This is a genomic window from Pseudomonas sp. XK-1, assembly GCF_038069885.1.
Lineage (GTDB): Bacteria > Pseudomonadota > Gammaproteobacteria > Pseudomonadales > Pseudomonadaceae > Aquipseudomonas.
In genome coordinates this window covers 1-56166 of record NZ_JBBPES010000004.1, presented here as the reverse complement: position 1 = coordinate 56166, position 56166 = coordinate 1, and the positions used below count along the sequence as shown (strand labels likewise).

Here is a 56166-nt window from a genome sequence, read left to right as displayed (position 1 = left end):
CCTGACTCACCCATCTGGGCGATGGTTGGACCCTGCACACCTCCTTAGAGTGTTGTTACGCCGGACGCAGTTACCCGGCGTGCCCACAATAAAAACAAGGAGGCACCCATGCGTCGCGTTATTTCAACTGCTCTCGCTGCCTGCGCCCTGCTCGGCGCGGTCGAAGCCCAGGCCGGCTACACCCAGACCAAATACCCCATCGTGCTGGTGCACGGGGTGACCGGTTTCGACACCATCGGCGGCCTGATCAACTATTTCCATACCATTCCCTGGAACCTCGAGCGCGATGGGGCCAAGGTCTATGTCGCCAGCGTTTCGGCGTTGAACGACAGCGAGCAGCGCGGTGCCGCGCTGGCCCAGCAGATCGTGCCCTGGGCCGGTGCCAACGGCGGCAAGGTCAACCTGATCGGCCATAGTCAGGGCTCGCCAACCTCCCGCGTCGCCGCCTCCCTGCGGCCGGATCTGGTGGCCTCGGTGACCTCGATCAACGGCGTCAACAAGGGCTCCAAGGTAGCCGACGTATTGCGCGGCGTGATTCCGCCCAACAGCGCCATCGAAGGCGGTGCCAATGCCCTGGCCAACGCCCTGGGCGCAGTGATCAATCTGCTGTCCGGCAGCAGCAACCCGCAGAGCGGCATCGACGCCCTGAAGACCCTGACCACCGCCGGCACCGCCGCGCTCAACAGCCGCCACCCCTGGGGCGTGAACACCAGCAGCTACTGCGCCAAGTCCACCGAAGTGCATAACGTGCGCGGGCACAACATCCGCTACTTCTCCTGGACCGGTAACACCTCCTACACCAACATCTTCGATGCGGTCGATCCGTTCCTGGCCATCACCGGCCTGGCGTTCGGCAGCGAGAAGAATGACGGCCTGGTCGGCGTCTGCTCCACCTACCTGGGCCAGGTGCTGGGCGACAGTTACAACATGAACCACGTCGATGCGATCAACCACCTGTTCGGCATCCGCGGCTGGACCGAGCCCGTCTCGTTGTATCGCCAGCATGCCAACCGTTTGAAGAACAAAGGCGTCTGACCGGTTGTTGCGGGCCGCAGCATGCGGCCCGCCCTAGGAGGTGCCATGCCCTTTCCCTCGCGTCATGTTTTTCTTTTGCTGGTCGCCGCACTGTGCGTCGGCGGCCTGACCCTCTACTGGCAATGGCCAGAGCCTGCTCCCGTAGCCCGGTTTACCGCGCCCCAGCCCACCCCCGTAGCCAGTGTCGACAGCCTGCCAAGTCCCTTGCTGGCGTCTGCCGCGCCGGCTGCTGCGCTTGCGCCCGCCGCCGCGCAACTGCCCGGGTTGCAGGGCACCGAAGTGGATGGCGAGCTGGGCAGCGACAGTGCCGGCAATCTGCGCCTGAACCTCGGGGTGCGCGACTATTTCGATTACTTCCTTAGCGCCGCCGACAGCGCCGGGCTGGATGCGGCCGTCGAAGCCATGCTGGCCGATGCCAGCCAGCGTTTGGCGGAGCCGGCCCTGGGTCAGTTTATCGGCCTGCTGGGCGACTATATGGATTACAAACGCGCCAGTCTGGCGCTGCTCGAACAGCCGCTGAGCGCTGCCCAGCAGGCGCAACCGCAGTCGCAGCTGGCTGCCCTGCAGCAGGCATTCGACAAGCTGGCCGAGCTGCGCCGTGGGCATTTTTCCACGGCTGCGGTGGAGGCCCTGTTCGGGGCCGAAGAAGCCTATGCCCGCTACACCCTGGAGAACCTGGCGCTGCTCGCCCGCGAGGATCTTGGCGAGGAGGGCAAGGCCCAGGCCCAGTTGCGCCTGCGCGAGCAGCTGCCGGCGGCCATGCGCGCCAGCGAGGAGCGCCACAGCCAGGCCCAGGCCCAACAGGCACGCAGCGAGCAGCTGTGGCAAGAGGGGGCGAGCGAGGAGCAGGTGCGCCAGTTCCTCGCCTTGACCTATGATCCACCCACGGTCGAGCGCTTGCTCACCGAGCAGCGCAACGAGCGGGCCTGGCAACAACGCTATGGTCAGTACCAAGAGGAGTTGGCCAGCCTGCAGGGCAATGGCCTGAGCCCTGCGGATCGGCAGCGCGAGCAGCAGCGTTTGCGCCAGCGATTATTCAGCGCCGAAGACCAGCACCGGGTGGAAACCTATGACGCCATTGCCGTCAAACAGCAGGACAGCGAAACCTCGGGGTTGTAAGTCTGGGGCGAACCCCGGAGCCCCATGGGCATGACCCCGGAACAGGAAGAGCGCCTGCTGCTGGCACAGCAGCGCCGCGGCTACAGCCGTCTGTGCTTTGTGCCGGAGCTGGAAGAAGGCTTCGTTAGCCATAGGGTGCAGCGCATTCGCCGCCGCCTGTTGCTGATCGTCAGCACCGCGCTGATCTTCCAGCTGGTTTACTGTGTTCTCGATCTGCTTTTCATGCCCCTGGCCGTGGGCCTGATCAGCGTGCCGGTGCGGTTGCTGGCGATGCTCAGCGTGGTCTTTAGCTTCTTTTACTGTCGGCGTGCGCAGAGCGACCCGCACCTCAGCCTGCTGGCCTATGTCGCCGCCTACGGACTCAACGGGGCCAGTGTGGTGGTGGTCATCTATGTCTGCTGGGACATGGGCGTGGCCATACCTTACGACGGCCTGTTCCTGGTGCTGATGTTCGGTTATGTGCTGCTGGGGGTGTCGTTTCGGGCCGTCAGCGCCGCGGCCTGGGGCATCTGCGCGCTGTTTCTCGGTCTCGGCCTGCTGTTGACCGAGGCCGGTTCGGAGCTGGCCTACCAGGGTCTGTTCCTGATCTGCGCCAACCTGATCGGCAGTATCGGTGCCTACCTGCAGGAGCATGGTCAGCGCGGTGCCTGGCTCAATTTGCGCCTGCTCGACCTGGCCCGCCAGCGTGCCGAGGCCGACGATGCACGCAAGTTGCGCCTGCTCGCGGCCGCCAGCCACGACCTGCGCCAGCCGCTGAATGCCATGGGCTTGTATGCCCAGCACCTGATGGAGCAGAGCCAGGAGGCCGGCACGCAGCGCATCAGCAGCCGCCTGGCGACCTCGGTGGAGCAGCTCAGCCGCCTGCTGCAGTCCTTGTTCGATTACAGCCGCATGACCCTGCCCGGTGGCGTGCAGGTCAAGCTCGAGGTGGTCGCCCTGGCACCATTGCTGGCGCGCCTGAGCGAGGAGAGCCGGGCCGAGGCCGAAGCCCAGGGCGTCGCCCTGCAGCTGCAGTGCGAGGCGCTCTGGGTGCGCAGCGATCCGCTGCTGCTGGAGCGGGTGTTGCGCAACCTGCTGGCTAACGCCCTGCGTCACGCCCAGGCCGGCCAGGTCTGGCTGCGCGCACGGGCCGAACGGGACGTAGTGCTGCTCGAGGTGGGCGACGATGGCCGCGGCCTGAGCGCGGAACAGCAGGACCGGGTATTCGAGGAATTTCAGCAGCTGGATAATCCCGGGCGCAATGCCGAGCGCGGTTTGGGCCTGGGGCTGGCCATCGTCAAACAGCTGGCCGAGCTGCTCGAGCACCCGCTGCGCCTGCATTCCAGCCCCGGCCAGGGCGCGCGCTTCGTGCTGCAGCTGCCGCGCGCCGAGGCGGGCGAGCGGCAGGTCGCGCTGGCCGCGGTGGCAGCCCCGAGCGGGCGGATATTGCTGCTGGAGGACGACGGGGCTGGGCGCGAGGCGCTGGCCGGGCTATTGCGGCGCTGGGGTTGTGAGGTCTGGGCCTGCGCCGATCTCGAAGCCGCCCTGCTGTGCCTGGACGAGGCCCAGCCACAGCTATTGATCAGCGATTTCCGCCTGGCAGCTAAGGAGGATGGCCTGTCCGCCATCGAGCGCCTGCGCGAAGAGGCGGGGCTGATGTTGCCGGCGCTGCTGATTACCGCCGATATCAGCAGCCAGTTACAGGAGCGCTGCCTGCCGGCGCATATCACCCTGCTGGGTAAACCCTTGTTGCCGGCGCGCCTGCGCCAGGCCCTGGCAGTGCTGCTGCCGACGCGTCAGGCGGCTACAACCAACCACGCTGACGCGCCGCACTGACGCACGCGGTGCGGGTGTGCACGTCGAGTTCCTGGAACAGGGTCTTGAGGTGAGTCTTGACCGTGTCCTCGGCCACTCCCAGTTGCCGGCCGATCGACTTGTTCGGCAGGCCGTCGGCCAGTAATCGCAGAATTTCCATCTGCCGCGGCGTCAGCTGGGCCTTTTCGGCCCCGGCCGGAGCGGGCAGGGTTTCGCCCAGCAACACGCGGGTAACGGCCTGACGCAGCTCGTTACTGTTGGCGCTTTTCGGGATAAAACCCAGGGCTCCGGCGGCCAGTGCGGCCTGGGCATCCAGGTTGGAGTCGCTGGCGCTGAGAATCGCCACCGGGGTCATGCGGCCCTGTTGTTGCCAGCGTTGCAGCAGCTCCAGGCCGGGCATGTCAGGCAGGCGCAGGTCCAGCAGAATCAGGTCGAAGTCGGCGTGCTGCAGGCAGGTTTCGGCCGCGGCAGCGGTTTCGGCGGTATGGATCTGCAGGTCGGCGCAAAGAGGGGCGAGGGCCAGGCTGAGGCCATCGAGAAAGATCCTGTGGTCATCCACCAGCAGCAGGCAGAGCCGCTCCGGCAGGGCAGTACAGAGTGCAGTCATGGTCGTCTCACGCGGCATTTTTATAATTGTCATCGCTGCGCGAGTGTACCCCAAAGTCCGGGCCGAATTAGAAGCGATACGTCACTTGTGTGCCCAGACCATGGGCGGTGTTTTTGTAGGTTGAGCGGTAGTCGTCGCGCTCGATATCGGCATCGTCTTCCATCAGGTAGGAATAGGCCAGGTCGACGGTCATGTCCTCATTGGGGCTCCAGGCCGCGCCCAGGCTGAGGATCGTGCGGTCGCCGCTGGGGATGCGTGGCGAACGGTCGGCGTTGTTGGTCGGTGACTGGTCCACGGCCAGGCCGGCGCGCAGGGTCCATCGGCGGTTCAGTTTATAGGCCGCACCCACGGCGTGGGCCCAGGTGTCGTGCCAGTTCTGCGGCTCGCTGATGCTGGTCAGGGCACCTGCCAGCAAGCCCCCTACGCCTTTGTTGTCGGCGCGGATTTCTTCCAGGCGGCTCCAGCGGGTCCAGGTGCTGCCGGCGTACAGGGTCCAGTTGGCATTCAGGTCGTGGGTCACGGACACATCCACCGACTCCGGGGTGGTCAGCTCCAGCGAGGTGTCGTAGGTGCCGGCCGACGAACCGATGACGAAGCCAGGGCCGGACACCTTGGTGTCGCCTTTCAGGCGGTAATCCACCTTGGAGTGGTAGGTCAGGCCGAAACGGCTCTGCGGGCTGAGCTCAAACAGCACGCCGAGGTTGTATCCCAGCGCCGTGTCATCGCCCTTGATTTCGACCTTGCCGTCACCCGCGCCAGGAATCGGGTTGTTGACGGCCGAAGTCAGCTCGCCGTCGATACGGTTGATGGTCGGGCCGAAGCCGATCGACAGTTGCTCGTTGAAGCGATAGCTCAGGGTCGGCTGCAGGGTAACCACCCGCACTTCGCTGCGGTCGCCGTGGTAGCGGCCCTGGAAGTTGCGCTCGTAATCGGTCACCAGGCCAAACGGCACGTACAGGCCCAGGCCGAAGCTCCAGTTGTCGTCCAGCGGTTTGACGTAATAGCCCATGGGCGCGCCGATAAACGGCACCATGTCGCCGTCATTGCTGCCGCGGGCGGAGCCGCTGGCGTTGTCGATATCGGTTTTCGCGTGGATCAGGGCAATGCCGCCGCTGACTTGTTCGCGCTTGATGCGTGCCATCCCGGCCGGGTTGCCGAACACGGTGCTGGCGTCATCGGCCGAGGAGGAGCGGCCGGCGAAGGCGGTACCCATGCTGCTGACACTTTGTTCGTTGATGGCAAAGCCACTGGCAACGCCATGGCTGGCGGCAGAGGCAAGGGCAAGAGACAGGCAGGTCTTGACGACTTTTCTGGTCACGGAGGACTCCTAGGGTTGAGCGGGGGGCGGAAACTAGCAACCTTTCATGCCCCTTGCCAAGCCTTTGAGTTCCCGAGATAGAGCGATTATGCGTTTAAAATGCGGCTATTTTCTGCTAACTGCAGTTAAATTGTCGGACAATAACGGCCGCTGTCCAGGCGTCAGGCGACCTGGCTGATGCGACCGATATAGCGCTGCCAGGCGGCGATAAAGTCCCGCGGCCGGCCCTGGGGTCTGAATACCCGTTGCCAGATCTGGGCCATGCCGAGCAGATCGTCGGCGGCGGGCAGCTCGCAGGCGTCCGTCTCGATCAGCATCCAGGCAATGGCCGTGGCATAGCGCAGGTTGACGGTCAGTTCCAGGTGCGGGGCGGCGAGAAAGGCATGCTGGCTGGCCAGTCCCCTGATCTTGCTGGCCAGGTCCGGATCGCGGGCCAGATGCAGGTCCCAGAGCTGCTGGTGGCGCAGGGCAGCGATGCGGTAGAGGCCGTGGCCGTGCTTGTCATTGAGCCCCGCACCCAGCCCGGACTGGCTGGCGGCGGCTCCCAGGAGCAGGGCTTCGGCGGCGGCGGAATGGCGGCCCAGGTAGATCAAGGTGGGCCGAATAACGTACTGGCTGAACTCGCAGGCGGCAATTCCCATATAGCCCTCGCGACAGGTAGCCGATGGGGCCGGGGCGCTGGCAGCGTCTTAGTTGTTGTGAAAAGGCCCCACCGGAAGCGGGGTTAGCCGCTTGTGTTGAAGTCTAGTGCTACCTTTACGCTGTAAAGGGCTGTTTTTAAATTGTTTTCAGCTTTCGGTTATGACCGATATTCCAGTTGGTGCTTAGGCCCTGGCCGACCTGGTTTCAGTCGCCAATGGCCACCGGACGCGCAGGGTCGGTGATCCATTCGCTCCAGGAACCGGCATACAGCGGTGCCAGGGGATAGCCGGCCAGACACAGGGCGAACAGGTTATGGCAGGCGGTCACGCCCGAGCCGCAGTAGGCCACCAGGCCACTGGCCGGGCGCTCGCCCAGTTGCGCGGCAAAGCGCTGGCGCAGTTTCGCGCTGTCGAGGAAATAGCCATCGCTGTCCAGGTTGTCGGTAAACACTGCGCACTGGGCTCCAGGAATATGCCCGGCGACCGGATCGAGGGGTTCCACCTCGCCCTTGAACCGAGGCAGGGCGCGGGCGTCGAGCAGGGTCAGGCGCGGGTCGTGTAAGCCTTGCAGCAGCTGGTCCGCATCGATCAGTAAGTCGGCGTCGGGCTTGCCGGCAAAGTCGCCGGGCGCGGGTGTTGTCAGCGCCTGGCTCAGCTCGCCGCCGGCTTCGCGCCAGGCCTTGAGGCCACCATCGAGCAGGTAGACGCCTTCGCACTTGCCCAGCCAGGCCAGCAGCCACCAGGCGCGTGCGGCAAAGGCACCGGGGCCGTCGTCGTACAGCACCACCTCGCTGTCGTCGTTCAGGCCCCAGTCGCGCAGGCGCTGCTGCAGTTGATCGGCGTTCGGCAGCGGATGGCGGCCGGTTACGCCCTTATGGACGGGGCCGGAGAGGTCGCGTTCCAGATCGGCGAACTGCGCGCCGGGGATATGGCCTTCGGCATAGCTGCGCTGGCCGTAGGCCGGGTCGTCGAGGGCAAAGCGGCAATCGAGAATCAGCAGGTCGGGTCGATGCAAGCGTTGCTGTAACTGCGCGGCGGTGATCAGTTGGGCGAGGGGCATGGCGTGCCTCCTTGGCGGTCGATTAAAGAAAGGAAGTCGGGTTGGCAGGCTGTTGTAAGTCGTCCCGCGTGCCCTGGCCCGTCTAGGTTTGCAATGCTTAGAGCATAATCGGCATTGGCTCGAAGTGGCCATGGGTTGGCACTCGATGCCGTGATCGATCTGCATCGATGGATGCCTGCGCTTGAGTTGGCAGCGCAATGGGGGATATTGATGACCCCAGACTGGCAGACGAGGTGACCGTGGATTCTCTATGGAAGGTGGTGGCGTATACCCTGTTGGCCGGCATGGCCATGCCGCTCGGCGCGGTTGTTGCCAGCGTCGAACGTATCCGTCCGCGCTGGCTGGAGAATGAGCTGCGTCACGGGGTGATCGCCTTCGGTGGCGGTGCGCTGTTGGCGGCCGTGGCGCTGGTGCTGGTGCCGCAAGCGATCGTGCGCTTCGAGCCGACGGCGGCCGCTCTGTGGTTCTGCGCTGGCGGCGTGGCCTTTATGGGCCTGGATATCCTTCTGGCGCGGAGCAAAACCGCCGCCAGCCAGATGGCCGCGATGTTGAGCGACTTTATCCCCGAGTCCCTGGCCTTGGGCGCGGCGTTCGCCCATGGCGGCACGGGCGCGATGTTGTTGGCGATTCTGATGGCGCTGCAGAACCTGCCGGAGGGCTTCAATGCCTACCGCGAGATGAATCAAACGAGCGGCTACAGCCGCCAACGTCTGCTCTCGCTGTTTGCCGCCGCCGCGTTGCTTGGGCCGGTTGCCGGCGTATCCGGTTATTTATGGTTGGATGATTCGCCGCAAGTGGTTGCCGCGGTGATGCTGTTCGCCGCTGGCGGCATTCTCTATTCGGTGTTTCAGGATATCGCCCCGCAGGCCAAGCTGAACAAGCATTGGGCACCGTCGCTCGGCGCGTTGCTGGGTTTCATGCTCGGTATCGTCGGCCATATGCTGACTGGGGGTTGAGCGGCACCTGCTGTATCGTTCGCCTCTTTGTCGTATTTCCTTCTCACGAGACCACCATGAAGCGCTTCGTATTGCTGGACACCGCCCCGATTCCCGATGGTTCGGGAGCGCTTTGCCTGTTCGAATATGGCGAGGATTTCGTGATCAAGATCGCCGGCGGCGATGGCGGTCAGCTGATGAACACCCGCATGCACGGTTCGGAAGATGCCCTGGCGGCGATTCCCTGCAAGAAAGTCGCCGGGCGGCCGGACTCGCGGGTATTGATCGGCGGTCTGGGCATGGGTTTCACCCTGGCCGCGGCGCTGCAGAACCTGGGCAAGACCGCCGAGGTGGAGGTCGCCGAGCTGGTGCCCGGAGTGGTCGAGTGGAACCGCGGCCCGTTGGGCGCGAAGGCCGGCAACCCGATTCTCGATCCGCGCACCCGGGTGATTCAGGACGATGTCGCCAACTGCCTGAAGAACGCCGACCAGCGCTACGACGCGATCATGCTGGATGTCGACAACGGCCCCGAGGGCCTGACCCAGAAACGCAACGGCTGGCTGTATTCGGCGCAAGGTTTGCAACGTTGCCACCAGGCGTTACGGGCAAAAGGCGTGCTGGCGGTATGGTCTGCCAGCGCCGATCGGCAATTCGCCGACAAGGTGCGCAAGGCCGGCTTCAAGGTCGAGGAAGTGCAGGTCTACGCCCACGGCAACAAGGGCACCCGGCACACCATCTGGATCGCCGAGAAGCTCAAGTAATCCGCCATGAACGATCCGTGGCAGAGGTTTCTCGATTGTTGCGAAGCGGTGCTGCGCGGCGACGCGCAGACGCTCGAACAGCTGCGCGCCCAGGGTTTTGCCTGCGAAGCGGGCGGTTGGACGTTCGGCCTGCCCGAACTGCATGGTTATCTGGAGGCGGGGCAGGGCATGGCTTACCGGCGCTGGCTCAAGCAGCTGTACGCCAGCGATATCAATACGCGCCTGCGTGAGCTGGGTGCGGAGATCGCCATTGTCGACAACCACGGCAAGGTCGACGCGAGCCGTTATGGTCTGCGGCGCTTGGCCGTTGTGCCCTGAGCCTCAAGGGTGGACAAGCTGTTGGCATGTCCACCCTACAAACACTACTCAGTTCACCCGCTGTCCGCGGGTAAAGAGCCAGGCGCTGATCAGGCCGAGGGCGGCCCAGAACAATGCGTTGACCAGTAGCGAGGTGACGATAAAGTGCTGGCTCAGGGCTGTCGGAACCAGGCTTTGATGCACCTCAGGCTGCGGCGCGCCGACCAGATAGGGCAGTGGCAGCAGGAGCAGGCCGAGGAGTCGCAGCCACCACTGCCCGGCAAACGCCAGCAAGGCCAAACCTGCGGCGGTGCTGGCGGCCGTGCCGACCCACCAGTACTGACGCAGCGTCAGGTCGGCCGCGGCGGTGCCCGGCAGTTCCGGCGGCAGGCCGATGGCCGGTGCCAGGCTGAAGATGGCAAAACCGGCCAGCCCCCATAACAGCCCCTGCCAGATACGACCCGGAGTGCGCAGGCTGTACAGCCCCGCCAGCATCAGGGCGAAGCCGACTGCCACCACCAGATTGCTCAGCCCGGTAAACAGGGTGCGCTGTGCGCCGTCCTGCGGTGCCCAGGCGTCGGCATCATGATGATCATGGGCTGTATTGGCGGCATGGCTGTGTGCGGCCACCGGCGCGGCGCTTTCATAGGTTTCCGCCTCGAGAATCAACGGCGTGACCCACAGGCTCTGCATCAGGGTCAGTAATAGCGCGGCCAGCAGCCCCGCAAAACCTGCGGTCTGGGCGATTCGTTTAAGCATGTCGAAAAGCCTCAGTGGCAGGGGAAGGCGGCGCTGTGGCGGGCGTCGTGGGCGGCGTTATGCAGCACTTCCATGGGCGCGAAGCCAGCGCAGAAGATCAGCGCGGCACCGAGCAGGCAACTGCCGAGGGCGAGAGTCAGGCGTTGGGACAGGGGCAGGGCGAGCGCGGGGCTGGCGGACAGCGTGCGGGTGGACATATATGAACCTTCCTGGGAGTCGAAAAACGGCCATGCGAGGAAGGGAAGCAGCACAAAAGCGGGGCGAGCGCGGACAGCGGAACCAACCCGATTTCGGCGCGCCCCGCCCACCGCAGGTTGCCAAACAGGTTTCAGGCCGGTCTCCGGGCTTGCGACTACTGTCGGTCGACAGTCAGCGGGTCGGCCTTCCCATGCCTGAGGCACAGTGGCGAAATCGACCCAAGTACGCTTACCGTTGCGGGGGCAGCGCCGGACTCGTTCGACCTTGCGGATCGAACCCACCGGCTTCCCGTTTCACCTCGCACACGCTGGCGCGAGACACCTGAAACAGGCCGCAAGCTGACCATGAAGCGCTAGCTCCGTCAACCGCAGCGAATTGCCGGGAGGGGTCGACTGCGCTACCCTGCCGGCCAACGAACAGGTGCCCCGTGCGCAATCGCGCCACGGGCTGAAACGGGAAGTCCGGTGACCTCTGAGGTAATTCCTCGAGCATTCCGGCGCAGCCCCCGCTGCTGTAAACCTGACGAAGCCGCCACACGCCACTGGGCCACCGCCCGGGAAGGCGCGGACTTCGAATGAAGGTGAGCCAGAAGACCGGCCTGATCGAAACAAGGTGCGTACCCCGGGGTGTGGGTGGTTGCCGGTGCTGTTGCACGCCCGCGTTTCGGGCGGTTTCCCTCAGTAGTCGTCATCAAGGGTTCGATGCCTGTGCGTCGCGCCTGCTCCCGTGGTTGCACTAAAGCGTCGCGCTTGCGCGAGGAATTTGCCATGGCCGTGTTCGGCTCGGGCGGGAGTGTGACTCATGATCGATGATGAGAAAAAACAGCGCCATGCCGAGCGCATGCAACGCAAGAAAGCTGTGGTCGATGCGGGTATCGAAAGGGCCCAGGAAGAGCGCGGCATAGTCGTGCTGATTACCGGCAACGGCAAGGGCAAGACCACCTCGGCCTTCGGCACCCTGTACCGCGCCCTGGGCTACGGCCATCAGGTCGGCGTGGTGCAATTTATCAAGGGCACCCAGGCCTCCGGCGAGGTCACCTACCTGCGCCAGAATGCCGTGCAAGTCGCTTATCACGCGATGGCCACCGGTTTTACCTGGGACACGCAGAATTGGGACGCCGACAAGGCTGCCGCGGACGAGGCCTGGGTGCACGCCGCACGCATGCTCGCCGACCCCAGCCTGAACCTGGTGCTGCTCGACGAGCTGACCTACATGCTCAAGTACAACTACCTGGATGCGGCCATGGTGATCGAGGCGATTCGCGCCCGCCCGGCCGGCCAGAGCGTGATCGTCACTGGCCGCGCGGCCAAGCCCGAACTGATCGAACTGGCCGATACGGTCAGCGAGATCCGCGACGTCAAGCACGCCTACAACGCCGGCGTCAAAGCCCAGGCTGGTATCGACTTCTGATGCGCCGCGCCTGCGCTCTGCTGCTGTCGATGCTGTGCGCCCCACTGGCCGGGGCCGCGGCGTTGCCGACCCTGGTCTCGACCAATCTCTGCGCCGATATGCTGGCGTTGAGCCTCGCCGCGCCCGCGCAGCTGCTTTCGGTGTCGCGCAAGAGCCAGGACCCGCGGGTTTCCTCGATGGCCGAACGGGCCCGGGAATTCCCGGCGAACGACGCCACGGCGGAAGAGATCATCGCCTTGCACCCGGATATCGTCCTCGCCTCGCGGCGCTGGCAGACGCATAACCAGACCGCGCTGTTGAGCCGCCATGGCATCAGAACGGTGGTGGTGCCTTACCCGACTACCTGGCCGCAGATATTCGACAGCACCACCTGGGTCGCCGGGCAGATCGGCCGCGAGGCCGCGGGCAGCGCACTGGTCGCCGATGTGCAGGCGCGTCTGGCACGTTTGCAGCAGCGCCCGCGGTCGCTCAGCGCCCTCTATTTGCGCGCCAACGGCGGCAGCGCCGGGGCCAACACCTATGTTGATACGGTGTTCCAGGCTGTGGGCCTGCGCAATCACCTGGCCAGTCTCGGCCGCTCCGGCTGGAGCCGTTACGCCCTCGAAGACCTGGTCGACAGCCCGCCGGACGTGTTCGTCAGCGCCGACATGCTGATCGACAACGGTTACGCCAAATCCGCCTACTCGCGCCATCAGCGCCTGCAGCAACTGATGGCCACGCGCCCGGTGCTGAGCATCAGCGGTAACCGCTGGGGCTGCAGCGACTGGCAGTTGATCCATGCCGCCGAACAACTGGCCGCGCAGCTGGATGCCCTGAGCTTGATCAGTGGGGGGCGACCGTGAGTCGGATCGCCCCGAGTCTGCTCAATCTGCTGCTGATGCTGGCCTTGCTGACGCTGTTGCTGTTGTCGCTAAGCATTGGCTCGGTGCCGCTGGCCATCGGCGATATCGGCCGCGCCCTGCTGTCCTCGGCGGCGGCCGGCGCGGACCTGGCCGATGTGCGGGTGCAGCAGCAGGTCATCGTCAATGAAATCCGCCTGCCACGAGTGCTGCTGGCGATCCTCGTCGGCATGTCCCTCGGAGCGGCCGGCGCGGCGCTGCAAGGCTTGTTGCGCAATCCGCTGGCCGAACCTGGGCTGCTCGGGGTCAGTTCCAGCGCCAGCCTGGGCGCGGTGCTCTGCCTGTATTACGGCCTGAGCAGCCTGAGCGCCTGGCTGGTGCCGCTGTCGGCGATGGGCTGCGCGGCGCTGACCACCCTGGTGCTCTATGCGATTGCCCGGCGCAGCGCGAGCAACCTGACCCTGATTCTTTCTGGCGTCGCCCTGTCGTCGCTGACCGCGGCGTTGACCTCGCTGGCGATCAACCTCGCGCCCAATCCCACCGATGTGCAGGACATCGTGCTGTGGCTGATGGGCTCGCTGAGCGACCGCAGCTTCGCCGATATCCGCCTGTGCCTGCCGTTTATCGCCGCCGGCCTGTTGCTGCTGTTCGCCTGCGGCCCGCAACTCGATGCGCTGACCCTCGGCGAAGACGAAGCCAGCAGCCTGGGCGTCAACCTGCCGCGGCTGCGCGTGCAGATCATCGTCGGTACCGCGCTGTGCGTCGGTGCCAGCGTGGCGGTGACCGGTGCCATCGGCTTTATCGGCCTGGTGGTGCCGCACCTGCTGCGCAAATGGGTCGCCTACCATCCCTCGCGCCTGCTGCTGAGCAGCGCCCTCGGCGGCGCGGTGTTGCTGCTGGCGGCGGACATTCTGCTGCGCCTGGTCAGCGGCGAGCAGGAGCTGATGCTCGGGGTGGTCACGGCGATGATAGGCGCGCCGTTCTTTCTCCTGCTGGTGCTGCGTCAACGGCTGGGGGCGGCATGCTGAGCCTTGAGCAGGTCAGTGTCGAGATCGACGGCCGGCGTCTGGTCGATCGGGTGTCGCTAAGCCTGCGCGGCGGCGAACTGCTCGGCCTGATCGGGCCCAACGGTGCCGGCAAGAGCAGCCTGCTCAAGGCCCTGGCCCATCTGCTGCCCTACCAGGGCGAAGTCCGCCTGGACGGCGAACTGCTGAGCAGCCTGTCGCCGCGCCAGCGCGCCCTGCGCTGCGCTTATCTGGGTCAGGGCGATCAGAGCAGTTGGCCGCTGCGCCTGCGCGACTATGTCGCCCTCGGCCGCCTGCCGCACCGGGGTAACTGGGGTCTGGGACAACGCCTGCGCGACGAAGACCAAACCGCCATCGATCAAGCCTTGGCGCAGATGCGTCTGGGCGAACTGGCGCAGCGGCGTTTCGATCAGTTGTCCGGCGGCGAACGCGCCCGCGCGCGCCTGGCCCGCGCCCTGGCGGTCGGCAGCCGGTTGCTGCTGGCGGACGAGCCGGTGGCGGCCCTCGATCCCTTCCACCAATTGAATGTGATGGAGCTGCTGCGCCAGCAATGCGCCCAGGGCAAGGCCGCCTTGGTAGTGCTGCACGACCTGACCCTGGCCAGCCGTTTCTGCGACCGCATCCTGCTGCTCGATCAGGGCCGGGTGATCGACTGCGGCACCACGCGCCAGGTGCTGACGCCGAAGAACCTGCAGCAGGTCTATCAGGTCCAGGCGATGCTCGGCGAGCATCAGGAGCAGCGCTTCGTCCTGCCCTGGTCCTGCCGCCCGCAACCCCCACAATCTCAGGAACAGTTATGACCACCACGCTGCTGCTTTGCGAAACCTGCGGCTCCGACGCCACCGCGCCCAGCGCCGCGCGCCAGGGTGAGCTGTTCGCCGCCGAGGTCGAGGGGCTGTTGCAGGAGCAGCTCGCCGCCGGCGCGCCGCCGCTCTTGATCAAACGCACGCGCTGCCTGATGGCCTGCCAACGGCATTGCACCGCACTGCTGCAAGCCCCCGGCAAGATCGCCTATGTGCTCGGCGATTTTGTCGCCGAGCGCGAAGCGGCCGAGGCGCTGCTCGACTACAGCCGCAAATACCAGCAGTCCGAGAGCGGCCAGGTGCCATTCCGCACCTGGCCGGCCGGCATCAAAGGCAAATTTATTGCGCGTATCCCCCCGCTTGAATAAGCGCGCAGACCCATAACCATCGGAGTATTTCCATGTCGGCCAAGATCCCCGTCACCATAGTCACCGGCTTTCTCGGCAGCGGTAAGACCACGCTGCTGCGGCACATTCTGCAGAACGCCAACGGCCGGCGCATCGCGGTGATCGTCAATGAATTCGGCGAGCTGGGTATCGACGGCGAGATCCTGCGTGGCTGCGGTATCGGCTGCGATGAGGACGGTCAGGAAGCCGCCGGCCAGCTTTACGAGCTGTCCAACGGCTGCCTGTGTTGCACCGTGCAGGAGGAGTTCTACCCGGTGATGCGCGAGCTGATCGAGCGCCGTGGCGAGCTCGACCATATCCTCATCGAAACCTCCGGCCTGGCACTGCCCAAACCGCTGGTGCAGGCCTTCAACTGGCCGGAAATCAAGAACGCCTGCACCGTCGATGCGGTGGTGACCCTGGTCGATGTGCCGGCCACCGCCGCCGGCCTGTTCGCCGCCAACCCGCAGGCGGTGGACGAGCAGCGCCGCGCCGACCCCAACCTGGATCACGAATCGCCGCTGCACGAACTGTTCGAGGACCAGTTGCTGGCCGCCGACCTGGTGGTGCTGAGCAAGACCGATCTGGTCGATGCCGCCGCCGTCGAGCGGGTTATCGCCCTGGTGCGTGAGGAGCTGCCGGCCCAGGTCAAGGTGCTCGCCAGCGACCGCGGCTGCCTCGATCTCGACCTGATTCTCGGCCTGTCCCACGCCTCGGAGGAGAGCATCCACCTGCGCGAAAGCCATCACGACCATGCTGACGACGAGGAGCATGAGCACGATCACGACCAGTTCGATTCGGTGGTGGTCAAGCTGCCTCTGGTCGACCGTGAACGCCTGCTGGCTTGCCTGCAGGCGCTGGTCGAGCAACACCGGATCTTCCGCATCAAGGGCTTCGTCGCCCTGGTGGACAAGCCCATGCGCCTGGTGGTGCATGGCGTCGGCCAGCGTTTCGACAGCTACTTCGACCGCCGCTGGCAGACCGGCGAAACGCCGAGCACCCACCTGGTGTTGATCGGCCAGGAGCTGGACGCCGAGCTGCTGACCCGCGCCCTGCAAACCGCCGTGATCGAGGCCTGATCGATGCACATGTTGTCGGCGCTGCCCGGTGGTTATATCGACGAAAGCGGGGCGACCATTACCGTGGTCGAACAGGACCCGGCGGATATCGTCATCCTCAGCGCCGCCGACACCACCCTGGCGTTGCTGGCCGCCGCCCATCCGCAGGCGCAGGCCGGCAATGCGGCACTGGCTTATCCCTCGGTGCGCCTGACCAACCTGCTGCACCTGCGGCAGAACGCCTCCATCGATCTGTATCTGGATCAGGTGCTGCAACACGCCAAAGTCGTGGTCATCGACCACCTGGGCGGCGAAAGCTACTGGCCCTATGGCACCGAGCAGGTGGTCGCGCTGTGTCGGCGCAAGGGCATCGCCCTGGCGATGTTTTCCGGCGACATGAGCGAAGACCGCAACCTGATCGACCTGAGCACGGTGGACGCGGACTGCTGCCATACGCTCTGGCGCTACCTGCGCGAGGGCGGCGCGGCCAATGCCGGTGAGCTGTATCGCTTTATTGGCGCGCGCTTCTTCGATTTGCCCCTGCCGGCGCGACCGCCACGGCCCTTGCCGCCGGTGGCGGTGTTCCATCCGCAGCAGGCCGATGCCTCGGCCGCTAGCTGGCGGGAGCGGTGGATCGAGGGCGCGCCCTGTGTGCTGGTGCTGTTCTATCGGGCGCATCTGCAGGCGGGCAACACCCAGGTATTCGCCGAGCTGTGTAGCGGTTTGCTGGCCGAGGGCTTGAACCCGCTGCCCATCGCGCTGCTGTCGCTGAAGGATGCGCTGTGTTTGCAGACCCTGCGCGAGCTGTGCGCCGAACACGAAGTCGCGCTGATTCTCAACACCACGGCGTTTTCCCAGTCGGCGATGGACGATCCTGGCGATCACGCCCTGGCCGGCGATATCCCGGTGCTGCAACTGATCCTCTCCGGCGGTAATGAGCAGAGCTGGCGCGCCGATCCCCAAGGCCTGCAGCCGCGCGACATGGCCATGCACGTGGCGTTGCCCGAGGTGGACGGACGGATCATCAGCCGGGCCATCAGCTTCAAGGGCCTCGGCCAGCGCTGCGAACTGACCCAGAGCGACGTGGTGCAGTACCAGGCGCTGGGCGACCGCATCGCCTTCGTCTGCCAGCTGGCGCGGCGCTGGTGTCGGCTGCGCCGCCTGACCAACCCGGATAAGCGCCTGGCCCTGGTGCTGGCCAATTACCCGACCCGCGAAGGCCGCCTGGGCAATGGCGTCGGCCTGGACACCCCGGCCTCGGTGATCGAGATCCTCCGCCGACTGCAGCAGCAGGGCTACGGCGTCGACGAGATACCCGCCGATGGCGATGCCTTGATGGTCCTGCTCAAGCAGGGCGTGACCAACGACCCCGAGCAATGGGCGCTGCGCCCGGCGCGGCAGAGCCTGGCGCTGGCCGATTACCTGGCGTTCTTCGCCACGCTGCCGCAGGCCAACCGCGAAGCCATCACCGAACGCTGGGGCGCGCCGGAGCAGGACCCGATGTTGCGTCAGGGCCGCTTTATGATCGCCGGCGTGCGGCTCGGCCAGGTGTTTGTCGGCATCCAGCCGGCGCGCGGCTACCAGCTCGACCAGAAGGCCAACTACCACGACCCGGACTTGGTGCCGCCGCATTTCTACCTGGCCTTCTACCTGTGGCTGCGGCGGAGCTGGGCCAGCGATGCCGTCGTCCACGTCGGCAAGCACGGCAATCTGGAGTGGCTGCCGGGCAAGAGCGTGGCGCTCAGCGAGCAGTGCTGGCCGGAGCTGATCTTCGGCCCCATGCCCCATCTGTATCCCTTTATCGTCAACGACCCGGGCGAGGGCACCCAGGCCAAGCGCCGCGCCCAGGCGGTGATCATCGACCACCTGATGCCGCCGCTGACCCGCGCCGAAAGCTACGGGCCGACCCGCGATCTGGAATGTCTGGTCGACGAGTTCTACGAGGCCCTGAGCCTCGACCCGCGCCGCGCCGCCTTGCTGCGCAAGCAGATCCTCGCGCTGATCGTGCAGCACAATCTGCACGCCGATCTGGGCCTCGAAGCGCCCGCCAGCGAAGCGGAGGAGCAACTGCTGCTTAACCGCACCGACAGCTACCTCTGCGAACTCAAGGAAAGCCAGATCCGCGACGGCCTGCATATCTTCGGCCGATCGCCCCAGGGCCGCCTGCAACGCGACACCCTGCTGGCCCTGGCCCGCCATGGGGTCGGCGACGGCCTGGGTAGCAACGCCAGCCTGGTCCGCGCACTGGCGCAGGATCTGCTGGCCGATGCCAGCTTCGATCCACTGGACGCCGACTGGGCGCTGCCCTGGCAGGGCGCGCGGCCTCAAGCCTTGCAGGCGATCAGCGAGCGGCCCTGGCGCACCCTCGGCGATTGTCGCGAGCGTATCGAGCTGCTGGCCTTGCAGTTGCTGGAGCAGGGCATGGTGGATGCTGACTGGCCGCGCACGCGCCAGGTGATGCAGCGGGTCGAGAACGACCTGCGCCCACGGCTGATCGCTTGTGGCGAGCAGGAGCTGTACCAGCTGGGTCGAGGTCTGTCCGGGCGTTTCGTGCCGCCGGGGCCGAGCGGCGCGCCCTCGCGTGGGCGGCCGGATGTGCTGCCGACCGGGCGCAACTTCTTCTCGGTGGACACGCGGATGATCCCCACGCCGACCGCCTGGGCGCTGGGGCAGAAGTCCGCGGCGCTGCTGGTCGAGCGCTTCGTTCAGGACCACGGCGACTACCCGCGCAGCATCGGTTTGTCGGTGTGGGGTACGGCGACCATGCGCACCGGCGGCGACGACATCGCCCAGGCCTTCGCCCTGCTCGGCGTGCGGCCGAAGTGGGCCGACGGCAGCCATAGGGTCAGCGATTTCGAGGTGTTGCCGGCCAAGCGTCTGGACCGCCCGCGGGTCGACGTGACCCTGCGTGTCTCGGGATTTTTCCGCGACGCCTTCGCCAATGTGATGCAGATGTTCGACGCCGCGGTGCAGCGGGTCGCCGAGCTGGACGAGCCCGAGGAGGTCAACCCGATCCGCGCGCGCATCCTGCGCGAAAGCGCCGAGCTGCAAGCCCAGGGTCTGGACGCGCAGAGCGCGCGGCAGCAGGCAGGCTTTCGCGTGTTTGGTGCCAAGCCGGGTGCCTATGGTGCCGGCCTGCAGGGTCTGATCGATTCCCGCGACTGGCAGGACGACAGCGATCTGGCTCGCGCCTACCTCAACTGGGGCGGCTACGCCTACGGGCAGAAGGTCTATGGCGAGGACCGCCGCGATACCTTCGCCGCGCGTCTGACCCAGATTCAGGCGGTGGTGCAGAACCAGGACAACCGCGAGCACGACCTGCTCGACTCCGACGACTACTACCAGTTCCAGGGCGGCATGGCCGCTGCGGTGCGCCATTACAGCGGCCAGCAGCCAAGCCTGCTGTTCGGCGACCACAGCAACCCGCAGGCACCGCGCGTGCGCTCCCTGGCCGAGGAAATCAGCCGGGTAATGCGCGCGCGGGTGAGTAATCCCAAGTGGATCGACGGGGTCAAGCGTCACGGCTACAAGGGTGCCTTCGAGATGGCCGCGACCGTGGATTACTTGTTCGCCTTCGACGCCACCACCGGCGTAGTGCGCGACGACCAGTACGCCAGCGTCACCGACGCCTACCTCAATGATCCGGCGACCCGCGAGTTTCTCCAGCAGCACAACCCCGACGCCCTGCTGGAAATCAGCGAGCGCCTGCTCGAAGCGATCCAGCGCGGCCTGTGGCAGACACCGGGCGACTACCGCGAGCAGATCGAACAGCACCTTCTGGCCGTCGAACAGCACTTGGAATAAGCCGATGAACAGCACCATTCGCCCGCATTTTCCGTTTTCCGCCATCCACGGCCAGCCGCAATTGCAACTGGCGCTGCTGCTCGCGGCCATCGATCCGCAGATCGGCGGGGTACTGATCGAAGGCCCGCGCGGCACCGCCAAATCCACCAGCGCCAGGGCTCTGGCCGATTTGTTGCCGAGCGGGTGTTTCGTCAACCTGCCGCTGGGCAGCAGCGAGGAACAACTGGTCGGTTCGCTGGATATCCAGGCGGCGTTGCAGGACGGCAGTGTGCAGTTCAAGCCCGGCTTGCTGGCCCGCGCCGATGGCGGCGTGCTCTATGTCGACGAGGTCAATCTGCTGGCCGATGCGCTGGTCGACCTGCTGCTGGATGTCTGCGCCAGCGGGGTCAATCGCATCGAACGCGACGGCATTTCCCACCAGCACCAGGCGCGCATCACCCTGGTCGGCACCATGAACCAGGAGGAGGGCGAGTTGCGTCCGCAACTGCTCGATCGCTTCGGCCTGTTCGTGCGCCTCGGCCAGCAGATCGACACCGCGACCCGCGAACGCATCGTCCGTAGCCGCCTGCAGTTCGACCGCGACCCGCTGGGTTTCGTCGAGGCGCAACGCGACGCCCAGCTGCGCCTCAGCGAACGCCTGGAGCAGGCGCGGGCGAGGGTGGCCCGCCTGGAGTTCGGCGACGCGCTGCACCGTCAGGTCAGCGCGCTGTGCTATGCCGCCGGGGTGGAGGGGGTGCGCGCCGACCTGGTGCTGCTGCGCGCCGCCTGTGCCCACGCCGCCTGGCAACAGCGCGACGAAATTGGCGCGGCGGATGTCGAGGCGGTGGCCGAGCTGGTGCTGGCGCATAGACGCAAGAATCCGCCGCAGGCACCGCAATCGCCCGCCCAGGACAACCCGGGCAACGGCGCAGCCGATGACCTGCCGTCAGCCGATGGCGGCAGCGATTGGGGCGAGATGCCGCCGCAACCCGTGCCAACCCAGAGCCTCGCCGGCGCGAGGCCGCTGCCGCTAAAAAAGCCCTGAGCCAACGGCCCGCAAGCGGGCCGCTGGCGGGGAAGGGTGAGCGGGCCGGAAGGGTGAGGACGACTGGCACGGCAGTGAGCGCGCGTATCCATTGGCCGCGTACCCTGCTGAACAAAGGGGCTGTACCGCTGCTGGCGGAACACTTGCAGTTCCAGCATCAGGCCGGCGAAGACGGCCTGCTGCATTGCCTGCTACTCGATTGCTCCGGCTCGATGCTCAAGCGCAGCAACCTGGCGTTGGCCAAGGGCCTGCTGCTGCGCTGGAGCGAGCAGGTCTACCGGCAACGCGGCGAGCTGGCGGTGATCGCCTTCGCCGGCAACCAGGCGCGGCTGCTGCAGCGCCCGCAAAAGGCCGTGCCCTATAACGACGCCTGGATCGCCGCGATAGGCGGTGGCGGCGGTTCGCCGGCGCTCAGTGCGGTGCAGCTGGCCGAGCAGACCCTGGCCAAGGTGCGCAAGTCCGCGCCGGGCAAGAGAATCGGCCTGTGGCTGCTCAGCGACGGGCGTTTCAGCCAACTGCCGGCGCGCCCGCGGCAGGCCGACTTCTGTGTGGTGGTGGATTTCGAGAACCAGCCGCTGGCGCTTGGCCGCGCCGCGCAGATCGCCCGGCTATGGGACGCCGAGCATGTGCGCGCGGTGGACCTGCTTGGCGAGCAATAGGGCATCGCTTTTGTAGCCCGGATGCAATCCGGGTAGTGGCCATCAGACCGCTCCCCGGATTGCATCCGGGCTACGACCTAGTAGGGTGGATGACGCTTTCTTCATCCACCATTGCAGTTGGTGGATGGGTGAGGCGTCATCCACCCTACTTAGCCTTTAAAGCCTCAATGCATCGAGGCTCGACCGCTGTTAGCGAATCTTCAATTTACCGATACGGTCGTTGTCCAGGCTGCCGAAGTACAGGTAGTCGCCCACCGGCTTGACCGAGGTGATCATGAACAGGTGCTTGCCGCTGGTGTCGTGCAGGCTCTGGGTGATCTGGCCCTGTTCGTTGAGGGCGATGGCAAAACCGTAGCGCTCCGCCTTGGGCCAGAATGCTCGTGGCAGCTTGGCCAGCTGCGCCTTCGCCCAGGGCGAGCGGTGCAGCATATCGGCGTCGGCCTTGCGCGGGGTTGGCAGGGCGACCCAGAAGGTGCCGTTGCGATCACCCTGCAGGTTGTCCGGCAGGCCGGGCAGGTTGTCGATAAAGATGTCGTGAGTGCCGGCTTTCTCGCCGCTCAGCCAGTAGCGGGTGATGCGGTAGCGGTAGGTTTCGTTGACCAGCACGAAGTCCTCATTGGCCGACAGCGCCACACCATTGGCGAAGTACAGGTCCTTGAGCAGTACCCTGGTCTCCTTGGTCGCTGGGTTGTAGCTGAGCAGACGGCCATGGGGGCGAGCTTCGAGCAGGTCGAGCAGATAGTCCGGCTGCTCGAAGCGTGCGGAGGCGTCGCTGAAGTAGATGGTGCCGTCGCGGGCAATATCCAGATCGTCGGTGAACTTGAAGGGTACGCCTTCGGCCTCGGTGGTCAGCACCTCAATCTTGCCCTGAGGGTCGATACGCAGCAGGCCCTTGTAGGCATCGGCGACGATCAGCGCGCCGTCGGCCGCGAAATCCATGCCCAGGGGCCGGCCGCCGGTATCGGCGAAGGTGTCCACCTGATCGCCGTCGAGACGCACGATGCGGCCGTCATGCAGACCAGCGTAGACCCGACCCTGGCTGTCCACGGCGCTGTCTTCCGGGCCATGCAGCTGGCCACGACCGAGCAGTTCGGCCTTCATCAGGGTGTCGTTGGGCTCCAGCACGCCAGTCATCAGTGGCGCTTGCGGCGCATCCCAGGCCAGTGGGTCGATGGGGCTGGGGGTGATGGCGAGGTAGATGGCCACGGCGGCGACCAGGGCCAGCAGCAGGCCAAGTAGTTTCTTCATTGTTGTTAGTCCCTGTCTCGAAGTTGAGCACATGCAGCGCGCGTCAGATTACAGGGTTCATGCGCATCTGTGAGCCCATGGCGGCAAATGCCCGGCAACCGGTCGGGGCGATATATACTGCGCGGCATTCTTGAGGGGAGCGCCGCGTGGCTATCGATATTCACTGGATCACCGACAACGCCAGCCTGGCACAACATTGCGCCAGCTGGCGCAGCCTGCCCTTTGTGGCGGTCGATACCGAATTTATGCGGGTCGACACTTTTTACCCGATTGCCGGCCTGCTGCAGGTCAGCGAGGGCCAGCGCGCCTATCTGATCGACCCGCTGTCGATCGACGACTGGACGCCCTTTGCCGGTTTGTTGCAGGACCCGGCCGTGGTCAAGGTGCTGCATGCCTGCAGCGAGGACCTGGAAGTCTTTCTGCGCCTGACCGGCAGCCTGCCGTCGCCGCTGTTCGACACCCAGCTGGCCGCCGGCTACCTCAATCTCGGCTTCTCCATGGGCTATTCGCGGCTGGTCCAGGCGGTACTGAATATCGAACTGCCCAAGGGCGAAACCCGCTCCGACTGGTTGCAGCGGCCGCTGTCCGCCACCCAGGTCAGTTACGCGGCGGAAGATGTGCTGCACCTGGCCGAGGTCTACCTGCTGTTGCAGGCGCAGCTGAGCGCGGATAAATACCGCTGGGTGCTGGAGGACGGTGCCGAACTGGTGGCCAATCTGGGCCGTGAGCTCGACCCCGAGCTGGCCTACCGCGAGGCCAAGCTGGCGTGGAAGCTGTCGCCGCAACAGCTGGCGGTACTCAAGGTGCTGTGCGCCTGGCGTGAACGCGAGGCGCGGGCACGCAACCAGCCGCGTAACCGGATCATTCGCGAGCATTCGCTGTGGCCCCTGGCCCGCACCCAGCCGGACAATCTGGTGGCCCTGGCGCGGATCGAGGATATGCACCCGAAAACCGTGCGCCAGGACGGCGAGCTGATTCTGCAGATGATCAAGCAGGCGGCGACCAGCCCGGCGGCGGATTGGCCAGCGGCCCTGCCTGAGCCTTTGCCGCTCGAGGCGTCGTCGCTACTGAAGAAACTGCGTGCCATCGGCCAGCGCGAAGGCGAGCGTCTGAACATCGCCCCCGAGCTGATGCTGCGCAAGAAGACCCTCGAGGCTCTGCTGAAGAGCGGGTACCCCAAGGGCCCTTACCAGCTGCCGGATTCCTTGCGGGGCTGGCGGCGTGAACTGATGGGCCAGGCGCTGCTCGATTGCCTGGCCGCAAGCGGAGAGTCGGCGTGAAACGCATCTGTTCGATCTACAAGAGCCCGCGTAAGAGCGGCATGTACCTCTATGTGCTGCGCAGCGAGGCCCTCACGCGCGTGCCGGAAAGCCTGCTGGCCGCCTTTGGCCCGCCGGCCCTGGCGTTCGAGATGGTGCTGACGCCACAGCGCACCCTGGCCCAGGAAGACATCCACAAGGTGCTGGCCAACCTCGACGAGCAGGGTTACCACCTGCAGATGCCGCCACCGGAAGACGAATATATCGAGCACCTGCCGGACGAGTTGTTGCGTCGCAACGACCCCATGTAGACGGTATGCAGCGTTGCGAGGAGGGCCCATGCGCCTGCTGATTGCCGAAAACGATCACGCCCGCTATGCCGAGTTGCTGCGCCAGCAGGTTCCCGAACTCGAGCTGGTGGCCAGTGCCCGGCCGGACGAATTGCGCGAGCATGCCGCCAGTTGCCCGCTCTGGCTGGGCCAGCCGGATCTGCTTGCCGCCTTGTTGCGCCAGGGCCACAAGCCGCGCTGGCTGCAGTCGACCTGGGCCGGTATCACGCCGCTGCTGGCCGCTGATTTGCCCAGGGACTATCAACTGTCCCGCGCGGTGGGCATCTTCGGCCAGGTAATGGCCGAGTATGTGCTGTGCCATCTGCTGGCCCATGAACGGCAACTGTTCGCCCGCCTGGCCGCCCAGGTCGAGCAGCGTTGGGATAATCGCCTGCCGCACAGTCTGGCCGGGCGCAAGGCGCTGATCGTCGGCACGGGCGACATAGGCCTGAGCCTGGCGCAGTTTCTCGCACCCTTCGGCATCGAGCTGTTGGGCGTGGCCAGCCGCCCGCGGTCACAGCCGCCGTTTCGCCAAGTCGCCGGGCTCGATGCCTTGCCGCACCTGGCAGGGGAGGCGGATTACCTGATCAACCTGCTCCCGGACACCCCGGCCACCCGCGACATCTATGACGCCGCGCTGTTTGCCTGCTGCAAGCCCGGCGCACTGTTTATCAATGTCGGGCGCGGCGTCGCGGTGGTCGATGCCGACCTGATTGCGGCGCTGGAGCAGGATCGGCTCGCCGCTGCGGTGATCGATGTCTGCCGTGAAGAGCCGCTGCCCGCCGGCCATGGCTTCTGGACCGCACCGCGACTGCTGTTGACCGGGCACAGCTCGGCCCCCACCGAACCGCGTCTGCTGGTGCAGCTGTTTGTCGATAATCTGGCACGCTGGCGGGCGGGGGATGAGTTGCGCGGCCTGGTGGATTTTGTCCGGGGTTATTGATCGGCGGTCTTCCATTACCCTGTTGCGCTGAGTCGCTGGCGTTCAGGCGCGCTTGGGCGCACCGAGCGCTTATTGGCGGCGCTGGTGCGCACGGCACACCCACCGACGTCCGTTCATTTGGCTTGAGCATTGCTCAATAATTGACCATTCGGCTCGCCGCTCTTGGCCGTAGTTGGCCTAGCCGCTAGACTGCCGGCCTTTTCGCCCTCACCGTACCCTCGCCATGGCCGCCAAAGTCGAACCCTTCTGGAAACGCAAGACCCTCGCCCAGCTCGATCAGGACGAGTGGGAGTCGCTGTGCGATGGCTGCGGCCTGTGCTGCCTGCAAAAGCTCGAGGATGAGGACGACGGTAGCGTCTACTACACCCGTATCGCCTGCAAGCTGCTGGATATGGACAGCTGCCGTTGCAGCGATTACGCCAATCGGCGCAAGGCTGTCCCCGACTGTATCCAGCTCACCCCGGCCCAGGCCGACCAGTTCCAGTGGCTGCCGCCAACCTGCGCCTATCGCCTGGTCAGCGAGGGCAAGGACCTGCTGCTCTGGCATCATCTGGTCTGCGGCGACCCGCAGCAGGTGCATACTCAGCGCATTTCCCAGGCCGGGCGCATGCTCAGCGAGAACAGCGTGGCTGAGGATGACTGGGAGGAGCACCTGATTTTTCGTGCCGGTTAAGGGCTATTGCCGTTTTATTCGCAGTCAGGATGGAACGACAGGGGCCCCCGGGGTCTATGGATTGGTCCGTCTCATACTGGAGCTTTGCGCATGTCGATTTACCGTGCCCTGTTACCCGCAGTCCTGCTCTGTCTGAGTGCCCAGTTGTGGGCTGGGCAGAAAGTCGATCTGGATTATCGCGTCAAGTTCCTGCCTGACAGCGACCAGGCCGAAGTCAGCCTGAGCCTGGAGAAGGGCGAGCGGGTGCTGAGCCTGGGCTTCAACCTGGGCGACGAGAATCTCTACACGGACTTTGCCGGCGACGGCGAGTGGACCCAGGAAAGCCCGCAACGCGGGGTTTGGCAGCCGGCCAAGGGCAAGGCCAAGCTGACGTACCGGGTGCGTATCAACCATGAACGCAGTGCTGGTCGTTATGACGCGCGCATGACCGAGGATTGGGCTCTGCTGCGCGGCGACGATCTGGTGCCGGCCGTGCAGTTGCGTCAGAAGAACGATACCGAGCTGGTGGCGCGCCTGAAGTTCGACCTGCCCAAGGGCTGGAAAGGCGTGGAAACCGGCTGGCCACGCATCGGCACCCATGAATTTCGCATCGACAACCCGCAGCGCAAGTTCGACCGCCCGACCGGCTGGATCATCGCCGGCAAGATAGGCACTCGTCGGGCCAAGCTGGGGGATAGCGATGTGACCATCGCCGCGCCGGTCGGCGAGGGCATGCGCCGGATGGACATCCTCACCCTGCTGACCTTCGTCTGGCCCGAGGCCCAGGCGGTGTTTCCCCGCGATCCGGGCAAGCTGCTGATCGTCGGTGCCGGTGACCCCATGTGGCGCGGCGGGCTGTCGGCCACCAACTCCTATTACATGCACAGCGACCGGCCGCTGGTCAGCGAAAACGGCACCAGCTCCCTGGTGCATGAGCTGGTTCACGTCTTCAGCCGCATCCAGGCGCGCGACCGCAGCGACTGGATCACCGAAGGCCTGGCCGAGTACTACGCGATCGAACTGATGCGCCGTGCTGGCGGCCTGAGCGAGGACCGTTATCAGAAGGTGCGTGAGCATCTGGTGGAGTGGAGCAAACCGGTCAAGAGCCTGCGCACCGCCCATGCCAGCGGTCCGGTTACCGCTCAGGCGGTATTGCTGCTGCAGGAGCTGGATCGCGAGCTGCGCCAGAAGACCAAGGGCAGCACCCAGCCGCGCTCGCTGGATGACGTGACCCGCGGCCTGATGCGCCTGGAAAAGGCCAGCACCCAGGACTTTATCGAAATCAGCGAGAATGTCATGGGCGGCCCGTCCAAGGTGCTGGACAGCAAGCTGTTGAAGTAGTCGGCTATTTGAACTTGGGCCCGGACTTGGTGTTAATGCCCTTGGCCATGCGGTCGTAGAGCACCACGTTGACCGTGGCCGCCAGGTTCATGCAGCCCTGGGTGGGGATATAGATCACGTCCTCGCACCAGTCGAGGACTTCCTTGCTCAGTGAGCCGTCTTCCGGGCCGAAAATATAGAGGGCGCGATCCGGGTGGGTGTATTCCGGCAGCGATCGCGCGCCCTCGACCAGCTCCACGGCAACCGGGGTGCAGCCCAGGGGGATGATCTTCTGCAGGTCTTCGACGGCGATCAGCGGAATATCCATATAGATGCGCTGGGTGTCGGTAACGAAGTCGCGGGCGCGCTCGTAGCGCTTGCCGCTATAGAACACCGAAGCCGCCCCATAGCAGCCCGCCGCGCGCATCACCGCGCCAACGTTTTCCGGAGATTTGGGGTTGAACAACCCGATGCAGCTGTATCTTTTGTTCGCCACGAGCTTGGGGCCTTTAGATAAAGGGGGCGCAGTATAAGGCCTGGCGGCGTTGCGAGCAGGGTATTCGGAGGCAGTGAGTGAGCGCGTGGAGTGCAGGGTGCGCCGCGCGCACCGGTACAGGTCAGGCGTTCTGGGTGCGCACGGTGCACCCAGCCGATAGCCGCTTACTCTTTGCTTTTCAGCAACGCGGCCAGGTCGGCAAAGGCCTTGTGGGTTACCTTCGGCCCTTGCTGGCTGGCGGTGGAGCCTTCGCTGAAATACTGCTGGTCGGTATAGCGGGCGTGTTCGTTGTCGTGACAGAACAGGCACAGCAGCTCCCAGTTGGAGCCATCCTGAGGGTTGTTGTCGTGGTTGTGGTCGCGGTGGTGCACGGTCAGCTCGCTCAGGCGCTTGCCGGAAAACTCCCGGGCACAGCGGCCGCAGACATGCGGGTACATCTTCAGGGCCTTGTCGCGATAACCTTCTTCGCGGCCACGCTGGGCCTCGGCGAGGATGCGGTCAAGCTTGGCGGTGGGCGAGGGGGATTTGTCGCTGCTCATCTGGCGTCTCTTGAATAAATTAGGCCTATGTCCGCAGTCTAGCGCTGCCGGCGGTCACTGAGAACCGCGTTGTCGGCACTTTGTTGCCGAGCCGTGGCCCAAACTGCATCAGCGCAAACGAGGAGCACGAGAATGCATCGCCTATCGCCCTGGATATTCGCCCTGGGGCTGCTCTGTGCCGCAGCTGCGCAGGCCCAGCAGGCCGCTGGATCGCGCGCCGATGGCCGGCCTGCCGGCGCGCCGGGCACGGCCACGCCGCAACCCTATACGACGCCGGCGCAGCCAAGCCAGGTGCCCCGGCGCACGCCGCACAACCCGCCGCTGCTCAGGCCGCTGCCCAATACCCCGAACCCGGCTGTACCGCTACCGGATCGGGATCTGCCGCTGCTGGAGCAACAGCGCCAGCGCAATAGCCAGCCGCTAGGCCCAGGCGGCAAGAAGCCCTGAGCTCCCCAAAGGGCTGGCGCGCGCCTACTGGCTGCGGGTCAGGCCCAGCACCTTGAGAACAAAGGCGTACTCCAGGGCCACATCCTTGAACGCCTGGTAGCGGCCGCTCATGCCGCCGTGGCCGGCCTCCAGCTCGGTTTTCAGCAGCAGCAGGTTATCGTCGGTCTTGCGCGCGCGTAGGCGGGCCACCCATTTGGCGGCTTCCCAGTACTGCACGCGGCTGTCGTTGTAGCCGGCCACCGCGAGGATCGCCGGGTAGGCCTGGGCCTTGACGTTTTCATAGGGGGCGTAGGCCTTGATCCGCGCGAACACCTCGGGCTCGTTGGGGTCGCCCCATTCGTCGTATTCGGTCACGGTCAGCGGCAGGTCGGGGTTCTGCATGGTGTTGAGCACATCGACGAAGGGCACCTCGGCGACGGCGGCGGCGAACAGCTCGGGGCGCTGGTTGAGTACCGCGCCGATCAGCAGGCCGCCGGCGCTGCCGCCGCTGATGCATAGCCGATCGCTGCTGGTGTAGCCGCTGTCGATCAGTTGCTCGGCGCAGGCGATAAAGTCGCTGAACGAGTTCTGCTTATGTTCCAGCTTGCCGGCGCGGTACCAGGCCTCGCCCAGTTCACCGCCGCCGCGCACATGGGCGATGGCGAAGACGAAGCCGCGCTCCAGCAGGGACAGGCGAGCGTGGGAGAACCAGGGGTCGAGGCTTTCGCCGTAGGCCCCGTAGCCATACAGGTAGAGCGGGGCGGGCATTGCGCCGCTGAGTACCTCGCGCTTGGCCACCAGGCTGATCGGCACCTGGCTGCCATCCTTGGCCGTGGCCCACAGGCGCTGGCTGACGTAATCGTCGGCGTCGAACGGGCCCAGCACCGGGGTTTCCTTGAGCACCTGCTGTTCGCCGGTGCCCAGTTGCAGCTGACGGATCTGCGCCGGACGGTTGAGCGCCTCGTAACGCAGGCGGATTACCGGGCTGGCAAACTCCAGGGTGTCCTGTACATAGAGGCTGTAAGCCGCATCGGGCAACTGCACGCGGTAGGCCTGCTGGCCCTGGGGCTGCACTTCGAGGATCGGCAGGCCGCCTTCGCGCAGGCTGAGCACCAGGGCTTCCTGGTTCAGGCTGATGCCTTCGAGCATGACCTGGGGATCATGGCCACGCAGCTGCTGCCAGTGGTCACGCTGGGGCGACTGCTCGGGGGCCTGGTACAGGGCGAAGTTGATCCCACTCTGGTTGCTGCGGATCAGCCAGGCCCAGTCGTCGCCCAGCTTGCCGTGGTCGAGGTCGTATTCGTGGCCTTCCTCGCGCGGGGCCACGCAGCTGAAGCGACCTTGTGGCGTTGCGGCATCCAGCACCCAGGCTTCGCTGGTGGTCTTGCTGCCGAGTAGCAGCACCAGCTGGCGTTCGGAGCTGCTGCGGTAGCAGCTGAGGAAGAAGCGCCCGTCAGCCTCGTGGAAGACCAGTTCGGCCGTCGCGCGGCCCAGGCGATGGCGGTAGAGCTTGTGCGGCCGGTGGGTCTCGTCCAGTTCGCCGAAGAACAGGGTCTGGCTGTCGTTGGCCCAGGTCATGCTGCCGTCGCAATCGGCGAAGGGCAGCTCGCTGAGGCTGTCGTCGTTCAGGTCCTTGACGAACAGCTGATAGGTCTCTTCGCCGCTGGTATCCAGGCTGTAGGCCAGGCGCTGGTGGTCGGGGCTGATGCTGAACGCGCCGAGGGCGATAAAACCGCCGTCGGCGAGGGCGTTGGGGTCCAGCAACAGGTGTTCGCTGGTCTCATCGACCTGAAGCGAGCCATCGGCCGGGCGCAGGCAGCGGTAATGGCGCGGGTACTCGTCGCCGGCGGTAGTGCGCTGGTAGTACAGGTAGGGGCCCCAGGGCGAGGGCAGGCTCAGGTCGGTCTCGCGGATCCGGCCTTTGATTTCCTCGAACAGCGTTTCGCGCAGTTCGCGCTGCTCGCGCAGCTGGCTTTCCAGGTAGGCATTTTCCGCCTTGAGGTAGTCGAGTACCTCGTCGCTGTCGCGATTTTCCAGCCAGTGATAGGGGTCGTCAGCGTTCTCGGCGCGGGCGATGGGGGCATGCGACATAGGGCAACTCCAGAGGCTGACGGCTGACGGCGGGGACGCGGCAGCAGGCAAAAGCCGTTATCATAAGCGCCAGTTTGTCAGCCGGCCGCTGAAAATGCAGCTCGGCCGCGTTTCCAGGCCTGTTTGGCCCGTTATGTCCAGAGACCCACTGCGTTATGAGTGAAAACGACTATTTACTTGCCTGGGGCGCTTACCTGATCGCCGCGCTCGGCTGCCTGCTGGTGTGGTTTCGCCTGACCGGCTGGATGTGGCGCTACCTGCGCGAGCCGCTGCGGGTGCTGATGACCGTGCTGCTGTTCACTCCGACCATTGTCGATCCGGCCAAGGAACAGTTCGCCCCAGCCGTGGCGATCAGCGCCATGGACCTGCTGCTGGATGTCGGCAACAACGTCTGGCGGGCGGTGGCCGATCTGGCCATGTACAGCCTGATTGCCCTGGCGCTCTACCTGCTGTTCGTGGCGATTCGCTGGCCGCTGGTGCGCTGGTGGAAAGGCCGGGCGGGCGAGGTCGCGGACGGTGAAAGTGAACCGACATTGCGCGAGATGCTGGAGCAGGACGATTACGCCGCCGCACACTATGACCCCCGGCGCGACCAAGGCGGGCGGCTGGAACCGCGCCTCTGACTGAGGCGCGCGTCACGCTGTAAGCCTTGCACCCGGCTGCGCGGCCGTTCAGCATGGCCCCTCGCCGACGAGGAGGACTTATGGACTGTGTGTTTTGTGCAATTGCCGGCAACCGGCTACCTGCACAGCGTATCTACGAGGACGAGCATTTCTTCGTCCTGCTGGATATCTTCCCCCTGCGCCCGGCCCATATCCTGATCGTCAGCCGCGAACATGCGCCCTTTCTCAAAGACCTCTCCACTGCTGCCTGTGAGCAGCTGCTGCCGTTGGCGCAGCGCGTGGCCGCCGCCTTGCGCGCGGCCGGTTATGGCGAGCAGGGCATCAATTTCCTGGTCAATGACGGTCCTACCTCCAATCAGCATGTACCCCACCTGCATCTGCACCTGATTCCAAGGCGTAGCGGCGATGTCATGCCGTTGCTGTGGCGGGCCCTGACGCGTTTTTTACCGTTGGCGCGCAAACGTATCGAGGCGCGTCTGGCCAGTGAAGCGCAGCAGTTGCGCCAGGCGTTGCGTCATGTGTGAACTGCTTGGCATGAGCGCCAATGTGCCCACCGATATCGTCTTCAGCTTTACCGGCCTGATGCAGCGCGGCGGCCGCACCGGCCCGCACCGCGATGGCTGGGGCATCGGCTTTTATGAGGGGCGCGGTCTGCGCCTGTTCCAGGACCCGCGTGCCAGCAGCGAGTCGGAAGTGGCGCAGCTGGTGCAGCGCTACCCGATCAAGAGCGAAGTGGTGATCGGCCATATTCGCCAGGCCAATGTCGGCCGCGTCTGTCTGGCCAACACCCATCCCTTCGTGCGCGAGATGTGGGGGCGCAACTGGTGCTTTGCCCATAACGGTCAGCTCGCCGACTTTGCGCCGGCCCCGGGGTTCTACCGGCCGGTCGGCGACACCGACAGCGAGGCGGCCTTCTGCGACCTGCTCAATCGCCTGCGCCAGGCCTTTGCCGAGCCGGCGGCGATCGAGGCGCTGTTGCCGACCCTGGTCGCTGCCTGCGCAGCCTACCGGCAGCAGGGCGTATTCAATTGCCTGCTCAGCGATGGCGACTGGCTGTTCAGTTTCTGCTCCAGCAAGCTGGCGCATATCACCCGACGCGCGCCTTTCGGCCCGGCGCACCTGAAAGATGCCGATATGCAGGTGGATTTCCAGGCGGAAACCACGCCCAATGACGTGGTCACGGTGCTGGCCACCGAAGCCCTGACCGATAACGAAAGCTGGACGCTCTACCAGCCAGGTGAGTGGCGTCTGTGGCGTGGCGGTGAATGTGTGGCGCAAGGCATAACGGACTGAATGGGGGAGGGACATGTTTAGAAGCTATCTGCGGTTGGCCTTGTTTGCCCTGGGGTTGCTGGTCGGGGTGCAGGTGCCGGGTTTTATCGACGACTACAGCAAGCGCGTCGAAGCCCATCGGATCGAGTCGGAGCAGGGGCTAAAAGGCTTTCGCGAAACGGCTCGGCGCTTTTTCAATGGCGATCTGGTGGCCTTGGTCGGCCATTACCAGGCCAGCGCCGATCCGGTGATGCGCAGCGATGCCCAGAGCCTGGGCACCCTGGTCGAGCGCTCGGCATTCCTTGAGCGCGAAGCCAAGGCCATGCAAGGGCCCTGGTACGGCCAGGTCTGGCATCTGGCTAGCGCCGCAGACCATGAGTTAATGGAAGAAACCTTTGCTGCCTACCGCTACCAGGTGCTGCTGGCTCCCGAGGCCATCGCCTGGGGCATTGCCTGCGCCATGCTGTTGGCCTGGTTGCTGGAAAGCCTGGCGCTGCTGGTCGGTATGCTGCTGGGCGTCGGCCGCAGCCAGAAGGTGCAGCAGCGGCACTGGCGTTAGGTTGCATCACCCAAGGACTCGCAAGAGTCCTTGGTGTTTTGCCAAGCCTACTGGCCGGGTGACGCGGGGGTGGCGAGCGCCTGCTGGCTCGCTTTAACGTCCTCGGCAACAGGTGCCGGTTGAACGGGCGAGCGTTTACGCCGCGACACCAGCAACACCCCTGCCAGCACCAGTCCGGCCCCCGCCAGTTGGGCGAACGACACCGGCTCCGACAACAGCATCCAGGCGAAGACAATCGTCAGGATCGGTCCCAGCGTGCCAATCAGCACGGTACGCGCCGAACCAATCAGACGCAGCGCAGCCGATTGCCAGAATATCGGCAGCACCGTGGAGAAAATCGCCATCGCCGCGCTGTACGCGTACACCTCCATCGGCTGCTGCAGTGCGGAAAACGGTTGAGTGGCGAGGAAGTGAATCTGCGTGGCGAAGGTGGAAATGATAATCGCCAGGGCGGCGAAGCGGATGGTGCCCAGTCGGTGAATCGCCACCTCGGCCCCTGAGCTGTACAGCGCGTAGGACAGTGCGGAGCCGAAGATAAAGGCGGCACCGATCAACACCGTATGCAGGTCCTCTGCCACCTGCAGGTCGTGGGCGAAGGCCAGGCCGATGCCCGCGTAGGACAGCAGCAGCGCCGCAACCTGGCGCTTCTCCAGGCGCTTGCCCATAAACAGCACGCCGATCAGCACGGTCATGGTCGGGTAGATAAACAGAATCAGGCGCTCCAGCGCCGCCGAAATGTACTGCAGGCCAATAAAATCAAGAATGCTGGCCCCGTAGTAGCCGAGCAGACCGAGGGCAATCAGCATGCCCCAGTCTTTGCGCGTCAGCGGCGGCGCAGCGCGGCACAGCCACAGCGTGGCCCACAGCGCGATAGGCAGGGCGAAGCTCATACGCAGCGTCAGCAGGGTGACGGCGTCCACGGGTGCAGCGGCATAGGCGAGCTTGACGAAGATCGCCTTGAACGAGAAACCAAAGGCGGCGAGTACCGCGAGTGCGATACCTAAGCGTTCGGCTGACCAGGTTTTCCATGGCATGCTAAGTAACGTCCTAAAGAGTTGTGCTGATCCGAATGATGCTGGGTATAGAATCCCCATGGAATTGGCTTTTTCATAAGTAATCGTTCGGATTTCACTAACGCTATGCATTACGACCTGATTGATCTGCGCCTGTTTGTCGCCATCGCCGAAGCCAAGAACCTGACCCGAGGTGCCGAGCGCGTGCACCTGGCGGCGTCGTCGGCCAGCCATCGCATGCGCGTGCTGGAGGAGTCGATCGGCACGCCGCTGCTACTGCGTGAACCGCGCGGTGTCAGCCTGACCCGCGCCGGCGAGGCGTTGCTGCGTCATGCACGCCAGGTGTTTGCCCAGCTTGAGCAGATGCATGCCGACCTGACGCCCTTCGCCAAAGGCGTGCGCGGGCATGTCAGCTTGTGGGCCAATACCCATGCCACCCATACCTTTCTACCCGACAGCCTCTCGACCTTTTTGCAGCGCCACCCGCAGGTCAGTATTTCCCTGGAAGAGCACACCAGCCCACACGTGCTGATGGCGGTGGCACGCGGCGAGGTGGAAGTTGGCGTGGTGGCGGGGACGATTGCGGACGCTGAGGTTGAGCTGATCCCGTACCGGGCTGACCGACTGGTGCTGATTGCGCCGGCCGATCATCCACTGGCAGCACACGCCAGCAGCCTGTTTGCCCAGGTGCTGGACTACCCCTTTGTCATGCTGCATTCAGGCTCGGCCATTCACACCTTTACCATGAATGCCGCCGCCGCTCTGGGACGACACCTTGAGGTGCGGATTCAGGTGCGCAGCTTCGAGGCCGTGTGCCGCATGGTCAGTGCAGGGGTTGGCATCGGCCTGGTGCCGCGCAGTGCGGTAACCGCTGGTGCGCCGCTGGCTGTGATTGAGCTGGAAGAGCCCTGGGCGCAGCGGGACTTGAAGGTCTGTGTGCGCAAGCGCGAGTTATTGTCGGGGTTTGCTGCAGAACTGGTCGACTGCCTGACCGCTAGCAGTACGGCAGGCTAAACAAAAGGCACTGTCCCAATGTTGTGTTCAGACCTGAACCTTTCGCGCAGAGGCGGCAATGAGTAGGGTGCGCCGGCGCACCAGCTTGGGCAGCAAATTACGGGTGCGCACAGCGCAACCTGCGGATCAAGGTCATTCCAGGCTCAGTGGCGATAGCCGGGCGTAACAGGCTATTGGGGCATCGCCAAATAAAACGGGCCCTGCTGGGCCCGTTGGTTTTACTTGGAGAGAAACTTCATCCCGTCTTCCAGACCCTGCAGGGTCAGCGGGTACATCTGATCCTCCAGCAGCTCGCGCATGATATTGGTCGAGGCGGTGTAGCCCCAGCTGTCCTTGGGGTAGGGATTGATCCAGATAAGCTTTTTGTACTTCTCCATAAAACGCTTGATCCAGACGTAGCCCGGCTCCTCGTTCCAGTGCTCGACGCTGCCGCCGGCCTGGGTGATCTCGTAGGGGGCCATGGCCGCGTCGCCGACGAACACCACCTTGTAGTCCGCGCCGTACTTGTGCAGCAGATCCTGGGTGGAGAAGCGTTCGGAGGTGCGGCGCAGGTTGTTCTTCCACACCGACTCGTACACGCAGTTATGGAAGTAGAAATACTCCATATGCTTGAACTCGGTCTTGCAGGCGGAAAACAGCTCTTCGCAGACCTTGACGTGGGCGTCCATCGAACCGCCGATGTCGAAGAGGATCAGCAGCTTGACCGCATTACGCCGCTCCGGGCGCATCTGGATATTCAGCAGGCCGCCGTCCTTGGCGGTGTGGTCGATGGTGCCGTTGAGGTCCAGTTCGTCCTGGGCACCCTGGCGGGCGAACTTGCGCAGGCGCCGCAGGGCCACCTTGATATTGCGCGTGCCCAGTTCGACCTGGTCGTCGAGGTTCTTGTACTCGCGCTGGTCCCAGACCTTGACCGCCTTGCCCTGGCGCTTGCCGGCGTCGCCGACGCGAATGCCTTCCGGGTTGAAGCCGCCGGAGCCGAACGGGCTGGTGCCGCCGGTGCCGATCCACTTGTTGCCACCTTCGTGGCGTTCCTTCTGTTCTTCCAGGCGCTTCTTGAACTCCTCGATCAGCTTGTCGAGGCCGCCGAGGGATTCGATCTTGGCGCGCTCCTCATCGGTCAGCGAACGCTCGAATTCCTTGCGCAGCCACTCATCGGGGATCAACGCCTCGATATGCTGGTTAAGGTTTTCCAGGCCCTTGAAGTAGGCCCCGAAGGCGCGGTCGAATTTGTCGAAATGCCGCTCGTCCTTGACCAGAATCGCCCGCGACAGGAAATAGAACTCGTCCATGTCGGCGAACACCACGTTGTGCTTCAACGCGTTGATCAGATCGAGCAGCTCGCGCACCGACACCGGCACCTTGGCGGCACGCATTTCGTTGAATAGGTTGAGCAGCATGGCAGTTGTCTCCCGATTACCCGTAGGGTGGATGACGCTCTTTTCATCCACCGGGCCTATACGGCATAGGCGATGGGCAAGGTGGAAAACGCTTCGCGGTTTTCCACCCTACGGCACTTGGCTCAAGGGCTCGCGAGCTAGAGCCAGGCAAGGCGGAATCAGGTAAGGAAGCGGAGTTTACGTCTGTAAGCATTACTCGCTTCGCTCGCCCCTTCGGGGCCGCCCTTTGGGCGTTCAGTGGCAAACCACTGTGCGAACCTGATTCCAACGCAGCATGGCCGACGCGCAGCAGCCCGTTTATTAACGCGAAGCGCGGCGGCTCATAAAGGCCAGACGCTCCAGCAGCTGCACATCCTGCTCATTCTTCACCAAGGCACCGGCCAGGGGCGGGATGGCCTTGGTTGGGTCGCGTTCGCGCAGCACGGCTTCGCCGATATTGTCGGCCATCAGCAGTTTGAGCCAGTCAACCAGTTCGCTGGTGGAGGGCTTCTTCTTCAGGCCCGGCACCTTGCGCACGTCGAAGAATACGTCCAGCGCTTCGGCGACCAGATCCTTCTTGATGTTGGGGTAGTGCACATCGACGATCTTCTGCAGGGTCGTGCGATCCGGGAAGGCGATGTAGTGAAAGAAACAGCGACGCAGGAAGGCGTCCGGCAGTTCTTTTTCGTTGTTCGAGGTGATGATGATGATCGGGCGCTTTTTCGCTTTGATCGTCTCGTCGGTCTCGTAAACGTAGAACTCCATCTTGTCGAGTTCTTGCAGCAGGTCGTTGGGGAATTCGATATCGGCCTTGTCGATCTCGTCGATCAGCAGGATGACCCGCTCGTCCGACTCGAAGGCCTCCCACAGCTTGCCCTTCTTGATGTAGTTGCGTACGTCGTGGACCTTGTCCGAATCCAACTGCGAGTCGCGCAGGCGGCTGACCGCGTCGTACTCGTACAGACCCTGGTGGGCCTTGGTGGTGGATTTGATATGCCAGGTGATCAGGCGAGCGCCAAAGGACTCAGCCAGCTGCTCGGCCAGCATGGTCTTACCGGTGCCCGGCTCGCCCTTGACCAGCAACGGACGCTCCAGGGTGATGGCGGCATTGACCGCGAGCTTGAGGTCGTCGGTGGCGACGTAGGACTGGGTGCCTTCGAACTTCATCGGTAAATCCTCGAACGGTAACGCGCAGGGCCATACCCGCGGGTTCAGTATTTGAAAAGTTCGACTATAACGCGCGAGCCGGGCCACTGTGAACGTAGACAGCTTATTCAGTCACTGAATGGTCCGTCACTCCTTGACCGGTTCACGTCGGTCGGCCGGTTTTTCGAACTGGGTGGTGAATGCTTCGACAAAACCATTGCGCAGAATGGCGAGGAACGCCTGAAACGCACTGATATTCTGCTGGCGCACGTTGCCGCTGAGTTCTACGCGGGTGGCGAACTGATTCTTGCGCTGGTTCTTCAGCAGGGTTTCGCCGCCGCCGACCAGGGCTTCCCAGAGGCCGCGCAATAGGCCCTTGTCCTGATTGGCCACATCCTGCTGCCAGTCGAACACCTCGACATTGCGCAGCAGGGGCTTGATATAGCCGCTGAGCTGGCCGTCTTCGGCGCTCGCCTCGATAACCAGGTCGCCGCTGCCGGCCTTGAAGTCGAACTTGCCATAGGCCGCGGAAAAGTCGTTGAGCTGGGTCAGGTCGATATCGGTGGCACGCAGTTTCAGCTCGAATTCCTGGAAATTCTGCAGGGGATCGAAGCTCGCACTGCTTTCCAGCGGTGCGTGGCCGAGTAACTGGGCGGTGCCTTCGAAGCGGGCGACGCGCTCGCCCTGTTCGTCGCTGACATTGGTCAGGTTGTAAACGCTGGCGTTGACCTGGGTGGCCTGAAGATCCACCGGGGGCGTGGAGGTCAGGTTGTGAAAGTGTACGACGCCCTCGATCACCTGCACCTCATTGAGGGTGATGGGCAGCAGCTTGGTTAGTTGCTCGCTCCAGTCGGTGCCCTGACCGGTCTGTGAACTCTGCTGGTTTTTACCGTCGACAAAGTTGACCACCGGCTTCTCGAACACCACCTCGGCGACCACGGCGCGCTCATTCCAGAGCGCTTTCCAGCTAACCGCAAGGTCGATAAGCGGGGCTTCGACAAAGGGCAGTGGCACCTTGCCGTCGACCTTGATGATGCGCAGGTCGTTGATCTTGTAGGCCCCGCGCCACCAGGCCAGATCGACATCGGCGATATGTCCGCGGTAGTCGCCCATCCTGGCGAGCTTGTCATTCAGGTAGTCGCGCACCAGCAAGGGCAAGGCGAAATGCAGCGCCACCAGGGCGACGACTAGGCCCAGGAGTATCCATTGAGGAATGCTGTAGCGTTTCTTCATAAAGGACAGACTCGTGGTGGGGTGGTGGAGAGGGGTTCCGGACTGGACGGCCAGGCACATCAGACTTAGGCTTGACAGCTTATTCGGCAACTTCGCACAAGGACACCGCCATGAGCCGCATCTATGCAGATAACGCGCAATCCATTGGCAACACACCGCTGGTGATGATCAACCGCCTGGGCCCCAAAGGCGTCACCATTCTGGCCAAGATCGAAGGGCGCAACCCGGCCTATTCGGTGAAGTGCCGCATCGGTGCGAGCATGGTCTGGGATGCGGAAGAGCGCGGCGTGCTCAAACCGGGCATGACCATAGTCGAACCCACCTCGGGCAACACCGGTATCGGCCTGGCTTTCGTTGCTGCGGCCCGTGGCTACAAGTTGCTGCTGACCATGCCGGCGTCCATGAGCCTGGAGCGGCGCAAGGTGCTCAAGGCTCTGGGTGCCGAACTGGTGCTGACCGAGCAAGCCAAGGGTATGAAGGGGGCTATCGAGAAGGCTGCAGAAATCGCCGCCTCGGATAGCAGCACCTACTTTATGCCACAGCAATTCGATAACCCGGCCAACCCGGCGATTCATGAAAAGACCACCGGCCCGGAAATCTGGAACGATACCGACGGCGCAGTCGATGTGCTGGTGGCGGGCGTCGGTACTGGCGGCACCATCACCGGGGTGTCGCGTTATATCAAGCAAACCCAGGGCAAGCCGATTCTTTCGGTCGCGGTTGAGCCGCTGGGCTCGCCGGTGATCAGCCAGACGTTGGCGGGCGACGAGGTCAAGCCCAGCCCGCACAAGATTCAGGGCATAGGCGCGGGCTTTGTGCCGAGCAATCTGGATCTGGCCATGGTCGACCGGGTCGAACTGGTAACTGACGACGACGCCAAGGCTGTGGCCCTGCGCCTGATGCGCGAAGAAGGCATTCTCTGCGGCATCTCCTGTGGTGCAGCCATGGCAGCCGCACTGCGCTTGGCAAACGAGCCGGGCATGCAGGGCAAGACCATCGTGGTGATCCTGCCGGACTCCGGCGAGCGCTACCTGTCGAGCATGCTGTTCAGCGATATGTTTACCGAGCAGGAACTGCAGCAGTAAGCGTCACGCAGCGTCTGTGAACGAGCCGCCTTCGGGCGGCTTTTTCGTAGGGGGTGCCGTGCGCACCGCGGCTCAGCATGTGTTGTTGGCACGCAGCCCGTAGGCCGGATGTAATCTGGGTGGCGTCTATGCAGCAAAGGTAGGATGGGTTGAGTATCACGATACCCATCGCCTTGATGGGTTACGGCACCCAACCATTGGGTTTATCTCATGATCTTTGTACCAGCGCCTAACCCATCCTACGCCTTGATAGCGCTCGGCCGCACCACCAACCACAGCGCCACGGCGATCAGTACGCCACCATACAGATAGGCCCAGGACAGCGGTTCGTCGAGCAGCAACCAGCCCCAGAGTACGCCAAAGGGCGGAATCAGAAAGGTGGTGGTCGAGGCCTTGATCGGGCCGATATCGCTGAGCAGACGGAAATACAGGACGTAGGCAAAGGCGGTGCAGATAAGCCCCAGGCTCGCCAGGGACAGCCACACATCCAGGCCGCCCCAACTGGCCGGCGGCTGCAGGGCCAGTGCACCGGCAAACAAAGGCAGCAGGAACAGGCTGGCACCGCACAGGCTGGCGAAGGCCGTCAGGCGGTTGTCCAGGCCGCCCTGCTGGCCGATCCAGCGGCGGGTGAGGAAACCGGCAAAGCCATAGCAGGTGGTCGCCACCAGGCAGGCAGCCGCGCCCAGCAGCAGATCCAGGTCAAACTCGACCGGCCCGGTGCGGGTCAGTACCGCCACACCAAACAGACCGATGGCCACACCGGCGGTCTTGCTCAGGGTCAGCGCCTCGGCGAAGAACAGCATGCCGATCAATACCCCCATCATCGGAGTCGTGGCGTTCAGAATCGACGAATAGCCCGCCGGCAGCACCAGGGCGGCCATGCAGTACATGGCCGAGGGCAGGCCGGCATTGATCACCCCCAGCACCAGGCAGTGCTTGAGTTTGCCGCGAAAATCCCAGCTGACCCGCATCAGCAGCAGAATCGCGAGCAGGCCGAGCATGCCGAAGCTGGCGCGGAAGAAGGCCGTCGGCATGCTGCCAAGCACCGGCGCGACAATGCGCATAAACAGAAAGCTCGCGCCCCAGATGGCAGCCAGCAAGAGCAGACGCAGCAGGTCGGCAAGGCGCACGACAGACTCCACAGCAGTTGAAAAGGCCGCGCAGTGTTGCCTGGCCTGGGCATCAAGGCAATTCGAAAAACGCTTTCAAATAGCTGTTCGCCGATATTTCGCCGCAGATAAGGCCCTTTACGGTCTCTGCCGGCTTTTACTTGCCGCCGCCACTGGCTAAGCTCGCCGGGTGCTCCGTCTTTCTTCGCGCAGAGGTTCATTCATGCCGCAGCAATGGCCCGCTGGTGCTATCGCCCAGCTTATCCTCGATGGTTTTGACGATTATCGTGAGCAGTTCCGCCAGATCACCAATGGCGCGCGGGTGCGTTTCGAGCAGGCGCAGTGGCAGGAGATTCAGCAGGCGTCGGCGGCCCGTATTGCCCTCTATGAAGAGTGTGTCGGCGCGGTCAGCGCAGACCTGCATCAGGCCTATGCCGACGAGGTCCTGCTGGATGTGCTGCAGTGGCCCCTGGTCAAGTCGGCCTATATCGCCCTGATCGACCCGCGCTACGACGACGAACTGGCGGAAACCTGGTTCAACTCGATCTTCTGCAGCCTGTTCAGCCACGACCAGATCAATGACGGCTGCATGTTTATCCATACCACGCGGCCGTCCCTGCGCGGCAACGTGCGGGCACCGCAGACCCGGGTCTACGAGCCGGCGGGCAATATGGAGCAGGCCCTGCGCCAGGTATTCGAGGATTTCAGCTTCGAGGTGGGTTATGAGGACCTGGAGCGCGATCTGCGACGTTTGCTCAAACAGCTGCACGCCAGCCTGCCGGACTGGGTATGCAAGGACCCGGAGCTGCGGATCGAGCTGTTCGCCTCGCGGCTGTATCGCAACAAGGGCGCGTATCTGGTGGGGCGCATCTACACCCGCGACGAGCAATGGCCGCTGGTGATTCCGCTGTTGCACCGTGAGGGCCAGGGTATCCAGATCGATGCGCTGATCACCGACGAGGCCGAGGTGTCGATCATCTTCTCCTTCACTCGCTCCTACTTCATGGTGCGGGTCGGCTACCCGGCGGAGTTCGTCAGCTTTCTCAAGCGCATTCTGCCGGGCAAGCATATCGCCGAGCTGTACACCTCGATCGGCTTCTACAAACACGGCAAGTCGGAGTTCTACCGCGCCCTGATCAACCACCTGGCCAGCACCGACGACAAGTTCATCATGGCCCCCGGGGTGCGCGGCATGGTCATGAGCGTGTTCACCCTGACGGGCTTCAATACCGTGTTCAAGATCATCAAGGATCGTTTCTCGCCGTCGAAAAACGTCGACCGCGGCACGGTGATCGAGAAGTACCGCCTGGTGAAAACCGTCGACCGGGTTGGGCGCATGGCTGATACCCAGGAGTTCGCCGATTTTCGCTTTCCGCTGTCCAAGTTCGAGCCCGAGTGCCTGGCCGAGTTGCTGGAGGTGGCACCCTCGACCGTGGTGGTGGAGGGCGATACGGTGCTGGTGCGTCACTGCTGGACCGAGCGGCGCATGACCCCGCTGAACATGTATGTCGAAAGTGCCAGCGAGGCCCAGGTGCGCGACGCGCTCGACGATTACGGCCTGGCGATCAAGCAGCTGGCTGCGGCGAATATCTTCCCTGGCGATATGCTGCTGAAAAACTTCGGCGTGACCCGCCACGGCCGGGTGGTGTTCTACGACTACGACGAGATCTGCTTTCTCACCGAGGTCAACTTCCGGCGTATTCCGCCGCCGCGTTACCCCGAGGACGAAATGGCCTCCGAACCCTGGTATTCGGTGGCCCCGCTGGATGTGTTCCCGGAGGAGTTTCCGCCCTTCCTGTTTGCCGATATGAAGCAGCGCAGGCTGTTCAGCCAGTTGCACGGCGAGCTGTATGACGCCGACTACTGGAAAAGCCTGCAGGAGGCGATTCGTGCCGGCAAGGTTATCGACGTGTTCCCCTACAGGCGCAAGGCCGAGCAGGCCGACAAGGAGTATTGAGCCGCCTGTGCGGGCGGCGCTGCAAGCGCTCGCATGGCAGCATTTCTGGCAGATTGAGCTAGGCTCAGATCAGGTGCACGCGCGCCTCTCCGTAGTCCTTGGCAGGAGGGTGTCCCATGATCGCCAAGTTACAAAGTGTCTTACATGACCTGCTAGTTGCCCTCGGCTTGCTTGATCGGCCGACGCTGCAGCCTGTTCCGGTGCGTGACGATAAGGGCGGCCGGCAACCGCCGCGGCGGCGCTGACGGGCTTGTCTGCAGGGCGTTGAGCAGCAGATCCGCTGCCGCATTCGAATGGCTGCAGGGCTGATCCATATGCCGGATGGGGTTGTTTGTTGGTGAGACTCCCCAGTGCCTGGCGGCGACTGCTATAATCTGTCTATTAGGTCAGGTTTCTCTGCTCGGAGCATCCTCGTCAGGCGCTTGCGCGGCAGTCATGTTCAGGTGGAAATCGAACAGGCGTACGTTGCTAGCGCAACGCTGGCGTTTTGCTAGACCCTGCATGGCAGTTACACGAATACCCCCAGCTCTGATAGGGAGAGCCTTATGCGCCAGAATCTTCCGATAACTCAGCGGGAAAGAACCTTTGCCCAGAATGAGCGGCTGATTTCTACCACCGATCTGAACAGCAACATCACCTACTGCAACGATGCCTTTGTCGCGATCAGCGGCTTTACCCGCGAAGAGCTGATTGGCCAGCCGCATAACCTGGTGCGCCATCCCGACATGCCACCTGCTGTATTCGGCCATATGTGGGAGGTCATCAAACAGGGCAAGCCCTGGATGGGCATCGTCAAGAATCGTTCGAAAAATGGCGATTTCTACTGGGTCAGTGCCTATGTCACGCCTATCTACGAGAATGGTCGGGTAGCCGGTTATGAGTCGGTGCGTTCCTCGCCGAGCGAGCAGCAGAAGCGCCGTGCCGAAAAACTCTATGCACGCTTGCGTGAGGGCAAGCCGCCAGTGCCCAAGATGGAGTCCTGGACCCGCGGCGTTGTCCACTCATGGCCGCTGATTCTCTGCGGCCTGAGCATTCTCGGGGCTCAGGCCCTGATCGAGGGCCCCTGGTTGACCGGCTTTATCGCCGCGGTGCTGTTTGCCCTGGGCGCATACCAGCTGTATGACCAGCGCCGCTTGATCCGCGCGACCCTGGCGGAGCATCCGAAGGCCTTTACCAGCGCTCTGGTCGCGCTTACCTACAGCGATAATCGTGGTGCTCAGGCGCTGCTCGATATGGCCATGATCAGTGAGGATGCACGCCTGCAAACCGCGCTGACACGGATCGAGGATGCCGGGGAAAGCGTCAAGAAGCATGCGAGCAAGTCCGCCGGGTTGTCCCGATCCAACGCCAAGATGCTTGATCAGCAGCGCAGTGAAACCGATCAGTCGGCCACCGCGATCAATCAGATGGCCGCGACTATTCAGGAAGTGACGCATAACGTGCAGAACACCTCCCATGCCGCCGAAGAGGCCGACCGCCTTGCCAAGCAGGGCCTGCAACTGGCCAGCGGTAGCCTGGAGTCCATGCAGCATATGGCCAAGGCCGTGGTGGATATCGGTCAGGCGGTCAATGATCTGGCCAACTCCACTCAGTCAATCGGCAGCGTGGCGGATGTCATCACCTCGATTGCCGAGCAGACCAATTTGCTGGCGCTCAACGCGGCGATCGAAGCTGCTCGGGCAGGCGAACAGGGTCGTGGTTTTGCCGTGGTGGCTGACGAGGTGCGTTCGCTGGCATCGCGTACCCGTCAGTCGACCGAACAGATCCACCAGATCATTGCTTCGCTGCGGGCCGGGGCCGAGCGAGCGGTGGTGACCGCCGGCAAAGGCGAAAGCATTTCACGCGAAAGCGTCGAGAGCGTCGAAGCGGTGCGTACCGCCCTGGACGGCATCAGCGAGGCCGTCAGCCGAATTACCAGCATGAGCCAGCAGATGGCCGCCGCTTCCGAGCAGCAAAGCCATGTGGCCGAGGATATCAGCCGGCAGATTACCCAGATTGCCCAGCTCTCCGACCGCAGCGCCGAGCAGGCTCATCAGGGTGCCGCTATTGGCCAGGAGCTGGAGGACATGGCCGATTACCTGCATAGCCTGGCGGAGCGCTTCAATCGTTAACCCGAAGGGCCTGTCGGTGCTGGCTCTAGCCGGTTCGGCAGCACCCGGTTTGATGGCCTAGAGGGACGCAGTCCCTGCCATGCAAGGCCTGCGCGCGAATTCGCCTACGCCGCAACGCCGTACCTGGTCAGGCTTATGGCAAACTGCCGGGCATCAGGAGATGCTCATGTCACGCCTTGTCTGTCCCGCTTGCCACCGTCCACTCGCCCTCTGCCTGTGCGCCCTCGTTCCCCGCCTGGACAGCCGTACCCGGGTATTGATCCTGCAGCACCCCAGTGAGGTCCGGCATGCGCTGAATACCGCGCGTCTGGCTGCGCTGGGGTTGCTCAATGCCGAGTTGCGGGTGGGTGAAGTATTCGAGGACTTGCCTGCGCTGCTCAATCAGCCTGGCTACCGGGCTTGCTTGTTGTTTCCGGGGGAGGGCGCGCTACCGTTGCCGCAGTTCGCCGATCAGGCGGCCGGGCAGCAGACCCTGCTGGTGGTGCCCGATGGCACCTGGCGCAAGGCGCGCAAACTGCTGCACTGCAATCCGCTGCTGGCTGCCTTGCCGCGGGTCAGCCTGGAACCTGGCCTGCAGTCGCGCTACCGGTTGCGCAAGGCACCGCAAGCGGGCGCGCTCTCGACCATCGAAGCCATTGTCAGCGCGCTGGAAACCTTGGAGGCCCCGGCGCAATTCGCTGCCTTGCTCAAACCGTTCGAGGCCCTGATCGAGGGGCAGATCGCAGCCATGGGCGAGCAGACCTATCAGCGTAACCACCTGAACCCCGCAGACCGTTAATAACGGTCAGCAAGGCCGGTACGGCGTGGTTAGTCCAATTCGTGATAGCTACTCACCAATTATGGGAAAAACGGTCTTAACGATTAGTTAAACCAATTACTCGATCCGCTTGCCCAACCCTTGTGCATTGGCTTGGCACTACAGAACGGATCGGGTGCGCCTCTTGCGTTGCTCTGCCGCTTATCAAGGAGAGGATGCATGAGCAATTCCATTGGGGTGGTTACTCAGGTTGTTGGCAAGGTCTCGGCTGTCGCGAGCGATGGTTCCACTCGTCTATTGGTCGAAGGCGACCGGGTGTTTCTCGGCGAGCGCTTGGTTTGCGCCAATGACGGTGCCGTGGCGATTCGCCTCGACCAGGGCGGCGATCTGACCATGGGCCGCGCGAGCAGCCTATTGCTCAGCCCGGCATGGCTCGTCGATCAATTACCACCTGAGCCCAGCGCCGAGCAATTGCGCGAGGTGGAGGCGCTGCAACGTGCCATTGTCGCCAATGAAGACCCGACCCTGATCGCGGAGGCCCCGGCGGCCGGGCCGCAGGCGGGTGGTAATGGCGGTGGCGGCGGTCATTCGTTCGTGTTGCTGAGCGAGACGGGCGGCCAGCTGGAACCGGAAATCGGTTTCGAGACCGGGCCGCTGCCTTTTGCCAGCCTGGATATAACGCTGCAGCCGGCCGCCGATACGTTGGATGACGTAGATCCCGCGGTTCCGAGTACGCCCGTGCCCCCGGTAACGCCACCGATCGATCCGGTCACGCCTGTGCCTCCGGTAACGCCGCCGATCGATCCGGTCACGCCCGTGCCCCCGGTAACGCCGCCAATCGATCCGGTCACTCCCGTAGACCCTCCGCAGTCGCCGCCCCTTCTGGTGGTCGGTAGCAATGCCGACGACGAGGCAGGAAGCAACGCGCCGCATCTGGTGGCCAGCCCGCTGGACGCCGATGGTGCCGGCAGTCTGACCGGCAGCTCCGGTAACGATGTATTGGTCGGCGACGCCGGCGGGGTGCAGAGCCTGATCACCGCCGGCACCAACTACAACATCGCCCTGATCGTGGACATCTCCGGCAGCATGGAGCGCGATTCCGGCTCGGGAGTGTCACGTATCCAGTTGACCAAGGATGCCCTGACTCACCTGGCCAACCAGATCAAGGACCATGACGGCGTGATCAACGTCCAGTTGATGCCGTTCAGCAGCACGGCGGGGACTGCGACCACCATCTATGGACTCAACGCCGGCAACGTCGGCCTGTTGCTGGCCGCCATCGACGCCATGAGCCTGACCGGCCATACCAACTACGAGGCGGCTTTTGTCCAGGCCACGCAATGGTTCAACGAGCAGATCGTCGGTGCCGGTGCGGACAGTGCGAACAACTTCGAGCAGCTGGCGTTTTTCCTTTCCGACGGTCAGCCCACCATGTATCTGGACGAGCAGGGCAGCCCGGTGCTCGATACCGCCAATATCTCCAATTTCCGCGATGTCGACGAAGCCCTGCAGGCCGCCAACAGCATGCTGCACACCGGCATTGGCGGTAATCCGATCCAGGTGCATGCGATCAGCATCGGTTCGGCCAGCACCTCGGCGGTGCTGGATATGTTCGACAACACTGGCCCAAGCGGCACTGGCACGGTGTTTCTGCCAGACGGCAGCACAGTCACCGCCCCGACTGGTGACTCGCAGATCGTGCACAGCGCCGAGGAACTGCAGGCGCTGCTGGTTGGCGACTCCACCGATATTATCCCGTTGCCGCTCGGCGACGATCAGCTCTATGGCGCGGCCGGTGACGACATCATCTTCGGCGACAGCCTGAATACCGACCACCTGGCCTGGGACGGAAATCCCGCCGGCAGCCACGACGGCCAGGGCTATCAGGCCCTGCTCGACTTTCTGCAAGCCAGCAATGGCGGGGGCGTGCCCAGCGTGGCGCAGGTGCGCGACTACATAGTCGAGCATGCCATGACGCTCAACCTCAGCAGCGACCCCCGTGGCGGCGCTGACCTGCTCGTAGGCGGGGCGGGAGGCGATGTGCTGTTCGGCCAGGGCGGCAACGACACCCTGATTGGCGGGATGGGCGATGATCTGCTGATTGGCGGTAGTGGCCAGGATGCATTCGTCTGGACCGCGGGCGATCAGGGGCACGACCGTATTCTCGACTTCACCCTGGGCGGCAGCGAGGGCGATGCGCTGGATCTGAGCGATCTACTCAGCGGCGAAACCTCCGGCAGCTTGAGCGATTACCTCAACTTCGCTGTGGTCGACAGCGGCGGGGCGCTCAGCACGCTGATCTCGGTCAGCCCCAGTGGCGCAGGCCCGGCGACCCAGACCATCGAGCTGGCCGGTATCGACCTGGCCACGCATTACGGCGTCACCCCCGGCGCGGGTGGCATCGTCAGTGGCGGCGTGGATACCACGCGGATGATTGATGGCTTGTTCGGCGACCAGGCACTGCGGGTGGACTCGGTGTGAGCTGAACGCTCGGGCTTGGCCATATTGCACCCGCACAGAAGCGAACCTTGTAGCCCGAATAAGCCTTGGCGCAATTCGGCTACGGGTGCGTGCTCCGTTATCCGCAAGGCCCGCGACTTCGTAGGGTGGGTGACGCTTTTTTTCATCCACCACCGCAATTGGTGGATGGGTAAAGCGTCAGCTACGCGCCCCGATCCACCCTATACAGCTGCAAGGCTTGCGAATCGTAGGGCGGACATGCCGAAGGCTTTCCGCCATCTGGGCTGCAGCGGTGCATAAAGCTTCGCTATGTTCACTCTACAAAATCCACTTCTAACGCTCGCGAAGCGCTTCGGAGCGGGCCTTGAGCACCGGTTTCAACAGATAATCCAGCACGCTTTTCTTGCCGGTGATGATGTCCACGGTGGCCACCATGCCGGGGATGATCAGCAGGGGATGCTCGTCACTGCCCAGGTGGCTTTTATCCGTGCGAACCTGAATCAGGTAGAAGCTCTTGCCTTCTTCATCGGTGATGGTGTCGGCGCTGATCAATTCCAGATTGGCTTTCATGCCGCCATAGATGGTGAAGTCGTAGGCGCTGAACTTGACCATGGCTTTCTGCCCGGGATGGAGGAAGGCCACATCCTGGGGGCGCACCTTGGCTTCGATCAGCAGGCTGTCGTCCAGAGGGACGATTTCCAGAATGTCGCTGCCCGGCTGGACGACGCCGCCGATGGTGTTGACCTTGAGCTGCTTGATCACCCCGCGCACAGGCGAGGCCACGGTGGTGCGGCTGACCCGGTCCTGAATCGCGACGCTGGTGGAGGTGAGTTTGGTCAGCTCGGTGCGAATTTCATTGAGTTCCTTGAAGGCATCGGAGCGAAAGCCCAGTTCGGATTCTTCGATCTTGCTTTTGATTTCGGCCATCGCCGATTCCGCTCTGGGTATGGCCAGGTTGGTGGCATCCAGCGAGCCGCGTATTTCCACCAGGCTGCGACGCAAACGGAGAATCTCAACCTGGGAAATGGCACCGCTTGCGACCAGCGGTTGTGACATATTCAGCTCCTGCTGGAGCAGCCCCATACTGGCGCGGTACTGCTGAGCTTTGGAGCGAAACTCGGCCAGTTCCTGGCTTTTTTGCCGCAGTTGCTCGCCCAGTGTGCGTTGCTCGCTCTGCAGGCGACCCTGGCGCGACTGGTACAGGGCCAGCTCGTCTTCGGCCAGTTGCGGGGCCTTGCGCAGAATCTCTTCCGGCATGGCGATGGGGCGACCCTCCGCCTCGGCGGTCAGGCGCTCGACGCGGGCCACCAGCGCCAGCCGGTCGGCCTCTGTTTCGCCCTGATTGGAGATAAAGCGGGTGTCGTCCAGGCGCAGCAATACATCGCCCTTTTCCACCACCTGACCTTCACGGACGAAAATCTCGGTGACGATACCCCCCTCAAGATTCTGGATGACCTGGATCTTGCTTGAGGGGATGGCCTTGCCTTCACCTGTGGTGACTTCCTCCAGTACGGCAAAGTTGGCCCAGATCAGTGCGGTCAGGAGGCAGCCGCTGACCGCCCAGACGGTGATCCGGGTAAACCAGGGGGAGTCTTCGAGTATCGCGCCGTCGACCTCGGGCATGAACTCGGTGTCCTGCTTGTGCTGGCGCATGCTGGCGAAGTAGCTGCGGAGCGACTGGTTCATGGTTGCCATCCTAGACCGCAGCCGGGCCGACCCGGCCTTTGCGCAGCGCTTCGATAACCGCTTCTTTCGGACCGTCGGCAACGATATGGCCGTTATCCAGCACGATCAGCCGGTCGACCAGGCTGAGCATGGAGGCTCGGTGGGTGATCAACAGCAGGGTCTTGCCCTGGGCGCAGGCCTGCAGGCGGGTGCGCAGCAGGTCCTCACTGGTGTTGTCCATGGAGCTGGTGGGTTCGTCCAGCACCAGTACAGGTGGGTCCAGCAACAGAGAGCGGGCCAGAAGCACGGCCTGGCGCTGGCCGCTGGAAAGCAGCTGGCCGCGTTCGCCTACGGGGCGGTCGAAGCCCTGCGGATGCTGCCGGGCGAGGTCCACTACACCGGTCATTTCCGCGACTTCGAGCATGCGTGCATCATTGATGTAGCGGGCACCCAGGGTCAGGTTGTCGCGCAGGCTGCCGGCCAACAGCGGCAGGTCATGGGCGACATAGCCGATCTGGTGACGCAGGTCTGCAACATCGAGCTGACGCAGGTCGATATTGTCGAGCAGGATCTGCCCTTCATCGGCGGTGTAAAACGCCATCAGCAGGCGGGCCAGGGTGCTCTTGCCCGAGCCATTGCGGCCGATGATGCCGACCCGTTCGCCGGCATTCATGCGCAGGCTGATACCCGCCAGTGCGGGTGTGCTCTGACCGGGGTAGCTGAAGGTGACTTGGCGCAGCTCCAGGGCCCCCTGCAGCTGGGTTCTATCCAGCGGGCGCTGCTTGGCCTGGCGCTCCTGGGGCAGGGCCATCAGCGCGTCCGTGCTGGCCATGGTCAGGCGTGCTTGCTGGTATCGGGTAATCAGCCCGGCGATCTGGCCTAAGGGGGCTAGGATCCGACTGCCAAGCATGTAACAGGCCACCAGGGCACCGACGCTGAGGTTGCCGGCAATAATGCTGTAGACCCCGGCAACGATGGTCGCCATACCGGCGAACTGCTGCAGGAACATGGTGCCGTTGGTGGCGATGGCGGCCAGTGAGCGGGCATGCACGTCCAGGCGGGTCAGAGCCCCGTGGGTCTTTTCCCACTGGTGCTGGCGCTCGCTTTCCGCGCCGCAGGCTTTCAGGGTTTCCAGGCCGCCCAGGGTTTCGATCAGCAGGGCCTGGCGTTGCGAGGCCAGCTGCAGGCTCTTGGCAACGGTGTCACGCAGGCGGGCCTGTACGGCAAAGGCGAATAGCGCGGTAATCGGGAACGCCAGCAGGGGGATCACCACCAGCCAGTCGCCAATCAGCCAGATTACTGCAATCATCAGAAACGAGAAGGGCAGGTCGATCAGGCTGGTCAGGGTTACGGCCGTGAGAAAGTCACGCAGGCCCTGGAAGTCGTGAATGCTTTGCGCGAAGCCACCCACTGTGGCCGGTCGCGCTTTCATCGACATGCCGGTGATGCGTTCGAACAGGGTGGCGGAAAGCACCACATCGGTTTTCTTGCCGGCGGTATCCAGCAGATGGGCGCGCAGTATCTTCAGCAGCAACTCGAAGCTCATGGCGATAAACAGGCCCAGCGCCAGTACCCAGAGCGTTGCGGTGGCCTGATTCGGTACCACGCGGTCATAGGTCTGCATGACGAACAGCGGGATCATCAAGCCCAGCAGGTTGATCAGCAGGCTGGCCAGCATGGCATCGGTATACAGCCAGCGGGACAGTTTCAGGGTGTCGCGGAACCAGGCTTCAATTCGTGGTATCAGCGGCGTACGGGCTTCTTCCAGTTCATGCCGCGGCCGCGCAAAAAAGGCCTGTCCGCTGTACTCGGCGGCCAGTTTTTCCCGGTCAACCCATTGCGCGCCGCCGTCGGTTTCACAGGGCAGGATCTGCGCCTGATTCTTCGGCCCCCATTGGCGCAATACCGCACTGCGGCCATCGTTGAGCAGCAGCAAAATCGGCAGATTGAGCGGTGAAATACTGGCCAGGTCGCGGCGCAGCAGACGCCCCTGCAAGCCCGCCCGCGCCGCTGCCCGTGGCAGCAGTGCGGGTGTCAGGCGTTGCTCAGGCATCGGCAGGCCGGCACTGAGGCTGCCACGGCTGACCGAGCAGCCATGGAGTTTGCAAAGTATCAACAGGCCATCAAGCAGCGGATCATCGTGATTGAGACGTGGATCGCTGGATGCCCCTGGCCGCTCCATGGTGGTCAAATTGAACTACTCCCGAGCCGCTACTACTTCATTGCCGGCAAACGCGCCTCACTCTTAACTTCGCTCAGAGCTACAGCTTCAGCCGGTACTACAACCTGTTGCTGACGCAGCAGGTCACCCATGGCAGCAATTACGCGGTACATGGAGAACTCTTCGAGGAAACGCACCTCGCTGTATCGACGGTTGGCGGTGAACAGTTCGTTTTCACTGTCGAGCAGATCGAGCAAGGTGCGCTGGCCGAGGCTGAACTGCTGCTGGTAGGCCTCGCGAACCCGTGCGGTGTAGTCGGCATAGTCACGGGCGGTGGGGGTTTGCTGGCGCGCGTTGTCCATGGCATTCCAGGCCAGGGAAAGGTTCTCGTTGAGCACCCGCAAGGCGTTGTTGCGAATATCCATCGATTCGTTGATCTGGTGCGCGGCTGATTGCAGACGGGCCTTGTCGCGCATGCCATTGAACAGGTTGTAGTTCATCACCACGGCCGCGCGCCAGCTGTTGTCATGGCCGCCAATGCCCTGGGTGTTGTCATTGGCTGCGGTGGCCAGTTCCACATCAAGGCGTGGGTAGAACGGCGACTTGGCTACCTCATATTGCTTCTCGGCAGCACTGACATCGGCCTGAGCCGATTTCAGGAAGGGGTTGTTGTCCATCACCGTCTGGCGCGCCGCCGCAAGGTCTTCCGGCATTGTGCCCTTGACCGAGCTCGGGGATTCCAGCTCATCGGGCATCCGCCCAACGGCGCTGAAGAAATTGGCCTCTGCGTCCGCGAGGTTGACCTGCTCGGTGTAGAAGTTGTTCTGGGCCAATGCCAGGCGGGCTTCGGACTGGTCGAGGTCGGCGGTACTGCCGACACCCTGCTGGTTGCGCAAGCCGATCTGGTCATTGATGCGCTGATGGGCCTGCAGGTTGTTGCGGGCCAGTTCGAGCATTTCGCGGCGCATCAGCACGTCCAGGTAAACCTCTACGGTCCGCAGTGCCAGGCTCTCTGAAGTGCCCAGCAGACGATAGGCGCGGGAGTTGACCACCGCCTGGGTGCGGGCCACTTCGTTGGGCGTATTGAAACCGTCGAACAGCATCTGCCTCAGGCGCAGCTCCGAAGTGCCGTAAGTCAGTGTTTCAGTGTTGTGGTTGCCTGCACTTCTGGTGGTGGGGTTGTCCGTGTATTCCCGACCATAACCCATCAGCAGATCGACAGTGGGCAGATAGCCCCCCTTGGCAATCTTCACTTCTTCATCCGAGGACAGGCGGTTGTTGGCACCTGCATGCACTTCGGGATGGTTGTCCAACGTGCTCTGGATGGCTTCCGCAAGACTGATGGCCTGGGCCTGGATGCTGAATGACGCCAGCAATACAGCGCTCCACAGAGGATTGAGTACGCGCATCGGGTGACTCTCCTTTTTAGATGTTCTGAATCCAGTCGCCAAAAAAATGGCGTATTTGTCTGCCGGACTGACCTGAGCCTCTAACATCAAAGCTAAGAACAACTTTAGTTGTAGCTTAGAAAAATTGATTACACCTCTTATGAGGAAAAAATCTTATGCGCGCCGCGAAAAGCAGCACATTGTTCTTGCAGACGGCCTGAACGATTAGGCCTCTAGCGGGTATGCGCAGCTTGTTAAGCAGGTGGTCAGACACGATTCGGGCGGGAGTTGTTTGATGGAGTAGTACTACGCAGGCTTTGGTGACAACTTTTTGTCGTTAGCGTTTTTATTGATAGCTTCCTGCGTCGCTTGCTCACTCACAGTTCTTGTTTTCATCCCGACTTCGGAAGGTGATCTGACCGTATTGAAAATACGTGTCGGCGGTGGTCGACAGCTGTAGTGAGGATGGAATCATGGCTACTCTAATTGGTGTCGTCAGTCAGGTTGTCGGCGAAGTCTATGCGGTAGCCGGTGATGGAGCGCGGCGACCACTGGTCGAAGGTGATCGTGTCTATGCCGGCGAGCAGATTGTCACTGGCGCAGCGGGAGCCATTGCGGTCGCAATGACCAATGGCCAGCAATTGACCCTCGGGCGTGACAGCAGCCTGACCCTCACGGAGCAGATGCTGGCCTACCGTCCTGACTCGCAAGCGCCTGCTGCCGACAGCTCTCCGGCCGCGCCGAGTGACAGCGATCTAACCGATGTCGAACAACTGCAGGCGGCCATCGAAGCCGGTGTCGACCCAACCCTGGCAGGCGAAGCAACCGCAGCAGGGCCAGGTGCAGGTGGTGCGGCAGGCGGCGCAGGCGGTGGTCACTCCTTTGTCCTGTTGGGTGAGGTTGGCGGTCAGCTTGATCCGGTGATTGGCTTCCCTACTGCAGGGTTGCAGAGCGGCCCCGAGTTTCCCAATCCTGAGCCCGATGTATTGCTCGATACTCCCGAGCCTCCTCCACCTGAAGTGCCGGACTTCTCCCCTGTAATCGAAGTGATCTATCTGGATGGCCCGCCCGGTGGTGATGGCGGCGGTAATCAGCCCGGAGTAGTGGCTGGCCCCGGTGTAGCCGATGAGGCCGCTCTGGCGAGCGGCAGTAACCCGGGCAGCACTGCCGAGTCCACCTATGGCAGCCTGGTTATCAACTCGCCGGATGGGGTTTCCCGGATTGAAATACAGGGTGCCGATGGTGTCTGGGTCAACGTACTGGGCGGCGGTACTGTTGTAGGTGTTTACGGCACCTTACAGTTCGATGCAGCGGGTAACTGGGTTTACACCCTCAATGCCAATACCTTGGATCACAGTAATGCCGGCGCAACAGGCGCAGCCGATCAAGTCGGCGAGAGCTTCCCGGTGCGGGTATTTGATGGCGATGGGGATGTATCGCCTACGGAGTCGCTGGATGTTGTGGTGTATGACGACGGTCCCAGTATCGAGTTGGCTACTACACAGCTGGGTGCCCTTGTAGTTGATGAGACTGATCTGAGCACTGACGTCACTGTGAATTTCAGTGGAGCCTTCAGCTCTGCGTTCGGTGCAGACGGTGCCGGCAATATCAGCTACGCCCTGAATGTCACCGGCGATCCGAGTGGCCTGGTGGATGTGGCCACGGGGCTGGATATCGTGCTGGGCATGAACGGTTCCGTGGTCGAAGGTTGGGTCGGCGGCGACTCCAGCGTTGTGGCCTTTACCGTCAGCGTTGATGGCTCAGGCAATGTCACCCTGGATCAGTTGCGCGCCCTGCAACACCCGGACGGCAGTAACCCGGACGATCCGGTCAGCGTGGCCGGCAACGCCATCGCATTAACTGCGACCATCACCGATGCCGATGGCGACCAAGCCAGCGCTAGCCTGAACTTGGGCAACTTCCTGACCTTCCGCGATGACGGCCCAAGCATCAACGTGGCCTCGCAGTTCGACGTTGGCCTGGAAGTGGATGAAACCAACCTGGCCCTGAACGACAGCGTCGACGTGGCGGGAGCCTTCAGTGGCAGCTACGGAGCCGATAACAGCGGCAGCACCACTTATGCGGTGAGCACCGTCGATGGCACCGACAGCGGCCTGGTGGACGTGGCCAGCAACCAGAGCATCCTGCTCTACAACACCGCCAGCGGCGTGGAAGGCCGGGTGGGCGGCGAAGGTGGCGCAGTGGCCTTCAGCGTCACCGTGGTGGGCAGCCTGGTGACCCTGGATCAGGTGCTGGCGATCAAGCACCCAACCACCGACCCGAACGAACCGATCAGCCCGGATGCGAACAGCCTGACCCTGACGGCGACCATCACCGACAAGGACGGCGACAGCGATGACGCCAGCCTGGACCTGAGCGGTTCGTTGGTGTTCCGTGATGAC

The 56166-nt window shown here is 63.7% G+C and carries 52 protein-coding genes, 1 pseudogene and 2 riboswitches (1 of these 55 only partly in view); of the genes and pseudogenes, 35 read left to right on the top strand and 18 right to left on the bottom strand.

Annotated elements, in window-relative coordinates:
• From WMW70_RS11225 to WMW70_RS11210, 4 genes are all read left to right on the top strand, one after another.
• On the top strand, positions 1 to 5 hold the 3' end of the coding sequence (locus WMW70_RS11225; RefSeq protein ID WP_341437597.1) for a glutathione peroxidase. Its footprint begins 544 nt before the window's first position; only the last 5 of its 549 coding nucleotides appear in the window; the start codon falls outside the window, past its left edge; its stop codon occupies positions 3 to 5.
• Between the two features lie 103 nt (positions 6 to 108).
• Complete coding sequence (locus tag WMW70_RS11220) at positions 109 to 1035, top strand: esterase/lipase family protein (RefSeq protein WP_341437595.1); 927 nt, start codon at positions 109 to 111, stop codon at positions 1033 to 1035.
• A gap of 45 nt (positions 1036 to 1080) precedes the next feature.
• Entirely contained in the window at positions 1081 to 2154 is a 1074-nt protein-coding gene (locus tag WMW70_RS11215) for a lipase secretion chaperone (protein ID WP_341437594.1), read from the top strand.
• Positions 2155 to 2184: 30 nt separating this feature from the next.
• On the top strand, positions 2185 to 3969 hold the full coding sequence (locus tag WMW70_RS11210; RefSeq protein WP_341437593.1) for a hybrid sensor histidine kinase/response regulator: 1785 nt from the start codon (positions 2185 to 2187) through the stop codon (positions 3967 to 3969).
• Here WMW70_RS11210 and WMW70_RS11205 read toward each other — a convergent pair.
• The 4 genes from WMW70_RS11205 to WMW70_RS11190 all read right to left on the bottom strand — a co-directional run bounded on the left by WMW70_RS11205 (position 3938) and on the right by WMW70_RS11190 (position 7574).
• Entirely contained in the window at positions 3938 to 4555 is a 618-nt protein-coding gene (locus tag WMW70_RS11205; RefSeq protein WP_325509055.1) for a response regulator transcription factor, read from the bottom strand. The two genes, WMW70_RS11210 and WMW70_RS11205, sit on opposite strands and share 32 nt — an antisense overlap.
• Before the next feature lie 67 nt (positions 4556 to 4622).
• Positions 4623 to 5873 carry an OmpP1/FadL family transporter gene (locus WMW70_RS11200; RefSeq protein ID WP_341437592.1) on the bottom strand — a complete coding sequence of 417 codons (1251 nt, stop codon included), beginning with the start codon at positions 5871 to 5873 and terminating at the stop codon, positions 4623 to 4625.
• 161 nt (positions 5874 to 6034) lie between these two features.
• Positions 6035 to 6514: a hypothetical protein gene (locus tag WMW70_RS11195; RefSeq protein ID WP_341437591.1), complete on the bottom strand. Its 480-nt coding sequence runs from the start codon at positions 6512 to 6514 to the stop codon at positions 6035 to 6037.
• Between the two features lie 205 nt (positions 6515 to 6719).
• Complete coding sequence (locus tag WMW70_RS11190) at positions 6720 to 7574, bottom strand: sulfurtransferase (RefSeq protein WP_341437590.1); 855 nt, start codon at positions 7572 to 7574, stop codon at positions 6720 to 6722.
• Between the two features lie 239 nt (positions 7575 to 7813).
• On the opposite strand from WMW70_RS11190, the gene WMW70_RS11185 reads away from it, so the two are divergent.
• Genes WMW70_RS11185 through WMW70_RS11175 form a run of 3 tightly spaced genes read left to right on the top strand, consistent with a single transcriptional unit; the run spans position 7814 to position 9588 of the window.
• Entirely contained in the window at positions 7814 to 8530 is a 717-nt protein-coding gene (locus WMW70_RS11185) for a ZIP family metal transporter (protein ID WP_341437589.1), read from the top strand.
• A 56-nt stretch (positions 8531 to 8586) separates the two neighbouring features.
• Entirely contained in the window at positions 8587 to 9270 is a 684-nt protein-coding gene (locus WMW70_RS11180) for a spermidine synthase (RefSeq protein ID WP_341437588.1), read from the top strand.
• Between the two features lie 6 nt (positions 9271 to 9276).
• Positions 9277 to 9588: a hypothetical protein gene (locus tag WMW70_RS11175; protein ID WP_341437587.1), complete on the top strand. Its 312-nt coding sequence runs from the start codon at positions 9277 to 9279 to the stop codon at positions 9586 to 9588.
• 48 nt (positions 9589 to 9636) lie between these two features.
• Here WMW70_RS11175 and WMW70_RS11170 read toward each other — a convergent pair whose 3' ends face one another.
• On the bottom strand, positions 9637 to 10326 hold the full coding sequence (locus WMW70_RS11170; RefSeq protein ID WP_341437586.1) for a CbtA family protein: 690 nt from the start codon (positions 10324 to 10326) through the stop codon (positions 9637 to 9639).
• Between the two features lie 11 nt (positions 10327 to 10337).
• A complete protein-coding gene (locus WMW70_RS11165) occupies positions 10338 to 10523 on the bottom strand; it encodes a CbtB domain-containing protein (RefSeq protein ID WP_341437585.1) in 186 nt (61 codons plus the stop codon).
• Between the two features lie 117 nt (positions 10524 to 10640).
• Positions 10641 to 10864, bottom strand: a riboswitch (cobalamin riboswitch).
• Between the two features lie 61 nt (positions 10865 to 10925).
• Positions 10926 to 11140, top strand: a riboswitch (cobalamin riboswitch).
• Positions 11141 to 11325: 185 nt separating this feature from the next.
• Between WMW70_RS11165 and cobO the strand changes: the two genes are divergently transcribed.
• The 9 genes from cobO to WMW70_RS11120 all read left to right on the top strand — a co-directional run bounded on the left by cobO (position 11326) and on the right by WMW70_RS11120 (position 21532).
• Positions 11326 to 11934 carry a cob(I)yrinic acid a,c-diamide adenosyltransferase gene (gene cobO / locus WMW70_RS11160; RefSeq protein WP_298110926.1) on the top strand — a complete coding sequence of 203 codons (609 nt, stop codon included), beginning with the start codon at positions 11326 to 11328 and terminating at the stop codon, positions 11932 to 11934.
• The gene (locus tag WMW70_RS11155; protein WP_341437584.1) at positions 11934 to 12776 is read left to right on the top strand and encodes an ABC transporter substrate-binding protein; all 843 of its coding nucleotides are present in this window, start codon (positions 11934 to 11936) and stop codon (positions 12774 to 12776) included. The genes cobO and WMW70_RS11155 overlap by 1 nt, the downstream gene beginning before the upstream one ends.
• Positions 12773 to 13801: a FecCD family ABC transporter permease gene (locus WMW70_RS11150; RefSeq protein WP_341437583.1), complete on the top strand. Its 1029-nt coding sequence runs from the start codon at positions 12773 to 12775 to the stop codon at positions 13799 to 13801. Before WMW70_RS11155 ends, WMW70_RS11150 begins: the two co-directional genes overlap by 4 nt.
• Positions 13795 to 14598 carry an ABC transporter ATP-binding protein gene (locus WMW70_RS11145; RefSeq protein ID WP_341437582.1) on the top strand — a complete coding sequence of 268 codons (804 nt, stop codon included), beginning with the start codon at positions 13795 to 13797 and terminating at the stop codon, positions 14596 to 14598. Before WMW70_RS11150 ends, WMW70_RS11145 begins: the two co-directional genes overlap by 7 nt.
• Positions 14595 to 14969, top strand: coding sequence for a DUF1636 domain-containing protein (locus WMW70_RS11140; protein WP_341437581.1), 375 nt, complete (start codon positions 14595 to 14597; stop codon positions 14967 to 14969). The genes WMW70_RS11145 and WMW70_RS11140 overlap by 4 nt, the downstream gene beginning before the upstream one ends.
• A 32-nt stretch (positions 14970 to 15001) precedes the next feature.
• Positions 15002 to 16066 carry a cobalamin biosynthesis protein CobW gene (cobW, locus tag WMW70_RS11135; RefSeq protein ID WP_445942138.1) on the top strand — a complete coding sequence of 355 codons (1065 nt, stop codon included), beginning with the start codon at positions 15002 to 15004 and terminating at the stop codon, positions 16064 to 16066.
• Between the two features lie 3 nt (positions 16067 to 16069).
• A complete protein-coding gene (gene cobN / locus WMW70_RS11130; RefSeq protein WP_341437580.1) occupies positions 16070 to 19849 on the top strand; it encodes a cobaltochelatase subunit CobN in 3780 nt (1259 codons plus the stop codon).
• Between the two features lie 4 nt (positions 19850 to 19853).
• Entirely contained in the window at positions 19854 to 20873 is a 1020-nt protein-coding gene (locus WMW70_RS11125) for an ATP-binding protein (RefSeq protein WP_341437579.1), read from the top strand.
• A gap of 74 nt (positions 20874 to 20947) precedes the next feature.
• Positions 20948 to 21532, top strand: a complete 585-nt coding sequence (locus WMW70_RS11120; RefSeq protein WP_341437578.1) for a vWA domain-containing protein — start codon at positions 20948 to 20950, stop codon at positions 21530 to 21532.
• Between the two features lie 189 nt (positions 21533 to 21721).
• Here the strand turns inward: WMW70_RS11120 and WMW70_RS11115 are convergent, their stop codons facing one another.
• A complete protein-coding gene (locus WMW70_RS11115; protein ID WP_341437577.1) occupies positions 21722 to 22780 on the bottom strand; it encodes an SMP-30/gluconolactonase/LRE family protein in 1059 nt (352 codons plus the stop codon).
• 146 nt (positions 22781 to 22926) lie between these two features.
• Between WMW70_RS11115 and rnd the strand changes: the two genes are divergently transcribed.
• The 5 genes from rnd to WMW70_RS11090 all read left to right on the top strand — a co-directional run bounded on the left by rnd (position 22927) and on the right by WMW70_RS11090 (position 27304).
• Positions 22927 to 24060 (top strand): ribonuclease D, encoded by a 1134-nt coding sequence (gene rnd / locus WMW70_RS11110; protein WP_341437576.1) that lies wholly within the window; start codon positions 22927 to 22929, stop codon positions 24058 to 24060.
• Complete coding sequence (locus WMW70_RS11105) at positions 24057 to 24350, top strand: YcgL domain-containing protein (protein WP_341437575.1); 294 nt, start codon at positions 24057 to 24059, stop codon at positions 24348 to 24350. The genes rnd and WMW70_RS11105 overlap by 4 nt, the downstream gene beginning before the upstream one ends.
• Positions 24351 to 24378: 28 nt before the next feature.
• Positions 24379 to 25311, top strand: a complete 933-nt coding sequence (locus tag WMW70_RS11100; RefSeq protein WP_341437574.1) for a D-2-hydroxyacid dehydrogenase — start codon at positions 24379 to 24381, stop codon at positions 25309 to 25311.
• 223 nt (positions 25312 to 25534) lie between these two features.
• On the top strand, positions 25535 to 25984 hold the full coding sequence (locus tag WMW70_RS11095; RefSeq protein WP_341437573.1) for a YcgN family cysteine cluster protein: 450 nt from the start codon (positions 25535 to 25537) through the stop codon (positions 25982 to 25984).
• A 90-nt stretch (positions 25985 to 26074) separates the two neighbouring features.
• A complete protein-coding gene (locus WMW70_RS11090) occupies positions 26075 to 27304 on the top strand; it encodes a hypothetical protein (protein WP_341437572.1) in 1230 nt (409 codons plus the stop codon).
• A 4-nt stretch (positions 27305 to 27308) separates the two neighbouring features.
• Here the strand turns inward: WMW70_RS11090 and WMW70_RS11085 are convergent, their stop codons facing one another.
• Together WMW70_RS11085 and WMW70_RS11080 are read right to left on the bottom strand one after the other, a co-directional pair.
• Entirely contained in the window at positions 27309 to 27779 is a 471-nt protein-coding gene (locus WMW70_RS11085; RefSeq protein WP_341437571.1) for an RNA methyltransferase, read from the bottom strand.
• A gap of 164 nt (positions 27780 to 27943) precedes the next feature.
• Complete coding sequence (locus WMW70_RS11080; protein ID WP_341437570.1) at positions 27944 to 28318, bottom strand: YajD family HNH nuclease; 375 nt, start codon at positions 28316 to 28318, stop codon at positions 27944 to 27946.
• Positions 28319 to 28450: 132 nt separating this feature from the next.
• Between WMW70_RS11080 and WMW70_RS11075 the strand changes: the two genes are divergently transcribed.
• Entirely contained in the window at positions 28451 to 28765 is a 315-nt protein-coding gene (locus WMW70_RS11075) for a hypothetical protein (RefSeq protein WP_341437569.1), read from the top strand.
• Positions 28766 to 28789: 24 nt separating this feature from the next.
• Here the strand turns inward: WMW70_RS11075 and WMW70_RS11070 are convergent, their stop codons facing one another.
• The gene (locus WMW70_RS11070) at positions 28790 to 30835 is read right to left on the bottom strand and encodes a S9 family peptidase (protein WP_341437568.1); all 2046 of its coding nucleotides are present in this window, start codon (positions 30833 to 30835) and stop codon (positions 28790 to 28792) included.
• A gap of 155 nt (positions 30836 to 30990) precedes the next feature.
• Here WMW70_RS11070 and WMW70_RS11065 point away from each other — a divergent pair, with 155 nt between their 5' ends.
• The 4 genes from WMW70_RS11065 to WMW70_RS11050 all read left to right on the top strand — a co-directional run bounded on the left by WMW70_RS11065 (position 30991) and on the right by WMW70_RS11050 (position 33289).
• Complete coding sequence (locus WMW70_RS11065) at positions 30991 to 31458, top strand: MFS transporter (RefSeq protein ID WP_341437566.1); 468 nt, start codon at positions 30991 to 30993, stop codon at positions 31456 to 31458.
• An 80-nt stretch (positions 31459 to 31538) separates the two neighbouring features.
• Positions 31539 to 31982, top strand: a complete 444-nt coding sequence (locus tag WMW70_RS11060; RefSeq protein ID WP_341437565.1) for an HIT family protein — start codon at positions 31539 to 31541, stop codon at positions 31980 to 31982.
• Positions 31975 to 32751, top strand: coding sequence for a class II glutamine amidotransferase (locus WMW70_RS11055; RefSeq protein ID WP_341437564.1), 777 nt, complete (start codon positions 31975 to 31977; stop codon positions 32749 to 32751). The genes WMW70_RS11060 and WMW70_RS11055 overlap by 8 nt, the downstream gene beginning before the upstream one ends.
• Positions 32752 to 32764: 13 nt before the next feature.
• Positions 32765 to 33289, top strand: coding sequence for a DUF2937 family protein (locus WMW70_RS11050; RefSeq protein WP_341437563.1), 525 nt, complete (start codon positions 32765 to 32767; stop codon positions 33287 to 33289).
• 47 nt (positions 33290 to 33336) lie between these two features.
• On the opposite strand, the gene WMW70_RS11045 is transcribed toward WMW70_RS11050, so the two are convergent.
• Positions 33337 to 34323 carry a DMT family transporter gene (locus WMW70_RS11045; protein ID WP_341437562.1) on the bottom strand — a complete coding sequence of 329 codons (987 nt, stop codon included), beginning with the start codon at positions 34321 to 34323 and terminating at the stop codon, positions 33337 to 33339.
• 105 nt (positions 34324 to 34428) lie between these two features.
• On the opposite strand from WMW70_RS11045, the gene WMW70_RS11040 reads away from it, so the two are divergent.
• A complete protein-coding gene (locus WMW70_RS11040; RefSeq protein ID WP_341437561.1) occupies positions 34429 to 35316 on the top strand; it encodes a LysR substrate-binding domain-containing protein in 888 nt (295 codons plus the stop codon).
• Positions 35317 to 35534: 218 nt separating this feature from the next.
• Here WMW70_RS11040 and WMW70_RS11035 read toward each other — a convergent pair whose 3' ends face one another.
• The 3 genes from WMW70_RS11035 to WMW70_RS11025 all read right to left on the bottom strand — a co-directional run bounded on the left by WMW70_RS11035 (position 35535) and on the right by WMW70_RS11025 (position 39071).
• Entirely contained in the window at positions 35535 to 36713 is a 1179-nt protein-coding gene (locus WMW70_RS11035) for a vWA domain-containing protein (protein WP_341437560.1), read from the bottom strand.
• Between the two features lie 300 nt (positions 36714 to 37013).
• The gene (locus tag WMW70_RS11030; protein ID WP_341437559.1) at positions 37014 to 37859 is read right to left on the bottom strand and encodes an AAA family ATPase; all 846 of its coding nucleotides are present in this window, start codon (positions 37857 to 37859) and stop codon (positions 37014 to 37016) included.
• 126 nt (positions 37860 to 37985) lie between these two features.
• On the bottom strand, positions 37986 to 39071 hold the full coding sequence (locus WMW70_RS11025) for a DUF748 domain-containing protein (RefSeq protein ID WP_341437558.1): 1086 nt from the start codon (positions 39069 to 39071) through the stop codon (positions 37986 to 37988).
• Between the two features lie 110 nt (positions 39072 to 39181).
• Between WMW70_RS11025 and cysK the strand changes: the two genes are divergently transcribed.
• Positions 39182 to 40156 carry a cysteine synthase A gene (cysK, locus tag WMW70_RS11020; RefSeq protein WP_341437557.1) on the top strand — a complete coding sequence of 325 codons (975 nt, stop codon included), beginning with the start codon at positions 39182 to 39184 and terminating at the stop codon, positions 40154 to 40156.
• A 239-nt stretch (positions 40157 to 40395) separates the two neighbouring features.
• Here cysK and WMW70_RS11015 read toward each other — a convergent pair whose 3' ends face one another.
• Positions 40396 to 41286 carry a DMT family transporter gene (locus tag WMW70_RS11015; protein WP_341437556.1) on the bottom strand — a complete coding sequence of 297 codons (891 nt, stop codon included), beginning with the start codon at positions 41284 to 41286 and terminating at the stop codon, positions 40396 to 40398.
• A gap of 202 nt (positions 41287 to 41488) precedes the next feature.
• On the opposite strand from WMW70_RS11015, the gene aceK reads away from it, so the two are divergent.
• The 6 genes and pseudogenes from aceK (at position 41489) to WMW70_RS10990 (ending at position 48571) form a co-directional block, all read left to right on the top strand.
• Entirely contained in the window at positions 41489 to 43222 is a 1734-nt protein-coding gene (gene aceK, locus WMW70_RS11010; RefSeq protein WP_341437555.1) for a bifunctional isocitrate dehydrogenase kinase/phosphatase, read from the top strand.
• Between the two features lie 116 nt (positions 43223 to 43338).
• The gene (locus WMW70_RS11005) at positions 43339 to 43467 is read left to right on the top strand and encodes a PA1414 family protein (protein WP_341437554.1); all 129 of its coding nucleotides are present in this window, start codon (positions 43339 to 43341) and stop codon (positions 43465 to 43467) included.
• A 300-nt stretch (positions 43468 to 43767) separates the two neighbouring features.
• A pseudogene (locus WMW70_RS22120) lies at positions 43768 to 44049 on the top strand (PAS domain-containing protein); the annotation flags it as partial.
• 252 nt (positions 44050 to 44301) lie between these two features.
• Complete coding sequence (locus WMW70_RS11000) at positions 44302 to 45333, top strand: methyl-accepting chemotaxis protein (RefSeq protein WP_445942143.1); 1032 nt, start codon at positions 44302 to 44304, stop codon at positions 45331 to 45333.
• Between the two features lie 166 nt (positions 45334 to 45499).
• Positions 45500 to 46111 (top strand): tRNA-uridine aminocarboxypropyltransferase, encoded by a 612-nt coding sequence (locus WMW70_RS10995; protein WP_341437552.1) that lies wholly within the window; start codon positions 45500 to 45502, stop codon positions 46109 to 46111.
• Between the two features lie 198 nt (positions 46112 to 46309).
• Complete coding sequence (locus tag WMW70_RS10990; protein WP_341437551.1) at positions 46310 to 48571, top strand: retention module-containing protein; 2262 nt, start codon at positions 46310 to 46312, stop codon at positions 48569 to 48571.
• Between the two features lie 312 nt (positions 48572 to 48883).
• Here WMW70_RS10990 and WMW70_RS10985 read toward each other — a convergent pair whose 3' ends face one another.
• Genes WMW70_RS10985 through WMW70_RS10975 form a run of 3 tightly spaced genes read right to left on the bottom strand, consistent with a single transcriptional unit; the run spans position 48884 to position 53785 of the window.
• Complete coding sequence (locus WMW70_RS10985) at positions 48884 to 50236, bottom strand: HlyD family type I secretion periplasmic adaptor subunit (RefSeq protein ID WP_445942137.1); 1353 nt, start codon at positions 50234 to 50236, stop codon at positions 48884 to 48886.
• A gap of 10 nt (positions 50237 to 50246) precedes the next feature.
• A complete protein-coding gene (locus WMW70_RS10980; protein WP_341438042.1) occupies positions 50247 to 52397 on the bottom strand; it encodes a type I secretion system permease/ATPase in 2151 nt (716 codons plus the stop codon).
• A gap of 32 nt (positions 52398 to 52429) precedes the next feature.
• Positions 52430 to 53785 (bottom strand): TolC family outer membrane protein, encoded by a 1356-nt coding sequence (locus WMW70_RS10975; protein WP_341437549.1) that lies wholly within the window; start codon positions 53783 to 53785, stop codon positions 52430 to 52432.
• Between the two features lie 452 nt (positions 53786 to 54237).
• Between WMW70_RS10975 and WMW70_RS10970 the strand changes: the two genes are divergently transcribed.
• A partial coding sequence (locus tag WMW70_RS10970; RefSeq protein WP_341437548.1) for a retention module-containing protein occupies positions 54238 to 56166 on the top strand: 1929 nt, incomplete at its 3' end.

What these genes read in the sequence shown, in the direction of transcription:
- WMW70_RS11035 (WP_341437560.1), bottom strand. Translation starts at nt 36,713, where the DNA reads ATGCTGCTCAACCTATTCAACGAAATGCGTGCCGCCAAGGTGCCGGTG.
- WMW70_RS10995 (WP_341437552.1), top strand. Translation starts at nt 45,500, where the DNA reads ATGTCACGCCTTGTCTGTCCCGCTTGCCACCGTCCACTCGCCCTCTGC.
- WMW70_RS11060 (WP_341437565.1), top strand. Translation starts at nt 31,539, where the DNA reads ATGGACTGTGTGTTTTGTGCAATTGCCGGCAACCGGCTACCTGCACAG.
- cobO (WP_298110926.1), top strand. Translation starts at nt 11,326, where the DNA reads ATGATCGATGATGAGAAAAAACAGCGCCATGCCGAGCGCATGCAACGC.
- WMW70_RS11090 (WP_341437572.1), top strand. Translation starts at nt 26,075, where the DNA reads ATGTCGATTTACCGTGCCCTGTTACCCGCAGTCCTGCTCTGTCTGAGT.
- WMW70_RS11030 (WP_341437559.1), bottom strand. Translation starts at nt 37,859, where the DNA reads ATGAAGTTCGAAGGCACCCAGTCCTACGTCGCCACCGACGACCTCAAG.
- WMW70_RS11180 (WP_341437588.1), top strand. Translation starts at nt 8,587, where the DNA reads ATGAAGCGCTTCGTATTGCTGGACACCGCCCCGATTCCCGATGGTTCG.
- WMW70_RS11205 (WP_325509055.1), bottom strand. Translation starts at nt 4,555, where the DNA reads ATGACTGCACTCTGTACTGCCCTGCCGGAGCGGCTCTGCCTGCTGCTG.
- WMW70_RS11045 (WP_341437562.1), bottom strand. Translation starts at nt 34,323, where the DNA reads ATGCCATGGAAAACCTGGTCAGCCGAACGCTTAGGTATCGCACTCGCG.
- WMW70_RS11210 (WP_341437593.1), top strand. Translation starts at nt 2,185, where the DNA reads ATGACCCCGGAACAGGAAGAGCGCCTGCTGCTGGCACAGCAGCGCCGC.
- WMW70_RS11005 (WP_341437554.1), top strand. Translation starts at nt 43,339, where the DNA reads ATGATCGCCAAGTTACAAAGTGTCTTACATGACCTGCTAGTTGCCCTC.
- WMW70_RS11065 (WP_341437566.1), top strand. Translation starts at nt 30,991, where the DNA reads ATGAGTGAAAACGACTATTTACTTGCCTGGGGCGCTTACCTGATCGCC.
- WMW70_RS11175 (WP_341437587.1), top strand. Translation starts at nt 9,277, where the DNA reads ATGAACGATCCGTGGCAGAGGTTTCTCGATTGTTGCGAAGCGGTGCTG.
- WMW70_RS11075 (WP_341437569.1), top strand. Translation starts at nt 28,451, where the DNA reads ATGCATCGCCTATCGCCCTGGATATTCGCCCTGGGGCTGCTCTGTGCC.
- WMW70_RS11220 (WP_341437595.1), top strand. Translation starts at nt 109, where the DNA reads ATGCGTCGCGTTATTTCAACTGCTCTCGCTGCCTGCGCCCTGCTCGGC.
- WMW70_RS11165 (WP_341437585.1), bottom strand. Translation starts at nt 10,523, where the DNA reads ATGTCCACCCGCACGCTGTCCGCCAGCCCCGCGCTCGCCCTGCCCCTG.
- WMW70_RS11070 (WP_341437568.1), bottom strand. Translation starts at nt 30,835, where the DNA reads ATGTCGCATGCCCCCATCGCCCGCGCCGAGAACGCTGACGACCCCTAT.
- WMW70_RS11115 (WP_341437577.1), bottom strand. Translation starts at nt 22,780, where the DNA reads ATGAAGAAACTACTTGGCCTGCTGCTGGCCCTGGTCGCCGCCGTGGCC.
- WMW70_RS11040 (WP_341437561.1), top strand. Translation starts at nt 34,429, where the DNA reads ATGCATTACGACCTGATTGATCTGCGCCTGTTTGTCGCCATCGCCGAA.
- WMW70_RS11080 (WP_341437570.1), bottom strand. Translation starts at nt 28,318, where the DNA reads ATGAGCAGCGACAAATCCCCCTCGCCCACCGCCAAGCTTGACCGCATC.
- aceK (WP_341437555.1), top strand. Translation starts at nt 41,489, where the DNA reads ATGCCGCAGCAATGGCCCGCTGGTGCTATCGCCCAGCTTATCCTCGAT.
- WMW70_RS10980 (WP_341438042.1), bottom strand. Translation starts at nt 52,397, where the DNA reads ATGGAGCGGCCAGGGGCATCCAGCGATCCACGTCTCAATCACGATGAT.
- WMW70_RS11145 (WP_341437582.1), top strand. Translation starts at nt 13,795, where the DNA reads ATGCTGAGCCTTGAGCAGGTCAGTGTCGAGATCGACGGCCGGCGTCTG.
- WMW70_RS11195 (WP_341437591.1), bottom strand. Translation starts at nt 6,514, where the DNA reads ATGGGAATTGCCGCCTGCGAGTTCAGCCAGTACGTTATTCGGCCCACC.
- WMW70_RS11190 (WP_341437590.1), bottom strand. Translation starts at nt 7,574, where the DNA reads ATGCCCCTCGCCCAACTGATCACCGCCGCGCAGTTACAGCAACGCTTG.
- WMW70_RS11170 (WP_341437586.1), bottom strand. Translation starts at nt 10,326, where the DNA reads ATGCTTAAACGAATCGCCCAGACCGCAGGTTTTGCGGGGCTGCTGGCC.
- WMW70_RS11155 (WP_341437584.1), top strand. Translation starts at nt 11,934, where the DNA reads ATGCGCCGCGCCTGCGCTCTGCTGCTGTCGATGCTGTGCGCCCCACTG.
- WMW70_RS10990 (WP_341437551.1), top strand. Translation starts at nt 46,310, where the DNA reads ATGAGCAATTCCATTGGGGTGGTTACTCAGGTTGTTGGCAAGGTCTCG.
- WMW70_RS10975 (WP_341437549.1), bottom strand. Translation starts at nt 53,785, where the DNA reads ATGCGCGTACTCAATCCTCTGTGGAGCGCTGTATTGCTGGCGTCATTC.
- cobN (WP_341437580.1), top strand. Translation starts at nt 16,070, where the DNA reads ATGCACATGTTGTCGGCGCTGCCCGGTGGTTATATCGACGAAAGCGGG.
- WMW70_RS11095 (WP_341437573.1), top strand. Translation starts at nt 25,535, where the DNA reads ATGGCCGCCAAAGTCGAACCCTTCTGGAAACGCAAGACCCTCGCCCAG.
- WMW70_RS11125 (WP_341437579.1), top strand. Translation starts at nt 19,854, where the DNA reads ATGAACAGCACCATTCGCCCGCATTTTCCGTTTTCCGCCATCCACGGC.
- WMW70_RS11140 (WP_341437581.1), top strand. Translation starts at nt 14,595, where the DNA reads ATGACCACCACGCTGCTGCTTTGCGAAACCTGCGGCTCCGACGCCACC.
- WMW70_RS11055 (WP_341437564.1), top strand. Translation starts at nt 31,975, where the DNA reads ATGTGTGAACTGCTTGGCATGAGCGCCAATGTGCCCACCGATATCGTC.
- WMW70_RS11050 (WP_341437563.1), top strand. Translation starts at nt 32,765, where the DNA reads ATGTTTAGAAGCTATCTGCGGTTGGCCTTGTTTGCCCTGGGGTTGCTG.
- WMW70_RS10985 (WP_445942137.1), bottom strand. Translation starts at nt 50,236, where the DNA reads ATGAACCAGTCGCTCCGCAGCTACTTCGCCAGCATGCGCCAGCACAAG.
- cobW (WP_445942138.1), top strand. Translation starts at nt 15,002, where the DNA reads ATGTCGGCCAAGATCCCCGTCACCATAGTCACCGGCTTTCTCGGCAGC.
- cysK (WP_341437557.1), top strand. Translation starts at nt 39,182, where the DNA reads ATGAGCCGCATCTATGCAGATAACGCGCAATCCATTGGCAACACACCG.
- WMW70_RS11215 (WP_341437594.1), top strand. Translation starts at nt 1,081, where the DNA reads ATGCCCTTTCCCTCGCGTCATGTTTTTCTTTTGCTGGTCGCCGCACTG.
- WMW70_RS11025 (WP_341437558.1), bottom strand. Translation starts at nt 39,071, where the DNA reads ATGAAGAAACGCTACAGCATTCCTCAATGGATACTCCTGGGCCTAGTC.
- WMW70_RS11100 (WP_341437574.1), top strand. Translation starts at nt 24,379, where the DNA reads ATGCGCCTGCTGATTGCCGAAAACGATCACGCCCGCTATGCCGAGTTG.